We start from the raw sequence: 56,514 nt of genomic DNA, 5'->3' as shown, positions 1-56,514 counted from the left end.
TGTTCTGCAAGAGGTGACGGCCGACGCCGTGGCCGCGGATACCGTCGAGGGGAGGGCGGCGGCATGAGCGCGGCCACTCCCCGAATACGAGACGACGAGGCCCCCGGTAATCCGGGGGTTTGTTTTGGCCGCAGCGCCAACGGTTATCCCGTTGCGCTTGTCGGTGAAACGGCGTTCGCCATGGTTCCGGCCCGGAACGGGCGGTACTATTTTGTCACGGGGTGGCGTATCCGCCGGCCCATGGCCGAATGGACGCGCAGCGATTTCTACGGCCATGCCGGCGAGCTTGCCGACGAGGCGGCGTTTCGCGCGCATGTCGAAGAGAACGCTCTCCACCAGCAGCAGCGCGTCGCGCTCGGCCGTCGCGAAATCCATTCCCGCGCCCACACGCCATGGGGAACGTCGCAGGGAGCGACCGTCTATGCCGAGGGCGTCGTGGCTCACTCAACTGCAGGCCATGGCGGGTTCCATCTTTCGGCGGAACGAAATCGCAAAGTCCATGACATGCTCCGTGCCGATGGCGGCTGGTATGAAGAGGACTGCCATTGGGCGGCCGTCGCCCAAGCCTTTCCGCAGCTCTTCACGGACTTCGAGAAGGCGTGTGCGGAAAAGACGATCCGCGACTGGTATCCGGAGGCCTGGGAGGCGATCCACGGGAGGGTGCTCGAACCCGGCCAATCCGCGAAAAACGACGAGCGGGCATTTTTCGAGAAGCATACCGATGACTGGGTCGTGGTGTCGGCGATCCGTTGCGAGCACCAGGCCGGTTCCACCGAGGTTATCGCGACCCCCGGCGGCAAGCGTGGACCGGGCACGGAGGAACGTCGCTTTCTCGTTCCGACTGACCAATACCATGTCGGCCGCTTTGGATTCTTCATCGATGTTGCGCGCCATCGTGTCTGTGGCGGGCCATCGAGCTTCATGGATTGGCAGGGGAGGGACACATAATGTCTGTCCCCGATCGCCGCGCGCAGCTCTTTCGCATGGAGGAGGCACGGCGCCAGACACAGCGCCAGCTTGATATGATCGACCGGCAGATCATAAGGCGGATGACGGCGATTATTCCGCAGCTCAAGCCCCAGCGTACCGGCCACCGACGCCTAAAGCCTGCCGATGCCAGGACATTTCTGGAACGGTATCGATCGAACCTTGCCGCGATCACACAGGAAAGGCAGCACGAGATCGATGCGCTATCGCGCAAACTGGCAAGGCAGGACGCTGCAATCGAGGTGCTGCGTGCAAGACTGCCACCGGACCTGAGGCGCGCCTGATACTGCGGCCTGCTCAGCGCCTGCGTACGAATTCGGTTCGCAACACCAGCCCCTTGATCGCGTCATGCCGGCAGTCGATTTCGTCGGGATTGTCGGTGAGGCGGATCGACTTGATCACCGTGCCCTGCTTCAGGCTCTGCCCAGCGCCTTTGACCTTGAGGTCCTTGATGAGGGCGACGGAGGCGCCGTCGTCCAGCACCTTGCCGGCGCACTTCGATGCTTCCGGCAGAAGCTGCAATGGCAGCCATCTCCGACGCTGGTCGCCATTCCCCTGTCGCTCATCATAGACGTAGTCGTCGTTCTGATCTGTCATTGCCGCGGCATTAAATACAGTGCGTTGTCAGTTCGACGTGGGAGCAGGCCGAAGATCTGATCCGCAGCAGCGGACCGGCGCACTCCGATACCGGCAGGAGCCGAAGTTCAACGCCGTCCCTCGCGCAGCCTGGCGGGAGGCGGATCGTGTGGCGGCGGGAATCAAACAGTTGATTTCCTCCCGCATGCCAATGTCCGAATTCATCCCTGGCCGGTCTTTCCGGCGGGTTTGCCGCGGTCTGAACCGGCGGCTGGCCCCTTCAAGGCCGCTATCGCGCCGCGGAGCGGCCGGAACCCGCCGATCTCGGCAAGGCAGGCCCGCGGCCTGCGCAGGGACCAGTGAAGGACTGGCCCCCCGCTTTTCCGCAAGCCGACCTCGCTCGCCTGGCAGGTCCCGGACCCTGAAGCGTCCAGCTTCCGCCGGTTCCTTTCGACCGCACCCGCAGGGAAGACCGGCAAGGGCCGGATCACCTGAAGGGCATCGCTAGAAAGGAAAGCTCAATGTCCAGTTCGACCCGCTCCACCAGGACCAAGGCCCGCGTCGTCCAGCTCCGCAAGGGCACGACACTCGAAATGGTCCGGCTCTGCTGCCCGGACGGCCATCAGGCCACGCTCATCTCCGAAAGCTTCGGCCTCCCCGTCCTCGACAGCGACGGCATCCGCGAATTCCACGAGCGCAGCCTGATCGATGGCGCCGACACACTTTCCGAGGGACTTTCCGACAAGGCGATGCAGATCCACCTGCAGAGGATCGTCGGCTCCTACGTCGGCTCCGCCTATGGAGCAGGCCAGTTCTACTCGAAGGCCGTCACCGAGGCCAAGGACGCCACAGCCAGGCTTGCCAACGACACCCGCGACGAGGACCTCGACGGTCCTGTCGGTTTCGACAGCAAGGCACAGCGCAAACGCGAGTTCGCCGCCGACATGGGCCTTCAAGCCCACGCGTTGCGCATGGCGGCCGAGGGCGCCGTCGCCGCCTACGAGCACATCGTCGGCGAGAGCTGGAGGCCCTACGAGCGACAGGTCGAGAACCCCGGCCAGGGCGTCAGCCGGCAGGCGGCCGATCTGCAGATGGCGGCTCTGGGCTAACTGCCACCGGGCGGAGCTTCGGCTCCGCCCGGCCTTCTTCGTACGGCGGGTTTTGCGATAAACTCATAACGTAGCAAGTCCCAGGATTAGCGCGGCTCTTGAGCTTTGCTCCACAGGGACAAGCCGCCAACGCAGACCGCAATGGCGGAGCCGCACGCCATGTAGAGGGTTGCCTCGGAGGCTCCGGGCACCATTGTCGGCAGCAGATATATGGCAAGGCCAAACCCACTCGTAAGCAGGGTCGTGAAGGCTTGCGGCTTGCACGCGGCCGATCATCGTGGTGTCCACGACTGTCAGAAGATGGCCATTGGCTGCCGCTCGGGCCACGTTCCAGAGCATGCCGGCCACGCAATAAAGAACCACGGCGACTGCCGGACTTGTAGCCAGGGAGAACAGAATCAGGGAGGCGCCCGCCGCAATCAGGATTGTGGGCGTAAGGTTTCGGAGGCGTTCGGCAATTGATGGAATGCCGACAACCGCCAATGCGACCATCCCAGCGACAGCGGCTGTCATCTCGAGCAGTCCGAACAGTTCGCTGTCTCCGCTGAGTGATCGGGTCACAAAACCTGGAAGGAGCAGATTGGTGATCTGGATCACGGCAAAGGCCAGGCCGACAGTTACCGCCGCCGAGAGGCTGTATGGATTGTTGAGCAAATAGCTCAGGGCCTGCCTCGAAGCGGGAATGAGGCTGAGCCGCTGCGACGATTGAACATTGCCGGCATGCGACGTGATCATCTTCAGCATGGGAAGACAGGCCAGCGCCACCAGTGCGAACAACAGGGCAGACATGGGACTGCCGAGCCTGTCGATGGCAAGTCCGGCAGCACCTGTTCCGATCGCTATGCCAGCCTGGTTAAAGAGGGAGAGCCGAAGGGCGAATCCCATGCGCTGGGCTTCTGGGACAATCGCCTGCAAAATGCCACTCAGCGATCCCGCCAAAAGCGCGAACCCGAAGGCTCCCAATACGCCGGAAACGATGAGAAGCACTGGCGACAGAGATTCTGCGACAATTCCGGTGGCAGCGAGAAGGAACAGCCCCAAGGCCCTGATCATCTGCCCTGCCACCGTGACGGTCCGCCGATCGTGCCGATCGACCAGATGACCCGCGACCGGCGCAAGCAACAGACCCGCCACACTGGATGAAAGCAGCACCAGTCCCACCAGCCGAGAGCCGCCACCATGGAAAGCTATCCAGGCAGGCAGAACGATTCCGACACCCACGATAAAGAAAGAAGCGGACGAAAATGCAATGAATAGCGGTCGTTCAAAAGCTCTCACGCGGTATCCAGCCTGATCAACATTGCTGCGCCCGGCACCCGATTCGGTAGCAGGCCCCCTGGGCCTAAAAGCAATAAATGAGAAAAAGCAGGCAGACCACCTGATGCGGCCGTGCCAACCGCGGTCAGTCACGAATGTTGGTCCTGCTCCGGTCCTCGTTCCGCGAAACGGCTTCGCCGTCCTCCACTAACGTTGCGGCCCTCAAGCGACGTGTCCCTTCCTTCCGATTGCTCTTCTGCGGGTTCGCGGGCCTGCGGTCCTGCGCTGTCGGACCTCGTGACGGCCGCGATTGGCGCGGCCTCGAATGGAGGTCCGGAAAATGGACAGGAAGAGCAACAAATCCCGCGTCGATATCTACGCGAAGATCACCGACCGCATCGTCGCGGAGCTGGAAAAGGGCGTGCGTCCGTGGGTGAAGCCGTGGAGCGCGGCGAACACCACGGGGCGTATCACGCGCCCGCTGCGCCACAATGGACTGCCGTATCAGGGGATCAATACCCTGCTTCTCTGGTCGGAGGCGGTTTCGAGGGGTTTTGTTTCCCCGACCTGGATGACGTTCAAGCAGAGCGTCGAGCTGGGCGGTCATGTCCGCAAAGGCGAGACCGGATCGATGGTTGTCTATGCCAGCCGCATCGTGCGCACCGAAACCGATGCCTATGGCGAAGAGGTCGAGCGCGGGGTCCCGTTCCTCAAGGCCTATACGGTGTTTTGTGCCGACCAGATCGACGGCTTGCCCGCGCAGTACTACGGCAATCCCGCGCCGGTGTCCGATCCGGTGGAGCGGATCGAACATGCGGATGCCTTCTTCGCAAATACCGGGGCCGTCATCCGCCACGGTGGCGACAAGGCGTATTTCAATCCGGCTCTCGATATTGTGCAAATGCCGCCGTTCGAGAGTTTCCGCGACAGGCCCGGCTACTATGCGACCCTCGGACACGAAATGACCCATTGGGTCGGGTCGGAAAAGCGGCTTGATCGCAACCTCTCCCGTTACCACAAGGATCGCGAGTTCCGGGCCCACGAAGAGCTCGTGGCCGACCTCGGCGGCTGCTTTTTAGCAGCTGACCTCGGCATCGTGCCAGAGCTCGAGCCGCGGCCTGACCATGCCAGCTACCTGGCAAGCTGGCTCGAAATCCTCAGGAACGAGAAGCGATTCATCTTTGCCGCGGCGGCCCATGCCCAGCGTGCGGTCAACTATCTGCATGATCTCCAACCGAATGCGACACAGATCACGGAGGCTGCGTGATGTTCCATTCTCCAATCGTTGCCGGGGGTGGCGTGGAGCCATCCCCCATCCGCCTTCGTGTGCTCAGCCTCGGGGCAGGGGTCCAGTCCACCACGCTCGCGCTGATGGCCGCCCATGGGCATTTCGGCCCGTTGGATTGTGCGATCTTCGCCGATACCGGCTGGGAGCCTGCCGCAGTCTACGAGCATCTTCGCTGGCTGATGTCGCCGGACGTCCTGCCGTTCCCGGTGCATATCGTGTCGGCCCGCAATCTTCGGGAGAGCCTGATTGCTGCTGGCAACGGCAAGAGATGGGCGTCGATCCCGGCTTTCACCCGCACCGTCGACCGCCGCGGCAATGTCTCGATCGGCATGATACGGCGACAATGCACCACCACCAGCAAGATCGAACCGATCCGCCGCAAGGTGCGGGAACTGGCTGGTCTCACGCGCAAACGCTCCCCGACATATCCCGTCGTTCACCAGTGGCTGGGCATCTCGATGGACGAGGTGGTGCGCATGAAGCCGAGCCGGGCAGCGTGGCAACTCAACCGCTTTCCCCTCATCGAGAGCCGCATGACCCGAAAGGACTGTCTCGCTTGGCTGAAAAGCCATGGCTATCCGAAACCGCCGAAGAGCGCGTGCATCGGCTGCCCCTTCCACAGTGACGCCATGTGGCGATCCATGCGGAACAACGACCGGGCGGCATGGGACGATGCGGTGGAGGTGGATCGGGCGATCCGCACCGGCCTGCGTGGCATACGCGGCGAGGTCTTCCTGCATCGCTCCGGCGTTCCCCTCGATGAAGCCGATTTGTCTACAGCGGCCGACCACGGCCAGCTCGACCTCTGGCCGAATGAATGCGAGGGCATGTGCGGTCTGTAATGGTCCCGCCTGGCACGCGTCGGTGGCTTCAGCACACCGGCGCCCCGTAGCCGGCCGAAGCGGCCGCCGTGGCACCGGTCAGTTCCGGTAGTAGCCCGGCGGGCCGGGTCAGATCAGCCGGCCCGTGCCGACGTCCAGCCTAGATGGGTATTTCCATGACCGTGTAGCGGCCATCCATCTTGAAGGGGCGGACGCCGGACCCGGACTTTCGCCATTCGGCCGGTCGTCCTTTGACCGGATAGGAGGCGGCGGTGGCGTCCCTTTCCGGTTGGACGGTCTGTCGTTATGCGATCGCGCCTGACGGGGAGGGGTTTTTGATGGCGCCTCACCGTGGCTACGGTTGTGGTGATCATGCCGGGTTCGCCTGTCGTCTGGCCGCGGTTTCATGGAAGGGCGCACCACCTGCGTCCTCGATGTGGCTGGTCTGACCGAAGGCCGTCTTCGCTTCGCTACGCCTCGTTCTCAAACCCGCAACAGCCGGTCGCGACTTTCTTCCCCTGACGGCTACGCCGCCATTCCGCGCGGAACAAGAAAGCCTCGCCCTGGCTGCCCTCCACTGCGTTGCGTCCCCTGCGGGGTGCGGGCCGATCGCCTCCGGTCTGTCGACCGCCATCGAGGTCGCGATGGTCGCGGCCCGAGAAACTCACGGAGACGACATCATGGCTACCATCGGCACCTTCACTTCCTCGGGCAACGGTTTTGCGGGCACGATCAAGACGCTCAACCTCAACGTCAAGGCCAAGCTGGTTCGCATCGAGAGCCCCTCCGACAAGGGCCCGCACTTCCGCATCTTCTCGGGCAATGTCGAGCTGGGTGCGGCCTGGCAGAAGGTCTCCAGGGAAACCGAGCGCGACTACCTCTCGGTCAAGCTGGACGACCCGAGCTTCCCCGCTCCGATCTACGCCACCCTGATCGAGGTGGAGGGCGAGGAAGGCCTGCAGCTGATCTGGTCTCGCCCCAACCGGGACTGATCGCCTCGACGAGGGCTCCGCCGCAAGGCGGGGCCTTCGGCCTTTCCGAGCGGGCGCCGGCAGGCAGAAGGAGCAAGAAATCTCGCCGCCTGCATCCGAGATGACCATCTGGCCCCGACGGGAGGCCTCATGACCGGCGTGGTCCTGCTGCCACGCCTCGGCCGCCGGTTGGGCTGCTAGGCGTGGGGCTGTTGGCGGCGGCGCTCATTGCGCTGGCCTTCCTGCGCGACTTCTGGCCGCTCTTTGCGGCGCGCCTGGTTCTGGGCTGCGGTGCGGGTCTCATGTTCATCGTCGCCGAAACGGCGCTGAACACTGCCGCAGCGCCAGAGCGGCGCGGCCGGATCACGGGGGTCTACACCGCTGCCAGCGCCCTTGGTTTCGTGTTCGGTCCGGCTCTGATCGCGCTGATGCCCGACCGTCCCGCCGCGCTTCTCCTCGGCTGCGCCGCGATAGCGCTGATGGCGCTGATCCCTTTCGCCGCGGAGAAACGGCGGGTGAGCCGCGCGGTCGCGCCGGGATCGGCGCGCCACATCCTGCCCGCGATCGCAGCCTTTCCCTTGGCCTTCGGCTTTCTCTTCATCGCGTCGATGGTTGATGCTGTCGCCATCAGCCTCATGCCGGTCATCATGCTCGATCGCGGTTGACGTCTCGCAGGCGGCGCTGCTCGCCATCATGGGACGCTGATCGCTGATCGGGCAAGCCTGCGAAACGCGTTGCGGCCAGACAAGGGCGGCAGCGGGCCACCGCTTTTCATCACCCTCTGGACGAGGCGTCCACTCATCGGCCTTCATCAAATTTGCAACGATTGACTTCAATTCGACCGTTGAAGCGGCGGCCGGTCTGATCCCGTCGGAGGAACAAGGGCTGCGGCCCCCTCCCATGCCCGTGTGAAAATCGCTGCCTCCCCGCAATTATCGTCACTGCACAAATCGGCCTTGGACCAGATACCGATAACCAACTTCGCTCATCCAGCGCGCGCGGGCCAAATGGCTATCATAGATGCGTTTGGCGCGTTCCGGGTGGGCATCGACATCGAACCCAAAAATGATCTCGACAGCCTCCCGCCAGGCGGCCCCGTCCCGCGCTGCGTCGAAGAGGCGCAGATAAGTGATCCTGTGGCGCCAGTCGTAATCGGTTATCGCGTCGACATTCGGGGGGCTGTCTTCGTAAGGGGGTATCTCGGGCATGGTCTTATCGTGAAGCGGTGCATTGCCGGGTGAGCAAAGGTGCCACAGGGCTGAATGAGAATGAACCCCCTGTGCTCTTCCTTGTTCGCCGAGGCTCGCTCTGGGCTGGACCGATATCTGCGAGTTCATCGATGATTCATGGCGTTGGCATTGGCTTGTCGCAACGGTTCTACGAAAGCCTCGTTGCACCTATTCTCCAACAGCATTTTCCCAAACTGCCCCATGCGGCGGCCAGGATTGGCCTCGGGTCAGAAGTGCTTGGCTACCGCACTGATATGTCCGCAGACCACGACTACGGTCCATGCGTGCAGATCTTTCACCCGAAGCGGAATTTTCCGAGACAGCCCGGGAGATAATGCGGATCCTGGACCTCAGCTTGCCCGATAGATTCGACGGCTGGTCAGTTCGCTACCCCACCAATGTCCGTCCGTCCGCTGCAGATGCCCGAGAAGGTCTGCTGGGATCAGAACACGGCGTTGAACTATATACATTGTCGGCTTGGTGCGATCGCTTTCTCGGGAGGCAGTTTACAGCTGACATCACCACGCACGATTGGCTTTCCTATCCCGAGCAATTGTTTTTGACCGTGACGGCTGGTGCGGTGTTTCGAGACGAGATCGGCGAACTAAGTGCTCTTAGGGATCGCCTTTGCTACTTCCCACCTGTGTGGCTTTACAAGCTCGCGGCCCAGTGGGGACGCGTCGCCGAGGAACGCGCCTATATCGGTCGAACCGGGAATGCCGGTGACGAGATTGGCTCCCGCGTAATCGCCGCGCGCATGGTCGGAAATATCATGCGGCTCGCCATGCTGGTCGAGCGCCGCTATGCGCCCTATCCCAAATGGTTTGGCGCCGCCTTTGCCCGATTGCCCTGCGCACCCGAACTCAGGGAGACTCTCGAGCAAATCCTGTCAGCTCCGGACTGGCCGAAGCGTGAAGCCGGACTCTTCGACGCTTGCTGGTTCATCGCCGAGCTGCAAATGGCAAGAGGCGTGCCCTGCGCGATTGCTCCATCTGTCGGGTCGCTTCACAACCGACCGTTCCGGTTTGTCGATTCCCTGCAGATCGGCAATGCGCTTCGATCTGCCATAGCGGATGATGAATTGCGAGAACTGCCGGAATTTGGGGCGGCCGACCAGTTCATCAGCAGCAATTTCGTTCTCGCCGTCCCGAAATTCTCGAGAGCAGCGGTAACTGCCTTGCTGGATTTAAAGGCGGAACTCAAGTAACCAACGCAAGCATTGATCTAATCTTGCCCGAACGGCTTGGTCCGCTTCGGGCTCGATCGCGTGGTTCACGGCATGTGCTGCCAAATGGGCGCAAATAGTCCTCAGGCTTCCGGCGGCTGGGCATCGCGGTAGCCCCTTCGCCTCTTGCTCCGCTCGAGGCGGACCAGTGCGCTGTCCGCCTCTTCCGACTGATCGAATGTCTGCACCATCGACTGGCCGTTCGTTCCGATGCGGCCCCAGTTGCGGATGACCGAAGCGCCTCCGAACAGCGTTGGCTGGATCGCCAGCACATAGAAGCGCCGCATGTTTTGTGTCGGGTCGATGCGGCGCAGATGCACGGGTCCCGTTTCCTTGCTCGACATGGCGCGACTCTCGCTCCCTTCGGAAGCGCCGTCCAACGACTTTCCTGAATCGATCCCTGCCGACCGATTCACGCTGCTGATGCGTCAGTCGCACCAGTTCCGCCGGCCGCCGTCCCACCGGCGTGCAAGGCCCTCTGCGATCAATGTCTCGCCGATCGATCGCCCGTTCCTGGTCACGGTTCGCAGCTTTCGCCCATGTCGATCCTCGTCACGCCAGCCGGCCACCAATGAGAACTTTCCTGCATTCAGCAATTCCCGCAACCTGCGCTTGGCCGTCTCGCCCTGTACCCGCTCTGCCTCGCAACGGGGCGGGCTCAGCTCCGGCGTGTCGATATCGGCAATCCTGATCTTCACACCCTGATGCCAGAACGTGTCGCCATCCACCACGCAGGTCACGCGGGGACCATCGCCGCAAATCGGAAACGAAGCCGAAAGCAAGTCCTGTCGCGGCGCCGAGACTAGGGCCGCCACACCCTCGATCCCGCCCGCTTGGCTGAGCTGGTAAGCGCCAAATGCCGCCGCCGCGACGAGTGCGCCGACGACCAACTTCGCAATCGCCGATCCGATTTTCCGACGCGACGATTTCCTCCGATAGACGGACTGTTTCCCGCGCGGCGTCTTCGGCTGCCCGAATCGCAGTCTTTTCTTCTGCCGGAGTCTGACGACGGTTTTCAGAGGGCATGCCTCCCTGCTTGGCTTCCGAGGTTTTCGCAGGATACGGTTTCGATGGTCTTTACGGGCATCGTTCAACTTCCCCGCATCTCAGGGGCCAGAAATGGCCACCTGGGCTGAATCGGATTTGGGCGAGCCGCCTACGGCGGACGGCTCTACTCGCGCCGAAAAAAAGGCGGCGCTCACCGAACCCGCTAAAACGGTTTCGGCGCGTTCGCGTGACGATCCTCTCGCAGCAGGCGTGACGTTCGGGACGAGGGAAGCCTGATCGGCGTTGGGCAAATCAGCCACTGTCACCGCCTTCGCTCCGATGGAACCGGTTGGTTCCGACGCAGGCCTTCATGTCGTCGCGGCGAAACCAGATCGCGCGCCCGCAGCGCAGCGGCGGGTTGCCCGCGGTGAACACGATCTGCTCGTCGGCCCGCATGCGCATGACCTCATGCGGCAGGATCAGCGGCCGGCGGTTGAGTTGCTTGGATCGCGATCGCGACGATCCCTTCATTCCGGAGGAGCGGTTTGTCTGGTCGACCTCGACCGTCGTGTCGCCGCAACGCTTCGAAAGATACTCCGCCGTCTCCGGATCGTTGATCGCCGCGAACGAGATCCAGGATGCGGACTCGAACCATTTCGAGCTGGCGTCGCGGCCGCCATAGGCCTCTCGCATCTGGCCGATCGACTGAAAGATCAGCGTCAGGCTGATGCCGTATTTACGCCCCGCGTCGCGCGCGGTTTCGAGGATGCGCAGATAGCTAAGTCGCGCGACCTCGTCGAGCAGGAACAGGGTTTTGCCGGCGACCTCGCCATTGCGGTTATAGATCGCATTGAGGAACGAACCGATTACCACCCGCGCCAGCCCCGGATGGGCTTCCAGCACCTTCAGATCGAGCGCGATGAAGATATCCGTACGGCCGCCCGCGAGCTCGTCGGTTGAGAAGCCGTCGCCCGAGACGAGGGCGGCATAGTTCGGATAGGAGAGCCAGTGCGTCTCCTTCACCGCATTCGCATAGACGCCGCTGAAGGTCTCCGGCGTCATGTTGACGAAGACCGCGACGTTCTCGCGCACGAAGGCGGATTCCGATTGCTCGTAAATCCGCGTCAGCCGCTCGCGCAGCTTCGGCTCAGGCTCGGAGAGATTGGCGCGGACACGGCGCAGCGTCTGGTCCTTCTTTTCCGTATGCCCTGACAGGCAGACGTCGGCGATCAGAGCAGTCAGGAGCTGCATGGCCGAGGCGCGGAAAAAGTCGTCGCGCGCCGAGGCGGCGCGGGCATTGTCGGTCATGATCCATGTCGCGACCGCGACGATGTCTTCTTCCCGCGTTGCCCCGAATCGGCCGATCCAGTCGAGAGCGTTGAAGCCGGTCGCGGGGCTGGAAGGATCGAGCACGATCACCTTCCGACCGGCCCTGCGCCGGTGATCGACGACCATCGGCGCGACCTCGCTCGACGGATCGAGCACGATAAGACCGCCGCCCCATTTGAGCGCGGTCGGAATTGTCACCGACGTCGTCTTGAAACCGCCGGAGCCGGCGAAGACGATGCCATGCGATGAGCCGAACGACCCGTCGAAGCAAAGTAGCGGAGCTTTGCCGCCCACACCCCATGTCTCCCGTGCGTCGGCCCGGAACGACATGCCGGCCACGCTGTCGCGGTCGACACGATAGCGCTCGCCGATCACGATGCCGCCCGCATCCGCAAACATCCTGGCGGCCTCGGTCATGCCCATCCAGTTTGCCTCCCCATGGACCGCGCGCTTGCCATGGATGCGACGCGGAGCAGGCCTCGCGAAGGCGGCATTGCCCTTCACGGCAACGCGCAGCGCGAACACGCCGGCGACAAATGCGGCGAAGGCGCCGATCGTCGTCGCCGGGTCCGCATATGCGAAGACGGACCGGCCCGCTGGGACATTGCCGGCAATACCTGCAAGGCGGACCGCCTCACGCATCAATGCGATCAGGATCGTCGCCACGCTGCCCGCAACCACGCCCCATCCCGCCGCCTTGATGTTCGCCGCGCCGCTGGCCGCGAACAGGAAGATCACGCCGATCGCGGCCGCCGTCACATAGGGCAAAGTGAGACCGATGCGTCCGAGCATCAGCTTTGCCTGAGCGGTCTTGCCGAAGGCTGCGAGCCAGTGCTCGATGCCCGGCATGAGGATGGTCACCCCGACCATCATCATCGCCGGGATCAGGGCGAGGGCGATCCTATTCGCCGTCACGGCCGAAGGCCTCCGCGCCGATTGCGGTCAGGCGCGAGCGCTCCGCATCGTCGCCGTTGATGCGTGCCGCCGCGTCGATCAGCAGGCCGAGCAGCAGCGCCCGCTTCTCGTAACGGAGACCAGCTTTCGCAATCAGGCCGCCCAGCTCGATCTTCTCGCGCGTATCCTTTTTTCGTGCGTCGGCCGCTTGGCTCCGGCGCATTCGCTCAAGCCTCGCTAGCGCTGCCCGCAGCCGCGCCAGTTGCGACCGTCGCGGGCGGAGCGCCTGCACTCCTGCCCTCACCGGTGTTTCTCTTTCCGGTCGCAGCTCCCTTGCCTCCGCGAAAGCGCCCGGCGATTTCCTCGAACGCCGCCTGAAGCGTGGCCTCCTCGATCTCGATCTCGCCGAGTCCGGCTTTCAACGCGATCCGGCCGATGCGCTCGGCCTCGCGCGTCTCGGCCTGCTTGAGCTGGTCCTGCAGGCGGGCGATTTCTTCACGTATCTTTGATGACGGCTTCTTCATTCCGGTCGCGTCTCCCAAAAGTCTTGTGGCGTTTGTTTCGCCGCAAGACTTTCTCAAAAGCACGTCCGGAGGAACGTGCAGATTTGCACGTCGGCAAGGCCGACACTTTGGAGGATCATCCGGCCGTTCCGAAGGAGCGGCATCCAAGGGCGCAATTATACGTCGCTGGCGCGACGTGTTGCGTTGAGGCCTGACACGGCCCGCCGCTCCCGACGAACGAGGTTCGCATTCGGGAGTTTTCGTCGCCGTGGCCATCGCCCACTTCTCCGTCAGCATCGTCAGCCGCGGCGACGGCCGCAGCGCGGTGCTGTCAGCGGCCTACCGGCACTGCGCGAAGATGGACTACGAACGCGAGGCCCGGACGATCGACTATTCGCGCAAGCACGGCCTGGTGCATGAGGAGTTCTTGCTACCGGCCGATGCGCCGCAATGGGCGCGCAAGCTGATCGCGGACCGGTCCACCGCCGGAGCCGCGGAGGCCTTCTGGAACAAGGTCGAGGCCTTCGAGAAGCGTGTCGACGCGCAGCTTGCCAAGGACCTCACCATCGCCCTGCCGCTGGAGCTCTCAGTCGAACAGAATATCGCGCTCGTCCGAGACTTCGTGGAAAAGCACATCCTGTCGAAGGGTATGGTTGCCGACTGGGTCTACCACGACAATCCGGGCAATCCGCACATCCATCTGATGACGACGCTGCGGCCGCTCACCGAGGACGGTTTTGGCGCCAAGAAGGTCGCGGTCACCGGCGACGATGGGCAGCCGCTGCGAATCAACAGTGGCAAGATCGTTTACGAGCTATGGGCCGGCGGCACGCAAGAGTTTAACGCCTTTCGCGATGGCTGGTTCGAACGGCAGAACCATCATCTCGCGCTCAACGGGGTCGCGCTACAGGTTGATGGCCGCGCCTACGAAAAGCAGGGCATCGAGCTCGTGCCGACGATCCATGTCGGCGTTGGCGCCAAGGCGATCCAGCGCAAGGCAACAGCGGAAGGATGGAAGCCGTCGCTGGAGAGGCTTGACCTGCAGGAGGCGCGGAAGGCTGAGAACCTGCGCCGCATTCAGGCCCGTCCGGAGATCGTGCTCGATCTCGTTACCCGCGAGAAGAGCGTCTTCGATGAACGCGATATCGCGAAGGTGCTGCATCGCTATGTCGACGATCCGGCAGTGTTTCAGCAGCTCCTTGCGCGCATCATCCAGCGCCCGGAGGTGTTGCGCCTGCAGCGCGACACGGTGGCCTTTGCAACCGGAGAAAGGATGCCCGCACGCTACACTTTGCGGGATCTGATCCGGCTCGAAGCCGGGATGGCGCGGCGGGCGATCTGGCTTTCCGGTCATGAGACCCACGGCGTTCCGCAGAGGCTACTGGAAGCGACCTTTGCCCGGCATGCCCGCCTGTCGGACGAGCAGCGAACCGCCATCGACCATGTCGCCGGTTCCGCCCGCATCGCGGCTGTCGTCGGCCGCGCCGGCGCCGGCAAGACCACCATGATGAAGGCCGCCCGCGAGGCATGGGAAATTGCCGGGTACCGGGTGGTGGGTGCTGCGCTTGCCGGCAAGGCGGCAGAGGGTCTGGAGAAGGAAGCAGGGATCGCCAGCCGCACTCTGGCGTCGTGGGAGCTACGCTGGGAAAAGGGCCGGGACACGCTCGATGCCAAGACGGTGTTCGTCATGGACGAGGCCGGCATGGTCGCCTCGAAGCAGATGGCCGGCTTCGTCGAGGCCGTCGTCAGGGCAGGCGCCAAGCTCGTTCTGGTCGGCGATCCGGAGCAACTGCAGCCGATCGAGGCGGGCGCGGCTTTCCGCGCCATCGTCGACCGCATCGGCTATGCTGAGCTCGAAACGATCTATCGCCAGCGCGAGGACTGGATGCGTAAGGCCTCCCTCGATCTGGCGCGCGGCCGTGTCGACCAGGCGCTTGCCGCTTATCGCTCGCAGGGCAGGGTGCTCGGTTCGGAGCTGAAGGCTGAGGCTGTCGAGAACCTGGTCGCCGATTGGAACCGCGACTACGATCCGGCGAAGTCCACGCTGATTCTCGCGCATCTGCGCCGCGACGTGCGCATGCTCAACGAGCTCGCGCGCAAGAAGCTGGTTGAGCGCAGCATCCTCAGTGCGGGCCACGGTTTCAGGACCGCCGACGGCATCCGCCATTTCGGAGCCGGCGACCAGATCGTCTTCCTGAAAAACGAGGGCTCGCTCGGCGTGAAGAACGGCATGATCGGCCGCGTCGTCGAAGCCGCGCCGAACCGTATCGTGGTCATGGTCGGGGAGGGCGATCAGCGCCGCCAGGTGACGGTCGAGCAGCGTTTCTACAACAACCTTGACCATGGCTATGCCACCACCATTCACAAGTCCCAGGGTGCCACCGTCGATCGGGTGAAGGTGCTCGCCTCCCTGTCGCTCGATCGCCATTTGACCTATGTCGCGATGTCCCGTCACCGCGAGGATCTGCACCTCTATTATGGCCGCCGCTCCTTCGCCTTCAATGGCGGTCTGTCGAAAATCCTGTCGCGTCGGAACGCTAAGGAAACCACTCTCGATTACGATCGCGGCACGCTCTACCGCCAGGCGCTTCGCTTCGCCGAGAACCGCGGCCTCCACATTGTCCAGGTCGCCCGAACGATGCTGCGTGACCGGCTTGACTGGACGCTGCGCCAGGGATCGAGGCTCGCCGATCTGGCGATCCGCCTTCGTGCGGCCGGCGAGCGCCTCGGCCTGCTGCAAACTCCGACAATGCGAACGAAAAAGGAGTCCCGCCCGATGGTTGCCGGCGTGAAGCTGTTCCCGATACCCTTAAGCGACGCCGTCGAGCAGAAGCTCGCGGACGATCCCGCCCTCAAGAAACAGTGGGAGGAGGTCTCGACGCGATTCCGTTACGTCTTCGCCGATCCCGAGACCGCCTTCCGGACGATGAACTTCGACGCGGTCCTTGCCGACAGACAAGCGGCATCGCAGACGCTTCAGAAACTCACTATAAATCCGGTATCGATCGGCTCGCTCAACGGCAAGACCGGTCTTCTCGCCAGCAAAGCCGACCGCGAAGCCCGCCGCGTCGCCGACGTCAACGTGCCGGCGCTGAAGCACGACATCGAGCGCTATCTTCAGATGCGTGAGAGCGCCCTGCAGCGGATCGAGGGCGAGGAGAAGACGCTGCGGCAGCGTGTGTCGATCGACATTCCGGCGCTGTCGCCTGCCGCGCGGAGCGTGCTGGAACGGGTGCGCGACGCGATCGACCGCAACGATCTTCCCGCAGCCCTGGGATACGTGCTCAGCAATCGCGAGGCCAAACTCGAGGTGGACGGATTCAACAAGGCGGTGGCGGAACGGTTCGGCGAACGCACGCTGCTGACCAACGCCGCGCGCAATCCGGCAGGTCAGCTCTTCGACAAGCTCGCCGAAGGGCTCCAGCCCCAGGAAAAGGAACGGCTGAAGGAGGCATGGCCGGTGATGCGAACCGCGCAGCAGCTCGCGGCACGCGAGCGCACTGCCGCAACGCTGAAGCAGGCCGACGACTTGGCGCTCTCGCAGCGCCAGACCCCGGTGATGAAGCAATGACGGGGCGCGGTGTCACGGTGTTCCTTGCCGCGACCGGCAGCGTCGTCGGTGCTCTTGCAGTGATCGGTTTTATCGGCGGCTTTCGACTGAATCTCACGCCGAGCGAGCCGCTCGGTATCTGGCGCATCGAGACGCTTCATCGACCCGCCATTGTCGGGGATCTCGTGTTCATCTGCCCTCCGGCCGAGGCGCAGTTCGAGAAAGCACGGCAGCGCGGTTATCTCCGGCGCGGCGTCTGCGCCGGCGGCTTTGCCCCGCTCATCAAGAGTGTCGCAGCACTCCCCGGCCAGCGCGTCGACATCGACAAGGATGTCGAGATCGACGGCGAGGTGCTTGGCTCGTCCCGGGTCCGCAAGACGGACGGGGAGGGCCGGGCGGTCGATCCCTATCCCGGAGGCACCGTGCCGCCGGGCCATCTCTATCTCCACTCATCCTTTGCGAGCTCCTATGACTCCCGATATTTTGGACCGGTACCGGATAGCGGCCTTCTCGGCCTCGCCCGGCCGGTCGTCTCCTTCGATCCGTAACCGCTGGCGTGGGCCGGTCCTGATCGTCTTGTCGATTGTGGTGGGCAAAGTCGGCTGGAGCGGAACTGTGCTGACCCTCCCGGTCGCGATGATCTTCCCGCTGCTCTGGGCGAAGTCGCCGTCGCGCGTGGTCGCGGCTGCCGTTTCGGGAGGCTATTTCCTCGCCGCCTCACGCGGCCTGCCGCAGGGTGTCGCGACCTTCTATGCCGCCGATCTCTGGCCTGGCCTCCTGCTGTGGGTGATGGCTTCGGCCTGCTTCGTCACCGTGCATGCGGCGCTCTGGACAAAGCATCCGGGGAAGGGAAGGGCGGTGCGGTATCTGGCGGCGGCGGTGCTGATGGGGCTGCCGCCCTTCGGCATCACCGGCTGGGCGCACCCTATGACGGCGGCGGGCGTGCTCTTTTCGGGATGGGGATGGTGGGGCCTTGCCGCAACTGCGGCCAGTATCGCTATGATGACATCGCGATACTGGCCGGCAGCTGTCATTGCCGTGGGAGGTTTTTGGCTCTGGTCCGCCGCAACGTGGACAGAACCTTCCCTACCGGACGGATGGAAGGGCGTCGATCTCAAACTGGGCCAGAGCCTCGGGCGTGACGGTTCGCTCGAGCATCACCGTGGCCTGATCGCAACGGTGCGCGCACGGCCAGCCGAGGGAAGCCGCGTCATCGTCCTTCCCGAGAGCGCGCTGGGCTTCTGGACGCCAACCGTCGCGCGTCTCTGGCAGGATGGACTGCGCGGATCGGACATCACCGTGATCGCCGGCGCGGCCGCGATCGACGCGGCCGGCTACGACAACGTCATGGTGGCGATCTCCGCCGACGTGGCGGGCATCCTCTATCGCGAACGCATGCCGGTCCCGGTCTCCATGTGGCAACCATGGCGGGCCTGGACGGGACAGGGCGAAGGCGCGCGAGCCCACTTGCTTGCCAATCCGGTCGTCGAACTCGCGGGCAGGAGGATCGCGCCGCTGATCTGCTACGAGCAGCTCATTCTCTGGCCGGCGCTCCAGTCGATGCTGCACGCCCCGGACATCATCGTGGCGACCGGCAACGGCTGGTGGACCGCCGGCACCTCGATCGTCGCCATCCAGCGGGGCAGTGCGGTCGCCTGGGCGAAGCTCTTCAACCGTCCATTGGTGCAGGCCTTCAACACATGAGCACAGGAGAAACCGGGATGGTCGACGCCGCCTTCATTCAGCAATGCGCCGATCGGGCTCTGAAGCCAGCGATCGTCGAGACGTTCATCGAGCGGGCAGGGTCGCAGGACCCGCTGGCCGTCACGGTCCGCTCAGGCAACCGTGTCGTGCTGGTTCCGAAGCCAGCCACGCCGGACGAGGCCTTGGCTTTGATCCGACAGCATGTCGGCCGCAACGTCGTGCGGGTCGGGATCACGCAATATCCGGCCGGCCTCGGCGTCGTGGACGCAGGGGAGCTCAAGCCCGACCTCGTCGATGCCTGCGCTAACATCCGAATGGGCACGGCGCTGTTCGCCAAGGTCTATCGGATCGTCACCAAATGGTACGGCAACCCCACCGACAAAGAGGTTCTCCCACAGGTTTTCGACGACGCCGTCATTGCCTGGCAGACGGGCTACTTCGAGGGCACGGCGGTGTTTCGGGCGCCGGACCCCGCAGAGGTGACGCTGGCCCAGCCGACGCCGCCGAGTGAAGGTGAATCCGCCGAGCAGCGTGGCGACAAAACGGCGGCTGGCGGAACCGATCCTGCGCGTGAAGCCGCGACCACCGACCCGAATAAAGCAGGCATTCGGATTGACCTGTCGGGTATCGGCGCTCGTGAAAAATAGGAGCCATCGCAAATAAACGATCAATAGATTGTCCTTGCTCAGTTGGCTGTCAGCTTTGTGACGGCCTCCGGCGTGTTGGCAATCTGCCCGAGAAACGCGCCTCCACCCAGCCCGCGTTCAGCTCCCGGAAATTGTGTCTTTGGGGCCATCCAGTCCGATATAGTAGGTAGTTGTCATCATTTCCCTCCTGTTGTCGTGGCAGTGAATATCGTACCTGCCGTCGCATTCTGGCGGCCGCAGGTGACGCGCACCTGGGCGGAAGGAGCACGGGGTCAAAAGGTCTCAGGGCCGAGTCATCTCGGATCCGAACCCCGGCTAGGGTTCAAAGGGTTCGTCGTCAGCGGGGGCGTACCGCAGCCAAACCTAAGGGGACTGGAATGGAATCGGACGACGCGACGTTGAAGGAAAAATTCGAGCTTCGGCCGATAGTGGGGCTCACGAGCGGACTTCCCCCGACCGACCTGGAGACCCTCACGATCGACGCCATCCGAACCCACCGGCGTCTGGTGGACAAGGCCGATCAACTTTTCCAGGCATTACCTGAGGAGTATAAGTCACGAAATGTGATCGGCGGCGCTCGGCATCTCTGTTACATCGAGGCCAGTATGGAGATGCACGCGCAGATGAGCGTTGTGAACACGCTGATCAGCATTCTCGGCTATATCCCGAAGGCATCGGTGAACTGAGCTTCAGATCAACTTTCTGCGGATGGCGAGGGCAGTCAGGTGCGTCGTTGTATGGACGTCGAAGCGCTTCTTGGTCTCGGCAAGTTTGACGCGTACGCTGTTGTACTTTACTCCCTCCAGTTCCGCCACTTCCTCCATCGTTTTGCCGACGGCGATCCAGCGAAGATAGGTGGCCTCCTTGGGGTCAAGATAGGCAGCCCTTTCGACGCTGGGCGTTGCCTGCAGGAAGGTGATGCGGGCATGGAGCTGGGCGACCGCCGTTGCCGCGGCAACGGCGTCGATCTCCCGGTCGAGTTCGATTGTCAGCTTCTCCGAGGCCAGGGTGAACATCGACATCGAACCGTTCGCCGTTCTGACGGGGATGGTTATGCCGGAGCGGATGCCGAAATCAGCCGCGTGCGCGTAAAACGCGCGTTGGGCTTTTGAAAGCCGCGGCCTCTCCTGATCGCCGCTCCACGTGAAGGTCCGCTTCATGGTTTTCGCGCGTCCTACGACCGGATCGAGCGCAGAATAATTTCGTCCGAAGTACACTGACTGCCACTCTGGATGATAGTTCGAAATCGCGAGCGTATGGCCGGGCTGGATGTTGAGATAGGCATACCCGCCAAATCCGATCTGTTCAGCCAGGCCAGCCAGAGCATCCTTAAGGTTGCGTTGATCGCCTTCGACAGCGGTAAGGTCAGTCAGCTTATCCAGCCAGTGCTGCATTCGTTTTCCTCCCTGAACGCATCGGCGATTTCGTGTGATCCCCCGATGGCCAGTCAAGGCGGCGAGAACGGGCCTTCAACTCCTCATGAGGTGCGCCCGCTACGATCGGTTCGGCAAAGCGGACCAGCCTTCACACCGGATCACTTCGTTCCGACGTAGGGTCGTTCCGGCGTAGGGGACATTTGCCATGCTCAGTTCGCATGACCGACGCAACAACCGTGTTCAGCCTCTCCAGCGGGTCGCCGGTATTCGATCCTCTCCCGTGCCGGCCAAAATCGAGTTGATAAAAACGTTGATCAAGGACGAGAGCACGATAGGATACGAAGGCTAGCGAAACGAAACGAAAGCAGCGCCTGTAAGCCATTGATTAAGAATGGAAAAATATTTCTCCCTCCGCCGGGAGACGAAAGTGATTTCAAAGAAATATTCAAGCGGTTGGCCGCGGCGGGTGCTGGTAGGCCATTGGGCAAGGACGGGTTTCCTGCAGGCCCATGGACGCCCGAGCTTCTCGCAGAGGCGATTTCACAGATCGATTCCAACCGGACTGGGGTCGATCTGCGAACGGTGCAGCTTTGGTTTCAAGAGAACGAGAAGGGAATTAGCACTGCCAATATTCGTTGGCTGGCGAGGGTTTTTGGGTGCGATGATCCGGTGGCAACAAGCGAATGGCAGATGGAGCTTAGTGGGGCGCAATCGCGGTTATCGGCCAAGAGACGAGAAGGGAAGAGAGCCGGAAGCAGCGTTGCACAGGAGATTCCAGATACAGCACTGGCTGCGACCTTCGATGACGACTCAGCGTCTCCGGCAGAGCTAAAACGGGATACTGACGCCAAGGGGCCGAGGCGGCGTTTTAGTTTGGCGAGGAAATCGGAGGCGTTTTTTAGTCACGGATCTCCCCTGAATTTACCGGCGTCGGTGTTTGCGGGTGTCACCGCTCTTGGGTTTTTGTCGTATATTACGGGGATTCACAGCGTGACATATGGCCGGGCGGATGGCGTCGTCAAGCAGGTTGGGTTTCTTTGGACAGCGAATTGGACATTCGTCTTCATGGTATTTTTGCCACTGTTTTTTGCCTTCGTGACCGAGCTAGTGACCTTTTGGAAAGATGAAGGCCGCCCAAAGCTTGTAGCGCAGGGCGACAAGATGAAAAGCGACGATGCCTGGGCGCGCAGCGTAGAAGCTTCTTCGTATTCATATTGGGCGGTTTTTTTGATTTGTGTGCTGTTCGCCGGTCTTTTTCAGTGGATCGGCGTGTGTTTGATCCCGTTGATGCAAGGCGCTGGCAACTATGCGACGGATTGGGGCTCGTTAGCGATTGTGCGCCCTGAGGTCATATCGGTGCCGGAAGCGGTCGTATTCACGGGGCTCGCTTACCTATACATGTGCCTGTGCTTTTATCTGTTCTTCGTAGGGCTCATTTTGCTCTATACGGTGATCCATGATCTTTGGAGAATTGGAGAAGAAGCGAGTAATCGGCCGGAGGTGGATTATCAACACGAGCTCAATGAACCCAGCCTCAGGGTTATGCGTGGGATTTTTCGGTGTACTGTTTTGGGGGTTCTGATTGCCATAGTCATGAAGGTCCAGAGTGCTTACCTGACATCGGGTGGAGAGAATATTGTGGCTTGGTTGGTCGGCGATATGTCTTCCGCCTTCTATGGGCGCAATGATGTGAGCGCCGGGATCAGCTATCGTAGGCCGACCCATTACAGCAGCCTTCTTATCGCTATTTCGACCTGTGTTGTATTTCTGTACGGCTCCATCCGTTTAGGGGTCGAACGTCGGTTTTGCATGCCTTTGTGGAGGATGTCAGCGATCGTAGCGTTACTCGTGGCTGGCTACTTGCTGATCGATGCATTTGCTGGCTTTTCGATCCTTCTAGGCATTGGAGTGCTGCTCGCGATATACAGCCTGGTTGATCCAGGGTTTGGTCGATGGCGAGCAAGTGAGTTAGGAAACAATCAGAGTGTATCATAGCTGGCTTGATCGTTGGGATGAGCGGCGGGCGCGACGCGGTGAGGAAGGGAAAAAAACAACGGATTTCGTCCTTGACGCGGAACGCGCCTTTCCAGGTGCGAAGAAGATAACAAGTATCGAGGGGTTCTGTGCCCTTGCGGACCAAGCCGTGGCTGATCCAGCCTTTTTCGATGAGCCGAGTGTGAGTGATCAGGGTTTTGAAAGACTAGATGGGTGGCTCAAATTTCCATCGGACATTTTTACTGATATCGAACAGAACAATGTCGTCCCGGCGAAAATCACAGAAAGCGGGTCGTTCAATCAGGCGATGGTGATTTTTCACCATTGGAATGCAAGCGCCCGGAATCGTCAGATTGCCAACTTTTTCTCGCAGAGTGGCATCACGGTTGTCGAGATTGCTATGCCTTATCACTTCGAACGCAGCCGTCCCGGCTCCGTGCACGCCGACTATATGCTTAGCCCTAATCTCGGTCGAACGATCCAATCTGTTAGGCAGGCAGTGTTGGATGGGCGAAAACTCATACGTTGGCTGAAAAGCGAAGGCTATCGTGAGATTTCGGTTCTCGGAATGAGCTTAGGTTCCTGGGTTGCGGCCGTAGTCGCGGCACACGACTTGTCTGTGTCAAAAGCCTCGTTGTTTCTGACGGCGGGGAGTCTAGCGGATATGGTTTGGACGGGTCGCGCGACACGATCGATACGCGATAGCCTTGAGCCTGAGATTGAGCTGACCGATCTCAGAAGGGCCTGGGGTCCACTTGACTTGGAGAATTACGCGCATAGTTTGGCACGGCCTGGTCTCGATCTTCAGGTTGTGTTGGCCAAGAGAGACAAAGTGGTGTTGCCAGAGCTATCGGAGAGGTTCATGCAGATGCTGAAGGACGCCGGGGCTAGGCCAAATATTTTGGAATTAAACTGTGGTCACTATTCGCTCGCCATGCCGCCTTACATTTTGTTGGCCGGTTTGAGCTTGAAGCGGTTACTAACGCGCGGCCGTTGAGCGGTTTCTGTCGTCTGCTGACAAGTCGGCCCGGCGAGCATGAGTTTGGCGTTGGCCGGTCAGTTCACCAGCAAATTCTCTGGTAGGCGTCACGACACGATCAGGCCGCCCTGGACTACATGACCAGGCTCGAACAGGACATGTTCGAAGTGTCGAGCGCCACTGTCAATCATAGCGCCACCCTGGGCTCAGATCGATATCGCGGCATCCCGCACTAGTTCATCTTCGCGATCGCTCTAGGACTGCTCGCGACCTTCTATCTCGTGATCCATCAGCGATACGCCTTCGTGAGCCGTCGCGATCAGCGTATGCCTTCGTTCGCATCGCTGTTCGCCCACACACATGACGCGATCGCGGGTCACGGCACTCAGGCTCATTCTCGACAATGCAGGGCTTACGAAGCCCCCTAGTGCAGGCCTGGCCCTGCCCTGCCAGTCCGGCGAGGACCGGGAGAGCGGGGGACAAGCAGAAAAGCGGAAGGGGGATCACCAACCCGAAGGGCCGGTGCTGCAGGCCGAAGGCCGAAGCACCGAATCGCCATTCCACGCGTACCATGGGTGCGGTGCACGACTCGCGTATGACAGAGACAGTCCGAAAGCATCGCCGATAAAGGGGGTGGGTCGGTTCGACGACCTCGACCCCCGCCGGTAAGGGGATAGTGTCCTGAAGGTTCTGCAAAAAGCTCTGGAGAGAGAACAGCCCTTACTCTGAGGCGAGGGGCGGCCATGGCACGCTGGTGACGTTACGACCACCGATTCCCGTGGAAGGGGAGTGCCATGACCAATCGAGACGTTAGACTGAGCAGAGGCGAGTTGAAAGCGTTGCTGTTGTCGGATGAGGACGGCTTCCGCAGAGTTTTCTCGAAGTCAATCTCGGCGGAACCGCGATCGGGACGGGAGTAACCGCGACGCCCTTCTACAGGGCGCGGGCGCTCGAGTACCTGTCCCACAGCACCGGGCTCCAGCTGGTCGGGTCCAAGGATTTGTTTGAGGCAAGCTGGGACATGGGGGCCTTCATGCTTCACATGGGCCTCCTGAAGAGGATAGCAGCAAAGCTGTCGAAAATCGCCAATGACTTTCGGCTACTATCGAGCGGCCCGCGCGGGGGTATCGGCGAAATTCTGCTTCCGGCCCTTCAGCCCGGCTCTTCTCTGATGCCTGGGAAAGTGAATCCGGTTGCGGCCGAAGCGTTGAACCAGGTCTGCTTTTACGTATACGGCATGGACACGACGGTTGGCATGGCTGCGGAAGCGGGACAGCTTCAGCTTAATGCCATGGAGCCGATCATCCTCTTTAGCATCCACAACGCCATGGATCTTATGCGCAAAGCGGTTCTGACATTTACGAAGACCTGCGTCGAGGGCGTGCAGGCTAACGCGGCTAGATGCGAAGCCAACCTGACCGGCAGTACCGCGTTCGCAACGGAACTTGTGACGACCATGGGCTATGAGGCGGCCGCTAAAGTCGTAAAAGAAAGGCTAGCGAGTTGACAGTCTCGCGCCTTGGCGTGATGGAGCGCAGCAATGCCAAGCAAAGTCGTTTCCGGCGGATTGCTCGGCCATCAATTTCACGTTCCCAAAAGAGAGGATGGCGAAACAGAAAAGCTCACTGATAAATTCTGCCCTCAGCTTACGGCCGAGTTTTGGAAGGCAGAGGCAAGAGGAAGACAACCATCATATCGACGTAGTCAGGGCGATGGCTAGATTGCCTTCGCGCGGGTGAAGACTGCTCGCCTTGCCAAGATAAGGAATAGGCGCGTGGCTACAGGTACGGTGAAGTGGTTTAATGCGACAAAAGGCTTGGGTTCATCCAACCCGACTCCGGCGGTGCGGACGTCTTCGTTCATATATCTGCCGTTGAATGATCCGGGTTGAGGGCCCTCGCCGATGGCCAAAAGGTCAGCTATGAGGTCGAGCAGGACCGGCGCACTGGAAAAATCCTCTGCTGGCAATCTCAAGGCGATCTAGCAGGCTGTTGAAAAAGGGCTCGCGGCGATGCTGTGAGCGTGATTCAGTTTCTCCGGAGAGATTCGGAGAACAAGGCATGCGCGGGGGGACGGACGGTCTGGCGAGTTGTTCAGTTATGTTGATCTCGAGGCGCGGGTGCGGCGCGATCATCCGTTGCGCCGCATTCGGGGGATTGTGAACGAGGCGCTGGCGACGTTGGAGCAAGACTTGGCGGCGCTGTATTCGCCGATGGGGCGGCCTTCGATCCCGCCGGAAAAGTTGCTGCGAGCGATGCTGCTGCAGGCGTTCTACTCGATCCGATCGGAGCGGCTTTTGATGGAGCGGCTGGAATACGACCTTCTGTTCCGCTGGTTCGTCGGTATCGGCGTCGACGACGCGGCCTGGGACCATTCGGTGTTCTCCAAGAACCGCGACCGGCTGCTGGAGGGCGACATCGCCGCAAAGTTCCTGAGCGCGGTGCTGGCGCAGCCCAAGGTCAAGAGGCTCCTGTCGATGGATCACTTCTCGGTCGACGGGACGCTGATTGAGGCCTGGGCGTCGATGAAGAGCGTCAAGCCGAAGGACGGCTCGGGCGAGCCGCCGGCTGAAGGCGGCGGGCGAAACGCGAAAGCGAACTTCCATGGCCACAAGCGCTCGAACGACACACATGCCTCGACCACCGATCCGGATGCCCGGCTCTATCGCAAGGGCAAAGGCAAGGAGGCCAAGTTGTGCTTTATGGGACATGGCTTGATGGAGAACCGCCACGGCCTGCTGGTCGACGCCTGCCTGACACTGGCCGACGGACATGCTGAGCGGGTGGCCGCACTGCACATGATCGAACCTCGAGCGGAGCGGCCACAGGCGATCACGCTCGGCGCCGACAAGGCCTACGACGCGGAAGACGTCGTCAATGAGCTGCGCTCGATGAGGGTGACGCCGCATGTAGCGCAGAACACGAGCGGCCGCAGTTCGGCGATCGACGGGCGCACGACGCGGCTGGCGGCTATGCCGTCAGCCAGCGCATCCAGGAAACGCATCGAAGAGGCATTCGGTTGGATCAAGGTCGTGGCCGGCCAGCACAAGACCAGGTTCCGCGGCCGCGACCGTGTCGGATGGGCCTTCACCTTCGCAGCCGCCGCCTACAATCTGGTGCGACTGCCCAAGCTCATGGCGGAGACCGGCTGATGGCTAAGGTTCCCGGCTTCGCCAAGGCCTTTGCCGGCCGCTGGCGCATCGTCGAGATGGATGTTTGGGATAATGACTTCCTCGATCTCGTCGAGGAAGCGCATCTGACATTCAAAGGCTCGGCGGATGGCGAGATCGCCTTCGGCGCACTCAACGGCTTCCTCGATGTCCGATATGGCACCCGCGATGGCTCAGCCTGCGCGGAGTTCTCATGGGAGGGGCATGATGAGAATGACCCAGCCTGTGGCCGCGGCTGGGTTGTCTTTGGCACTGCAGGCCGCCTCGTCGGCCACTTCTACATCCACAACGCCGACGATTCAGGCTTCGTTTGCGAAAGAGCCTGATTCTTCAACAGCCTGCTAGGTTGCTCAAAAGGCCGGACACATATTGTAAACGGCGCAGACGGGGTGGTGAGCGGCCATTTGCCCTTGGCGATCTTCATTCAGCGAGGGGCAGAAACTTCACCATCCGACGTCGTTCTGCAGTCTCCGTTTCGACCACGAACCCCTCTCGTTCATAGAACTTTGAGGCGGGGTTCGTTGTCAAGACGCTGAGCCTGGTGGGATGGCCACGCTGAGCCCCTCTTCTCCCTTGCTGCTGTAATACCTGCGCGCCCATGCCGCGATTTCTGGAACGCTGTTTTTCGAGGAAGAGGTGGTCAGGCTGCCATGTGACGGCAATACATCCCACCCCCTTGCCATCCAGTTCGATGATGTCGTGCCCATCAAGAACAAGGGATTCGATCGTGTCGGACGGACGCCAATGGCCCAGCAAATCTCTTCGAGCCTGCATCGTTGCGGAAACGGCCCGAAGCCGATATTTCATGCTATATTCCTGACAAGAATGTAAACGTCTTGTGCCCGAATATTTCGGGCAGTGACAATTCCGCATTGTAAATCGGCGTGGCGCTTCGGCGCTGATCGGCGCTATTAGGCATTGAATTGGTGAGGGGCGGGTCACGTAGGGACGCCGATTCACGCCACTTCGGACTTTGACATCTCACGCAGCTCGGCGTTCCGGGATGAGGGGCGCGGCCAACTCGTGTATGCGAGCATTTGGACAAACCCGCCTGGCGATATCGCATAGATGCTGGTGATGTGTCAGATAGATTACCTGACCCACTTTCGCCATTGTGAACCGGCGCCACAGCGTGACCCCACCCGCCACTGAGATTTCAATGCCTTATCGTGCCGATCGGCGCGGAAACCCCACGCCGATTGACACCGGCGCCACCGCAAACAGCGTCTTCATCGGCACGGCGGTCGGCTTTATCGCCCCCCATCTTTGCCATCGCCACCCATGCAAAGGCGGCCGGCTTCAACGTCGCAACGCTTGGCCAAGCGCTGGTCGATCCGGCCGATATGCTTCGGCTTGGTGGTTGCGGGGGCTCATGACTGGCCATCGTTATGGAAAGGTGGACTTCGCTGCTCGAAGTCTCCAGCCTCTCCAAACCCTATGGCACTCAGGTCGGGTCAGGGGTCGAATTGGCAGGCAAGTCTCGACCGAGGCCGCTCCGCCATCACATCCCGTCGTCAACCTTTGTAGATGCCCGGGAAAACAATGTCCTGGTCGACGAGCACATTGAACTTGTACCCAGGGCGGATCTCGAGCGTCGGCTGCACGTCCATGTTCCTCTGGATGGTTCGATCGGCGACACGCCCGAATGTCTCGGCGAAGTTTCGTCTTGCGGCATCCGAGGCCGTGTCTTGCGTCGCGAGTGTGGAGCTGTGCGGGATTGCCATATCCATGCCGGTGCCGATCACCGCAACGAGGATGGCCGAACCGAAGGTCTGAAGCCACTTGCGGTCGATCTTGTCGCGGTAGCCGCTATAACCTTGAGCATCAGAGCCCGCCATGCCGCCGATCTGGAGCGTGGAGCCGTTCGGGAAGATGATGTCCGTCCAGACGACGAGCACGCGGCTCTGGCCGAACGACACCTTGCTGTCGTAGCGTCCGAACAACTTCGTTCCCTGTGGGATCAAAAGGCGATGTCCAGTTGCTGAATCATAGACGTTCTGGCTCACCTGGGCGGTGATGCGACCGGGAAGGTCGGAATTGATGCCGGTGATCAATGTCGCGGGAATAACCGAGCCACGCTTGAGCTCATATGGTGACTGCTGCGGCACAACACGGTTCGGCAGGTAGCCAAGCTCCTTGAGGTCCGCGTTGAAGAAATCCTCCTTGGCCTTCTGGGCATTTGGATCGACATTCTGCCCGCCGAGACCAGCGCGCAGAGCTGCCGCATATAGGTCGGACGCAGCACTAGTCGTCGTCGCGGTGGAGATTCCGTTCGTTGTCGTGGCGGCCGCAGCGGTCGTATCCCCTCCCCGACTGTCGAACTTGCCGCGGTCGACCGTGATCGGCGAGTCATAGGCCGCGTCATTAGCCTGAAGCCGGGCCATCCTCTGGCGATGGCGCTCCCGGAGATACTGTTCTTCCTGCTCTCGTTGCAGCCGGGCTCGCCAGACCTGTTCGGGCTCCAACTCCTGTGCCGGCCGTGCATCTTGCTGTGGCGTGAACGGGTTGACGGCGGGCTCTTTCTCAACTTGCGTCTCCACAGGTGTCGGCTGCAGCGTCGTTGATTGCTGTGGTTCTCCGATGATGGCGTCGCCTACACCTCGCTTAAGCTGGTCGGCGAAGGTCGAGGCCGGATTGCCGGAGCCATCGCCCGGGCCGGTGTTCTGGCGGACAAGCAGGCCGCGCGATGTGAGACCGTAGAAGATCACGCCGAGGAAGGCGATGACGAGCACGATCACGATGATGATCGGCAGTCGATTGATGCGCCGGATGCCGGCCTCGGAGTCCTTGTTGGGCGCACCGCCGAGCTTAAGAGATTGCACCATGGCTCCCCCTACCCGCGACGCATCGCGGAGAGCGGGCTCGCCGGCGATGCGCCCGTGGTAGTTACCTCATAGGCACGGCCGAGCTCGACACTGCTCGTCGACAGCCGCGCGAGGACCTGGCCCTCGAACAGCTCGACAACATAGGCAAGCGGGACGATCGTCGTGCCGCTGTCGGTTGTCTGGTCGGTGACGACCGCGTATCCCCACCCCTTGAGGGCCGCCTCCAGAGCTCGCCCGAAGGGCGAACCATCCTGCTTCAACGCGATGGTCCCAGTGCCTGGCCCGACGTGCTCGGCAAGGCGGCTCACCATATCGCCGGCGATCGAAGTTGCGGCCGGGCCGGAGATGTCGGCTGGCGCCTTGCTGGCGACGAGGTCGCCCGAGCCAAGGCTCTGGCAACCGGAAAGGAAAACCGCGAGTGTGACCGCGGCGGCGAGCGAGCGAAACGAGCGGAAGACAGACATCACCGCCTTCCCCGCCGGATCGTGACCTTCTCCTGTTTCCAGCCGACGCCGGAGACGAGTACAGCCTTATCGACATGATAGTCGACGATCATCATATCGTTCTTCATGCGATAGTTGACGATACGGTTCTGGCCGCCGGAGATGACGAAGAGGACCGGCGCGTCCTGGCCGGAGATCGAGCGTGGAAATTGGATGTAAGTCTTGATGCCATCGCTATAGACGCGGCTGGGCCGCCATCCGGCGCGACCCGAAATCGAATAGCCGAACTGCAACTGCTCGGCCGGAACCCCGGCGCCCGGAATCGTGCTCGCTTCCATGCGGGCGTTTATGTCGGCGAGCTTCGCGGACACGTCCTCGGGATATTCGAAGCCGACACGGGCCATGTACTGCGCCTGATGCGACTTGAGCTGGATGTGATAGGTGCGTCGAGAGGTCGTCACCACCATCGAGGTGACGATGCCAGGCTCGGAGGGCTTGACGATCAGGTGGACGGCCTGGCCGCCGTCGGCCCCGGAGGTCGCGGGTTCGATCTTCCAGCGGACCGTGTCGCCGACGAGAACATCGCGCACAGCCTCACCGGCCTCAAGCTCGATATCGCACACCTGCAGCGGCGAGCACACGACCGAGGGCTGGATCTCGCCGTAGAGAAAGACGACCTTTCCGTCCGCGCCTTTCGTGACAAGGCCGCGCGATCCACGCCACTGGCCGGAAATCCCGATGCCCTTCGCCTCATTGGCAGTCACCCCATCTGCGAGGGCTTCCGAAGAGAGGAGGAAGGGCGACCCCATCGCGATGGATACGATCACGATGGCGTTCAGCGTGGCCCGGGCTATTTTGGTTCTGAAGTTCATATGCGGGCCATGCCTTTCAAAGCTGCGCAGTCCAGTCGAAGTCGCGGAGATAGAGACCGATCGGGTTGAAGCGGATGATGGCCTCGTCCTGTGGAGGCGTAAGCGTGACGGTGGCGACGCCGCGGAACCGCCGAACGGCGGTCTCCTTGCCCTTGCGGTCGCGTTCGAACTCGGTCCAGTCAATCTGGTAGCTCTGGTTGGACAGCGCGACGATGTTGTTCACCTCTATGGCGACCGTCGCGGTCTTCGCCTTCTCGAACGGCGAGGAGGAGCGGAACCAGGCGTTGACCTTCTCGGTGGCCGGATCGGAGGTTCTCAGATGCGAATAGGTGCGATCGATATACTGCTTCTGCACGACCGCATCCGGCGTCACGCTCCGGAAGTTCGAGACGAAGCTGCCGAGCGTGGCCCTGACGACGCGGGAATCGGCATACTCGATCTGTTCCGGGAAGCCGGCGCTCGAGGCCGTCCCGAGCTTGTCGACCTCGACGATGTACGGCACCAGCTTGACCTGCGTGCTCTGGAAGAGCGCATAGGAAAAGCCGATCACCGCCATGGTCATGCCGGCGATCCCGACCAGGCGCCAGGCGGCTGCGGCCTTGACGTAGGAGCCATAGCGTTCGTTCCACTCCTGTCGGGCGGCAAGATAAGGGTTTTCGGGCGGATTGCCTGCGGCCATGCCGAACGGTCTCCTTACTTACTGTCATCGATCGGGGGCGGCACAGGCCGAGAGGGTGTCCGCTCGCCCGATTGCCGGCTCTGGTCGAGCTTGGCGTTGGCAAGCCCCAGGAGAGAGCCCGCATAGGCGCCGGGCGAGGCGATCGCCTTTTCCTTGGCCGCCGAGCCGGCTGCCCATCCGGCGTTGCCAATGCCAGAGGCCATGCCACGCAGTGCAGCACCCGCCATCGACGACCCGCCAGCTCGTGCGTCGCTCGCCGTCTGCGCGCCCCGTGACGCGGCGCTCGCGCCGAGGAAGGCACCGCCGGCGGCGAAGGTCGCGGCCTGCGCGCCGTGCCGGATCGCTTCCATGCCGCCGGCGATCGACGCGCCCTGGACCACCCCCTGCACGATCGGGGGAACGTACATGGCGATGACGAACACGACGACCGAAATGCCTGCGATGGCGAGCGTCGTGATGAACTGGTCGGAGGTCGCCGTCGGCGCTTCGGCCAGGCCGAGCAGGATGTCTGAGCCGATCTTGGCGATCATCACCAGCGCCATCAACTTCATGCCGACGGAAAAGGCATAGACCAGATAACGGACGGCGAAGTCCTTGGTGTAGGAGGAGCCTCCCAGTCCAAGCATGATCATCCCGGCCAGAAGCCCGACATACATCTCCACCATGACGGCCACGAAGATCGCAGCCACCAGAGAGAAGGAGACGACGACAACGACCATTGCGAAGACCGCGGCGATGGCGAGCGCGTTGTCCTCGAACAGGCCGAACTGCGCCTGCTCGGACATCTTGGATGCAACGCGAATGCCGGCATCAAAAATGTTCGCCGGCGAAGCCGAGCCGCCGCCGGCGCCGATCTGGAACAGGCTGTCGACCACGGCCTTGGCGAAGGCCGGTCCCTGATCGAGGATGAAGGCGAAGAGGCCGATGAACATGACCCGGCGCACCAGCTCGGCGAACCAAGCGTCGAGGCTGGCCGCGTTAATCGCCAGCCAGACCGCGGCGATCCCAACTTCGATGCTGGCGAGAATCCAGAACAGCGAGCGTGCCGCGTCCATGACCGTCGTCTCCCAGCCCTTTGCGGCGGTGACGACCTGGTTCTCCAGTGTTGTTAGGACCGAACCTTGCTGTGCAAGCGCCGGCGCGCTCGCGAGCAGCACGATGGCGATGACGATGAACAGCGCCTCAAACGCGCGGGAGGGGCGGACAATCACCATCGCGGCTTCATTTCCTGCCCGCTGCGCACATCGCGATCCGGATCGCCGCCGAAAAAGCGCTCCCGGTGCTCTTGACGCGCAGCACCAGAGCTCGACGCCGCCGCCGGCGTTTCAGTCGTGGCGTTCGGTTGCACGACTACCCACAACATCATGCCGGCGCCGAAGGCGACGAACACCGCGAGGGCGATGAGAAGGCGCGGGCTCACCAGCGGGGCTCCATCGTCTGACCGCTGCGGATATCGCGGTTGGGCGCGTTGAAGAACTGCTCGCGGCGGGCCTCGGCGAGGTCCTGTCTCGCCTGTTCGGACTGGAACCACGTGCCCATCATGGTCATCTGCTGCGAGACGAGCCCGCGCAGCTTCTGCATCTGCGCGACCTGCTGGGTGGCGATCTGATGGCCGACCTGCAGCGCCTTCATCTGGCCGTCGGCCGATTCCGACATTGAGCGCAGCGAGGACATGGTGGATTCCTCGCTCGAGAACTGCTCCGCGGTGAGGTTCGCTGCCTTCAGCGTTCCGGCGATCGTGTCGCGGTTGGTGTCTGACCAGCTCTGGTAGGTCGACGAAAAACTTGTGCCATCCGGCAGGTTGCTCTTCATGTCGGCGAAGCTCTGGAAGCGCTGTTTCAAAACGTCATCGATATTGCCCATCGAAAAGGCGACGCCCTGCCCTTGCGCTACGACGTTCTGCAGGCTCTTCAGGTCGTTCTCGGCCTGGCCCCAGATATGGTTGGGCAGCTGCGCGGTGTTCTGCAGCAGGTTGTTGTAGATATTGAGCTGGTTCTGGATTTGCTCGGCGAGCTGGGTGATCTGCTTGATCTGGTTGTTGACCTGCTCGGCCGACTTGCCGACGAGGCTGACAAGCTCGGCATTGTTTGCAAGCTGGGTCCATTCAGTTGCTTGCCCCGTCATGCCGCCGGCATGCGCGACCGGCGGCGCTACGGCAGTGCCCAGTATCAGCGCCGCGGCAACTGCGGCACGGGTGCTACGCTTTGGGAAAGAATGATGCGACATCGGCAATCCCCCTCTGTTGGAGCCATTCGAGGGGCCACGCGGCCCCATGCTTGGAATGAAGGGCACGGATCTGCTTGAGGTCCTCCTTGCCGGACGCTCCGACAAAGGAGAGGGCGACAGGACCGAGCGCCATGTCGAACAGCCTGCGGCCTTCCGGCGAGGCGACGTAGTATTCGCGTTTCGGCAGAGCCGTCGCGACGATCTCGATCTGCCGTTCGTTGAAGCCGATCCGCTCGTAGAACTCGCGCGTTCCCGTCTCGCGCGCAGCGCCGTTGGGAAGGCAGATCTTCGTCGGGCAGCTTTCCTTCAAGACGTCGATGATGCCGGAGCGTTCGGCGTCGGAGATGGACTGCGTTGCGAGGACGACGGCGCAGTTCGCCTTGCGCAGCACCTTCAGCCATTCCCTGATCTTGTCGCGGAAGGTCGGATGCCCGAGCATCAGCCAGGCCTCGTCGAGCACGATGAGGCTGGGCGCTCCTGTCAGGCGGTTCTCGATGCGACGAAAGAGATAGGTCAGGACGGGTACGAGGTTGCGTTCGCCCATGTTCATGAGCTCTTCCACCTCAAAGCACTGGAACGCCCTGAGTGACAGACCGTCCTCCTCGGCGTCGAGAAGCTGCCCCATGGGGCCGTCGACCGTGTAGTGGTGCAAGGCATCCTTGATCTCGCGCATCTGCACGCCGGAGACGAAGTCCGAGAGCGAGCGACCGCGCGACTGCGCCATCAAACCGATCTGCCGGGAGATGGCGTTGCGATAGTCCGGCGTGACGCTGACGCCCTGCAGCGCGACAAGCGTTTCGATCCACTCGGCCGCCCACGCGCGGTCGCCGTCGCTGGAGAGCTCTGCGAGCGGGCAGAAGGCGAGCGCCGGCGAAGCCCCCTCCCCTCCCCCGGTAGCATCCCCGCCGATCTCGTAGTGATCGCCGCCGAGTCCGAGCGTCAGCGGCAGCATGGAGCGACCCTTGTCGAAGGCGAAGACCTGGGCGCCGGCATAGCGCCGGAACTGTGCGGCGATCAGCGCCAGCAGCGTCGACTTGCCCGACCCCGTCGGTCCGAACACCAGCGTGTGGCCGACGTCGTCCACATGCAGGTTCAGGCGGAACGGTGTGCTCCCGCTCGCGACCTGCACGAGCGGTGGCGAGCCGGGCGGATAGAAAGGGCAAGGCGCCACCGGGCTGCCCGACCAGACCGAGTTCAACGGGATGAGGTCGGCAAGATTGCACGTGTTGATCAACGGCTCCCGGATATTGGCGTAGGAGACGCCGGGCAGGCTTCCAAGGAAGGCGTCGGTCGCATTCAGCGTTTCAATGCGCGCCCCAAACCCCTCGGCCTGGATGAGACGGCGGATCGCCTCGCACTTTTCCTGAAGCCGAGCCTGCGCTTCATCGAACAGGACGATCACCGGCGTGTAGTAGCCGTAGGCGACGAGCTGGGAGGAGGCCTCGGCGATGGCGTCCTCCGTCTCGGCCACCATCATCATGGCGTCCTGGTCGACCGAGCGGCTCTGGGTCTGAAAGAGCTGGTCGAAGAACGGCCGCACCTTCTGCTGCCATTTCTTGCGGGTCCGCTCCAGCTTCTGCCGTGCCTCCTGCTCGTCAAGAAAGACGAAGCGCGATGACCAGCGATAGGTCAGCGGCATCAGATCGAGCGCGTTGAGGATGCCCGGCCAGCTCTCCGCCGGCAGGCCGTCGATTGCGACAACCCCGAGGAAGCGGTTCTCCACAAGCGGGGTCAGGCCGTGCTGCAGCTCGGCCGTGACCAGCCAGTCGAGATACATCGGGATGTCCGGCAGACGAAGAGGATGGTTTTCGCCTGTGATGCAGAAGCGGACGAACTGGAGCAGCTCGTCATAGCGGGCGACCCGAAATCCGCCTCTCTCGTCCGCCTCGCGCGTCGCCATCCGCTGAATGGAGACGACATTGCCGAGATATTGCTCGATCTCGCGGATCGAGGCGCGGAACGTGTCGAGCGTTGTCACCGCATAGGATGCCGATCGGCTTGCCGGATCGGAATAGACATAGCGTGCGAGGCCAGATCGCCGCGGCTCCGGCGGCCGCCACGTCAGGATGAGCGCATGCCGGCTCTCGAAGTGTCCGCTTTCTCGCTGGAAGTGGAGCCGTCTCTCGAAGTCGATGGCCCGCGTGACTGGGTCGGGGAAATGGCACTCAGCTTCGTCGGGGTAATCGGAAGTCGGCACCCGCACGGCTTCGACCTGGATCATCCACCCCGATCCAAGGCGCGCGAGAATGGTGTTGATCTGCCGCGAGACCTCGTTGCGCTCGGCGTCCGTCGAACTCTCACTGTCGGGGCCGGCAAAATACCAGCCGGCCATCAGCGAACCGTCCTTCAGCAGGATCACGCCGTTGTCGACGAGACCTGCGTAGGGAACGAGATCGGCGAAGGATGGTCCAGATTGGCGGAAAGTCTTGAGTGCGACCATGAGCGCCTCAAAACCTGCGCCATGGCGTCGATGTGGCCCGATAGTACGGCTTGTACGAGATGTGACGGATGTAAACCCGCCGCATCATGGGATCGGACTTCGCCATCATGCGAAGGGCCGCGACGGCGAGCAGCCAGATCGCGACGCCGAAGAGCGCGGCATACCAGGTCAGCACGACGAAGATCAGGATCACCGAAGCGAGGCCGGTAAGCAGAACCAGTTCCCGGTCTGCTCCCATGAGGAGGTTGGGGCGCGAAAGCGCTCTGTGCACGCGCGAGCGCGCGAGATTGGCGCCTGACTCAGCCATCGGCCCCCTCCCCTGCCGCTGCAATCGAGGCCTGTGACGGCGCCTCTCCGATCGAGGCGCCCGTAGCGCCGAACAGGGCGACGATCTGAGTGGCGCCGAGCAGGATGCCAGCGACGAGCACGACATAGACGAGCCGCCGCGCGAAGTCGTTGAGCTCGCCGCCGAAGATCAGCATGCCACCGGCGATCGCGACGGCGGCGAGCGCAATGAAGCCAGCCACCGGACCGGTGATGGACTGCTGGATCTGCTGCAGGGGAGATTCCCAGGGCAGGCCGCCGCCCGAAGAGGCAAGGGCCGGATCGGCCAGGCTGACGCAAGAAAGGGCGGCCAGCGCCGCAAAGGCCCAAGTGATTTGTGTCTTACGCGACATGGCTGTCCTCATCGATCTGGGCGTAGTGTTCGGTCCGGTATCGGGAGTTGCTGAAGCCCTCGACGTGGATAACCTCGCGGACCCGCCTCCCCCTCCCCGTCCGTTCGATGGAAACGACAAGATCGACGGCCTCTCCGATCACCTCCTGCATGGGTTGCTGGCTCGCTTCCGCGGTCAGCTGCTCGAGCCGGCGCAGGGCCGACATTGCCGTGTTCGAGTGAATGGTGGTGACGCCGCCCGGGTGCCCGGTGTTCCACGCCTTGAGCAGCGTGAGCGCCGCGCCGTCGCGGACCTCGCCGACAATGATTCGGTCAGGCCGCAATCGCATGGTGCTCTTGAGAAGCCGCGCCATGTCGACGGTGTCGCTTGTGTGAAGCGATACCGCGTTTTCGGCGGCGCATTGGATCTCGGCGGTGTCTTCCAGGATGACGATCCGATCGTCCGGCGCATTGGCGACGATTTCGGCGATAACCGCATTGGCAAGGGTCGTCTTGCCCGAGCCCGTGCCGCCGGAGATCACGATGTTCATGCGAGAGGCGATCGCGCTGCGCAGGACAGAGGCCTGCGCCTCGGTCATAACCTTCGACTTTACGTAGTCGCAAAGCGGGATCAGCCGCGACGCGCGCCGCCGGATCGTGAAGGCCGGTCCGGAAACGACGGGCGGCAGCAAGCCCTCGAAACGGTGCCCGCCGATCGGCAGTTCGCCGGAGATGATCGGCTGCTCGTCGTCGGCCTCGGATTGTAGCGCATGGGCGACGCTGCCGATGATCACCTCCGCCGCGGCAGGGCTCAGTGCGCCGGCCGGGGTGACGCCATGACCCAGGCGTTCGATGAAGAGCTTGCCATCGGGGTTGAGCATGATCTCGACAACCGTCGCGTCATCGAGCGCGACGCAGAGATGGTCGCCGAGAGCTTCCTGAAGTTTGCGGACGAGACGCGAATGCGAGCGGAGTTGGGTCACGCGGCGCTCCTGATCGGTGCGCCGTCGGAGATTATCGAACGGTAGCCGGGAGGACAGACCTGCTCAAAGCGCTCGCGATCGGCTGGAAGGCTTCCGGCAACCGCCATCGTGTCGCCGATTGCTGCAGGTTCGCCGAGCCGTCGCATCGGCCAGCCGGCACGTTTGAGGATCCGCTCGAAGCGGAGATCGGTCGCGGTGACGATCTCGCTGTAACCATTCGCCATCGACCATTCGATGATGCCGGCGAACAAGGTGCGTGTCACAAGATGTAATTGGCCCCCTTCCCTGCCCGCGGTCTGGGACGTGTCGACACAGAAGCGCGAACTTTCGACCATTTCTGGATGTGGGTTCAGAGAACCCTTTTCGAGCAGTTCGGGAAATATGTACTTGAGCATCGTCGGCCCGGAAGCCGGAAGAAGACGGGCGCAACCGGCGACCATCCCAGGCTCATTAACTGCCAGAACGTAGGTCGGCTTAAAATCATCGTAGCGATCGCGCTCTTCCCCCGCGGTCACAGAGACGTCCCATTCGAGACGGCCGCCGAACACCGCTGCGCGAAGACGGTACATCTGCTTCAGAAAATTTTGATGGCGGCCGTAAAGGTCGGGCGAGACGGTCAGTATCCGCATTATGATCTCCGCATGAACACGTCATGCGGAGACAAAACACCTCGTTGGGCGTGTGCCTACGTGCAGATTTGCAGCCGGTGATTCTGCCGAATCGACGGTCTAGCTACGGAAATTCGAGAGCAGGCAGGGGCTAAAGTGTTGATGAAGAGGTGCAAATCTGCATTTCATGCCCACGGTCGCGAACAGCGGGAATCGACCTAACTTACGGATAACCATTGGAGAATCCGGTCTGGGCGTGAATGGTCCCGCAACATGTTAACTTCTCATTAACCAAAAACGCCTTGCGGCTACCGTCGAATCGCACATAGTAATCACGCTTTCCTGCCATATGGACCCGGAAAAGCGTTATTCCCAAGTGGGGGCGGTGAAATTGAACGTGGCGCAGACTTTCGACCTCGACATAGACTTTGACGAGGAGATTCTCCAGCAGGGTGAACTCATCTCGGACAAGCTCAACATGCTGCGCCTGGAGCAGTATCCGCCGGATGCTGAGAAAGGCCTTCGGCTGTTTTCCTCGGCCGAGGTTGCCGATTTTCTTGGCGTGACGCAAAACCATATCAAGAAACTACATCTTGAGGGAAAGGGGCCGGAGCCGCTCGTATCACAGTCCGGCCGCCGCTCGTACACGGCGGCGCAGATGATGGAGTTGCGCGCCTTCCTCGACAAACACGGCAGAACTGATTTCAAGCGCTATGTGCCTCACCGGCGCGGCGGCGAAGGCCTTCAAGTTATCTCCGTTGTGAATTTCAAAGGTGGGAGTGGAAAGACAACCACCACGGCCCATCTTGCCCAGTACCTCGCTCTCACTGGCCATCGTGTCCTTGCGATCGACCTCGACCCACAGGCTTCACTCACTGCTCTTCATGGGATGCAGCCCGAACTTGACAAGAATCCGTCGCTTTTCGAGGCGCTTCGCTACGATGATCAACGCAGCTCGATCAAGGACGTGATTCAACCGACGAATTTTCCGGGGCTCGACATCGTCCCGGCGAACCTCGAACTCCAGGAATACGAGTACGAGACACCACTAGCGGCTTCGAACAAAAATTCCCCTGAAGGGCGTATGTTCTTCACCCGCATTACGCAGGCCCTTAAAGAGGTCGACGATCAATATGACGTGGTTGTGATCGATTGCCCTCCTCAGCTCGGCTATCTCACGCTCACCGCGCTGACAGCCTCCACATCTGTTCTTATCACGGTCCATCCGCAGATGCTCGACATCATGTCGATGAGCCAGTTCCTGCTCATGCTTGGCGGGATCTTGCAGTCGATAAAGGGGGTCGGGGCGAAAGTCCGGCTGAAGTGGTTCCGCTATCTGGTGACGAGATACGAGCCGATGGACGGGCCGCAGGCACAGATGGTTGGTTTCATGCAGGCGATGTTCAACAAGCGGATGCTCACCAATCAGATGGTTAAGTCCACCGCCATATCTGATGCCGGTATTACCAAGCAGACCCTTTATGAGGTTGAGCGCAGCCAGTTCACGCGTTCAACGTATGACCGTGCGATGGAGTCCCTCAACGCAGTCAATAGCGAGATTGTCTCGCTGATACACAAAGCATGGGGGCGGAAGTGATCGCTTTCTTGACAGCCGTGCAGAACCGCAAAAAACCTCGCAAAATCAGCGCAGTAAATACGAGAATGGAGGGTGCAAATGGCTAGAAAGCACCTCTTGGCCAACATCGGGGCGACCGTGGGCGATCGGAAGCCGCAAAGCAATTCATCGGAGAGCAGGGCCGAATATGCCCGTCGTGGCGCAACGCGCTCGATGATGCAGTCTCTCGATGAGATGGCGGAAAACTCTATGCGCGTCCTAGAGGGCGAAACGATCGTATCCCTTGATCCGGACCTCCTTGAGGCCTCCCCTTTCGCTGATCGGATTGCCAGCAACGACGAGGATTTTTCCGCGTTGGTCTCGGCTATTGAGCAGGCTGGTCAGTCCTCGCCTATCCTCGTTCGGCCTCACCCAGATGTTTCTGGCCGCTTTGTCATTGTTTACGGCCATCGCCGTGCTCGCGCTGCCCGTCATCTCGGCATCGCTGTGAAGGCCGTCGTCAAGCCGATCGAGGACATCGCACATGTGATCGCACAGGGGCAGGAAAACACCGCCCGCTCCGACCTCACTTTCATCGAGAAGGCCCTCTTTGCACGTAAACTGACCAGCTCCGGAATTGACAAGGAGACGGTCAAAAGCGCGCTTACAATCGACGATACGCTCCTGTCCCGAATGCTGGCAGTTGCGGAGCACGTTCCCGAACATGTTCTGGATGCATTGGGCGCCGCGAGAGGCGTTGGGAGGGATCGCTGGGAGGAGCTCAAGAAACTTCTCCAATTGCCTGGCAAATCGGCCCAGGCGTCAAATCTAATTCGAAGCGACGAGTTTGCGAGTGTCGATACCGACCAGCGCTTCGCAGTTTTGCTCGACGACCTGAAGAAGAAGGCGAAGAGCAAAAAAACCGCGGTAGCCAAGCCTGCGGAAAGGTCTTGGTCACTTGCGGGTAATGCCGTGAAAGTCGCAACAAAGGATACCGGGAAGGGCTTTACTTTGGCACTCAAGGCCCAGGACGCGTCTCGGTTTGGGGCGTATCTCTCGGAACACCTAGAACGCTTTTATCAAGAGTTCCAGAAGACGGAGCATATGTAAGAAAAGTACGAAACCGCAAAAGAAAAAGGCCACCGAAACGAATTCCGGAAGCCCTTCTCTGTAGTGTGGCAACTGAGAGAATCGCATTTCCGGGAATCACCGTCAAGGGCTGATCGAGCCCCGCGCCGTTTTGGCGAGCGGATTTCTTTTGCCTGAACACAGGTAAAGACAATGGAAACGCATTTTTCAACGACGCCCTTCGGGCGGCGGCCGATGACGCTTGGCATGATCTCAAGCCAAGTCACCGCAAGGGCGGTGTCGAAGGACGCGACCGTCCACAAGTGGCACGTCTTCCAAGATATCAAGGATGCCAGGATCGCTCTGGGCGCCTCTGATCGCGCTTTGGCCATTCTCGACGCGCTGTTGTCGTTCCATCCGGACACGGCGCTTTATGGCGACAGCGAGCTGATCGTCTGGCCATCAAACGAGCAGCTTATCCGCCGCGCCAACGGAATGCCGCCAACGACCTTGCGGCGGCACCTGGCCGTCCTGGTGGAGTGCGGATTGATCATCCGTCGGGACAGCCCAAACGGCAAGCGCTTCGCCCGGAAAGGGCAGGGGGGCGAGATCGAGCAAGCCTATGGCTTCGACATTTCGCCGATCGTCGCGCGCGCAGAGGAGTTCAAGGAGCTGGCGGAAGCGGTCAGATCTGAGAAGAAGGCCTTTCGGCTCGTTAAGGAGCGGCTAACCATATGCCGGCGTGACATCGTCAAGATGATCGACGCTGGAATTGAGGAAGGCGTGCCGGCGAACTGGGGCAGGGTCCAGCAGGCCTACCAGGCGATTGTCGGCCAGATACCACGCACCGCCCCCCGACAGACCTTGGAGGCGATTGCCGAGGATCTGGAGGGCCTTTGGGCTGAAGTGCGTGAAGCATTGGAATCATTTGTAAAAAGACAGAAAGTGGACGCCAATGAGTCCCAAAACGGACGCCACATACAGAATTCAAAACCAGACTCTAAATCTGAATCTGAAAATGGCTTAGGAAATAAAGATGAAGCGGGCGGCAACGTTGCGGACACCGACAACATACGGAGCCTGCCGAAGCGCGAGCTGCCGTTAGGAATTGTGCTGGATGCCTGCCCGAACATGCTTTGGCTGGTGAAGGGCGGCGGCGGAATCCGCAACTGGCGTGAATTTCTGGCCGCGGCCGAGGTTGCCCGGCCGGCCATGGGCATCAGCCCCAGCGCCTGGGAGGAAGCGCGGACGGCCATGGGTGAACAGCAGGCGGCGATTACCATTGCCGCGATCTACCAGCGGCAGGACCAGATCAACAGCGCCGGCGGCTATTTGCGCAGCCTGACGGACCGAGCAAAGGCCGGAAAGTTCTCGGTCTGGCCGATGGTGATGGCCTTGCTGCGGGCAAAGCTTGACGCGTCGAAGACGACCGGAACCGGAGCTGAAGCCGCGGCCGTCGACTTGGAGACGGCAGGCAAGATTGTGCGCACCGAATCCCGGCTGGAAATCAGCGATGCGTTGCGCCGCAGTCTCGACAAGCCGGGGCGCGGGTCATGATCAGCCGGGCCGGTTTCGATCCGCACTATGGGAGACGCCCGCTTCAGCAGTGTGGCATCAGCCAGGTGCTCGGTGACGAGCCACCTCACTGCCCGCCGCAGTCGTTCAGGCGTCCAGTCGAGGTCGCGCTGCTTCAGGACCCGAGCGATATCGTCCCAGTTGTGGTCTGATCGCATCCGGCGGACCGTCGGAAGCCACTGGTTCATCGTTGATTGTAGCCGTCGGCCATAATAGGGGCCGCCCCTGTGCATTATTGGGACACAGATTCACGGTAAGTTGTGTGCGTCAAGTTCTTCACGGTAGGCATTTCGCCGCTGCCTGATCGGCAAGGTTCGCCCTCTCCGTCGTCCACCGACGAGGCGATGAACGGCTTCATTGAGCCCTTTGCGGGCGTTGGCTTTAGTCGTGTGCCATCCAGACCGTTCGTCCCTTCGCAGCGTCCTTAATGCTGAGTTCCGCAAAACCAATTTTCCGCCAGAAGCCGATCGCTCCCTTGTTCGCGCGATTGGCGCCGACATGGATACCTTTGATACCATGTTCGACCGCGAAGCTTCGCCATTTATCGAACAGCTTTGAGCCAAGCCCGCTCCCTTGGACGCGGGGCAAAAGATTCATGTGAAGATGAGCCGGATACTTGCTAACCACGGCTGCCGGCGTTCGCGCCGGGTGGTGGATCATGGATGCCCGCCGCTCGTCCGGCGTCCATAAATCCCGTAACGCTTCAGGTGGATCGGCATAGCGCAGGCGAAGTTGCGGCCACCACTCCCTTTCGAGTCGATCCTCCCATTCCAGTGTATCTATTGTTCCGACGGCAAAGCCCGCAACACCCCGGGAGTCTTCGACAACTACGGCAAGCTGCGGCTCAAGCACCGCATACGGCGCGGCGTAGATATGCCCCATCAGCTTTGGATCCTCGTAGAGGTGTGACGCATCGCCCCCCTCAAAGCCAGTCGCAAGGGAAATAGCATACAGTGCGTCAACGTCTTCCCATCTAACCGGGCGAATGCTCACCATTGTGTCCTCAGGTTTTTCTCGGCTTCTGCATAGCGCCCTTCTATATCGCCGGAAAAGCCTCCGAAGGTCCCGCATTGTGCTCTTCCTGCTCGGTCGAGTAGGGCGAGACGGACGGCAAAGCTCCACCCCGTGCGGTCATTCAAGCCAAGTCATTCCAGTGCTTGATGTGCCTCCTGCTGGCGAAATTTGGCAACGATTCTTGAGACGGTTGGCTCGCTCACGTCATATAGCCTTGCCATTTCGGCGCCAGACTCGCGGCCCGAAATGACGGACTCGGCGATCTCACGCCGCTTTTTGTCATCGAGCTTGCGCCGTCGCCCACCAACGCGACCTTCCAGCCGGGCCTCAGCCAGCCCTGCGCTCGTCCGCTCGCGGATCATGGCGCGCTCGAATTCGGCGAATCTGCCGACCATCTGCATCATCATGCGGCCAGCCGGCGTGGTGGTCTCGATCGCCTCGGTGAGCGAGCGGAACCCAGCGCCCGCGGCTCGATCTTCTCCATGAGGTGCAGGAGATCTTTCAGGCTGCGCGACAGGCGGTACAGCATTGAAGTGGACGCTAATGGCCTCATGCCGCTCCAACTGACCGCTCGCCCGTGATCGTTACGCCGCTACCGTGAATCCGTGTCCGAATAGCCTGTTGCACGGCCGTCATCTTCGCCAGGGCTTCGAGCTTGCGCTCGCGGCTACCAGGATTGCCTGCCAGCCGCCCCTTCGATCGTGCGGCGATGATGCCGGCCTTGGTCCGCTCCGAAATCAACGCACGCTCGAGCTGGGCAACGGCGCAGTAGCCGATTTGCCAGGCCTGTGGTCGACCGGAGCGTCGATTTTGCGCTTCACGAGCCATTTGCGGCGTTTCTCAGGATCGGGAAAGGAGTGTTGTACAAACACCGAAGACATCAGCAAACGATCGTTTGTAAACGTCTCTAGTTGCCCTTTATATCGCTCGTACCGCTTCGATGAGCCGGTAAATCAACGTTTTTCGGCCTCCTGAGCGTCCCAAGGCCTCGTGCTGTACAGTCCCGATATGAGGTCATTATCGATAGTTAGCTTGTTCCCAGGGATCATCGCCTGTGACGGAAGTAACCGGTGCTATAGCTTCCGTTGCGTGAATCAGCTACAAACAAATCAATGGCTTACCAACTCGTCGATTTGCCCCTGAACAGCCTGCTGGGGCCGCTCGCCCGCGCCGCTGTCGGTTTTACTTCCCGACTTCAATTGAAGCGCTAAGCTGAAATTTCGAACCGCGGTTTCTAAGTTACGGTTTCGATTGATTGAGGGGAAGGGGCCTTTCGGAGCCCTGACGCGATGCCGCCGAAGCGGATTCAGCGCAGTCCGAATTCATGATGGCTGGTGGATCTGGGAGCCCGCGTACCGGCCGCCGTTTCCATTGGCGCAGCCAGTCGTGCGGGCCAAGCGGTGGCTCATTCGTCGCCTGCGAGACCGTCGAAGGCCTCGATCAGCGCATCGACGATCGCCTGGCCGAGCGCCTGTGCTGTCTCACCGATTTGGGCTTCGTTTCCATTGCGGGCCGCGGTGGCGAGTTCCGAACCCTGATCCATCAGGATCGCATTGGACCTATCGATCGCCCATTGCGCGAAATCGTTGCGGCTGTCGATGATCCTGGTTTCCATGGCTGCGCGCTCCCGCGTTTACGATTTGTTGGCCAATTCGGGCTAGGGTCAGGGCGCGCGATGGGTATTGCGTTCGCGCCACAACACTCCTCGATTCTTGCAGCATCAGGCCTCGCCGGCAAGCCGCTCCGCCTCGCGTAGGTAGGGAGCCTGAGGCCGTGCCCTGTCGTCCTAGGACGAGCCTCCGACAAGCAGACTCCCGCTGCTAGGCACTGAGTAGCGGCAGGGCAGGGGACTTATGGTTCCTACAGCCCGCTCGCCTTGGTGAGATTGGTCCGGAACCGATCGCGCTGGCGCTGATATTTGCGGGTCATCTCGGCCGAGGCGTGGCCGAGCTGCTTCTGTACGTAACGTTCCTCGATGTCCGCGGAGGAGGCAAGGCCGGCGCGCAGCGAATGCCCTGAGAACAGCAGCGCACGCTCCGCTTCCGGAAGATCGGAGCGGACGCCGGCGGCGAGCGCCGTCTGCTTGACCAGGCGGGCGACATGCTTGTCGGAAAGTCGTTCGACGTCGACGGTCTTGTTGTCTTTGAAGATGCGCCGGAACAGCGGACCGCGCGCGATCCTTCCGAGCCTGATCCAGGTTTCCAGCGCGACAACCGGGCAAGAAAAATCGCTGGAGCCGCGGCCGACCTCGACCTCACGCCAACCGGTCTTGCCGCGCAGCGTCACCAGCACGCCCTTGTCGGCAAAAATCTCGATCCAGCCGGCGCCGTCGCTCTTGTCGTCGCGCACGACGTCGAGGCCGACGATTTCCGAGCGCCGCAACCCGCCGGCAAAGCCTAGGAGCAAAATAGCGCGGTCGCGCAGCCCGCGCAGATCGTGCCCGAGCGTCGCGATCATTGCCTTGATGTCATCGCCGAGGACGGCCTCCTTCTGCCGCGGCGGCTTTGCGTGTTTTCTGCGGATACCGGCGAGCACGGTGGCAATATGGCGATCGGCACGGTCGAGAGAAAATCCGCGCTGGGAAAAATTCCAGGCCAGGCCGGAGAGGCGCCGCTCGATCGTTGCGACCGAAAGGGCGGGAATGCCGCGTTTCGGCTCGCCGGCGGCGGTGCCTGAGGCACAGGCGCTGATATAGAGGCCGATTGTTTGTACCTCTGGGGGCAAGGGCTCAAAACCGTTGCGGCGACACCAGGACGAATAATGCGAAAAGTCCTTGGTGTAGGCGTCTCGCGTGTTTTCGGAGCTGGCGGCCTTGGCGTAGTCTTTTGCCGTCTCGACGAGCGCTTCGAGATGCGCCGGCGACCGCGATGGGCGTCCCATCTCCATGACCAGATCGACGATGTCGGGCAGACCTGCGAATTCGCCGGGCGGGCCGTTGTCGCGACGCCGGTCGGCTTGCGGGTCTTGATGGGAGTCCGCGCCATCTGGTTTCAGTAGCTTGTCCATGGCTCAATTGTGCGATTGAATCAGAAGAGTCGAGTCGGCGCCAGCTTGCAGCCAAACAGCGAGGCTGTCCATTGCATCGGCATCTCACGCACCCGCAGGCTTAGGCCCATATCCGTACACGCCAGCGCGACAGCGACCTGCCCGAAGGGAACCTCGGTGATCAAGAAAGCGATCAAGAAATCAACGCAAATCGCCGCTGATCCCTATCGCAAGGCCAGGTTTCGTGAGATGGCCCGCGACATCGTGGCCAAGGACCGCCATGACCGGAAATACGGCATGGCCGTCGACACGGCGGGCGCCATCGCCCGGGCGCTGGAAAAGGCCTATCGCCAAGGCTTTGAGGACAACCGGGTGGGCCGGCCGTCGCAAAGCCAAGAGCCGGCGGCGCAGGACGGTCCGCTCGATTGGGCGCTCATCCCGCCGCGTCCGCGAAACGCCTTCTGGAGCATCTGCCTGTTCACCTTGGGGCGTGGCGAGTCGCCATCGGAAATGGGCTATCTCGCGGCGGCCACGACCGAGCGCGGAACGCCGGGATGGCGCCTTGTCGTGCCCGGGCTTTCGTACCATGACAAGTCGATCGGCGAAAAGACCATCATTCCGCTCGTCCGTCTGGGCTTGATCGAGCCGGCGCTGGATGAGCCCCACTGTCTGGTCGTTTCAACGCGCGGCGCGCAAACGTGGTGGCTGTTCCACGCGCGCGGTGGCCGATATCCCGAGGATCTGACTGACGTGTAGACCCACTAGCGGTACGGAACCGGCTGTCGGCCAACCGGTGTTCGGCGGCGGCACCGCAGCGTTTGCAATCCATAGCACCTGGTGCTATATAAAACCATGACGCAGCGGACGTTCAAGACGGCCTGGTTCGCCAAGGCGGCGCGCAAGGCGCGAATCAGGGACGTGGCACTGTGCAAGGCGATTGCGCAGGTGGCGTTGGGACAAGCCGAAGATCTTGGCGGTGGCGTGTTCAAGAAGCGTCTGAACGACAACCGGCACCGATCGATCATCCTGGCCAAATCCGGTCGGTTCTGGGTCTACGAGTATCTGTTCGCCAAGCAGGACAGGGCCAACATTGATGACGACGAACTCGCCCAGTTCCGCAGCCTGGCCAAGGCTTATGCTGGGCTGACCGATCGGCAGCTCGGCGAATTGCTGGCAGACGGAGATTTTTTGGAGATATGCACATGAGCAGGGCTAGAAAATACAAGTCCGACGCCTTCGAGGCGATCCACAGCTCGGCGAGCGCGCTCTACAAGGTCGGGGCGATCGACAAGGCGACGATGCGCAGCTTCGACGAGAGCTGCCTGACGGTGCCGCCGGCGATCGAGCCCGACGCGATCAAGGCGCTGCGGGAGAAGAACCATGTCAGCCAGCCGGTGTTTGCGCGCTATCTGAACACATCCGAATCGACGGTGCAGAAATGGGAGACCGGAGCCAAGCGGCCGAGTGGCATGGCGCTGAAGCTGCTGTTTGTGGTCGACAAGCACGGGCTGCAGGTGCTGCGCTAGCGGCGCTTCGGTTACGTCCGATAAGGCAAGCTTACCGGACACGAACGTCGTTCGACATCCCCGGCGCTTTATGGCCGAGATGATTGCAAAAAGCGCCGCGATGACTCATGCTGCCGGCGATGATTCGCCACGCCAAACCGCCTTCCCGCCACGCCGTCCAGCCGCTCGGCGCCGCGCCGATCGCGCCCATGGCGACTGTGCCATCCTGGCTGCGCCGGGCCGTCGAGACGGCGCAAACCGTCGAAGATGCTGCGCTTGCGTCCGGCGCGGCGCTGACCGCGCTCGATGCTGTCGTGCGCCGGGACGAAAAATGGGCGGGCGCCTGGCGGCAGCGCCTCGCGCTCGCGGCGGCCGCGACGACGGCACGGCAGGCGGGGCGCACCGAGGACGAGGCCGCGCTGCGCGATTCTTTTCTCCTGACCCGTCCCGGTGACGACGTTGGGCCGGGCGGTGTTTTGCTGCTCGCCTGGCGCCGGCTGGCAGCCCGGCCCGCGGAGGATCTCCTGACGGCAAAAAACCTCACCGCGGTCTTGGAAGAATTCGGTTTTTTCGCCCGCGACGGCGCGGCGGTCGGCGATCTCCTCGAGGATCTCCGCCAGCTGTCTACGGCAGCCGGCGTTGTCGAGATGCTGACCGGTGCCTTCGCGAGCGCGGAACGCGATGGCTTCGGACGCAATTTGGGTGCTTGGCTCGCCGACGCCCTGCTCGCGCAAAGATTGGGTTGGCCGCATGCGGTGCCGCTTCTGGGAGCGCAGCCTGCATCGGGCGGAAGCACGCGTGGCGTGCGAGTGAGAACAACCAGTCTGACGGAAAGCGACCAGGCGCCAGGCGGGGAGAGGGTGCAGGGCCTGCTCGTGGCTCAGGCGCGCGCCGCGCTGCGCGCCATCGATCTTTCCGCCGAGCTCGGGCGCCGTGCGGATCGGCTGTTCGGTGTCGCTCCGAAACTGCGGGCAAAGGGGGCGGACCATGTCGTCGATCATTTGCTGAACGACGATGCGCTCGTTGCCTCGCGCGGGGACAAAAGGACCGGGATGAGCGACCGCGGCCTGCGGCGGCTGTTCGACCGATTGGTCGATCTCGGCGCCGTGCGCGAGCTGTCCGGCCGCACCACGTTCCGCATCTACGGGCTTTAGCAAATGGCTGAAGCGGACCGCAAGAGGCGAGGGCGGGGCCGGTCGGATGACCATCGATCAGGCGACCGTCGTTCAAATGACCATTTGTTCGATCGCGATCTCGACCACCTGCCGGCGGAGGTTCGCTGGCGGGAGTGGATGAACCGCGTCGAGGCGACGGTCTTCGCCGCCAGCGAGCCGGTCACACGTAGTGTGCTCGCGCAAGTGATTGGCGCCAGTTGCAACCTCGACCTCCTCATTGATGACATCCGCGAGGAACTGCGCGGCCGTCCTTACGACCTGGTCGCGGTCGCCGGCGGTTTTCGGCACCTGACGCGGCCGGCCTACGGTGATGCCATTCGCGCAGCGTTAGGCACGGACGAGCAAGAGCAAAAAAACCTTTCGCAGCCGGAGGTGCTCGTGCTGTTGACGATCGCCTACTTCCAGCCGATCACCCGTGCCGAACTGTCCTCCTTGTTCGGCAAGGAAATCAGCCGCGACCTGATCGGCAATTTGCGCGGCTTCGGCCTGATCGCCTCCGGCCCACGCAGCCCGACCCCAGGCGCGCCCTACACCTATGTCACGACCAAGGCGTTCCTGCTGCAGTTCGGGTTCGACACCCTGCGCGATCTCCCCGACATCGATGCGCTTGAGGATGCAGGCCTGCTGTCGAAGGAGAAGCTGCTGGCGGGCGACATCACGCCGGGGTTTTCCAGTGACTGGGATGAAGATGCGGGCGTTGCCGGTGATGAATAGCATGCTGCTCACCAGGGATGGGTGGTTCGCGGGCAGCAGTCCTATCCGCGTGGGACCGCAAGAACACGGTGACGCTTCGTTTGGATCGCATCGTCAGTGGCGCGCGAATAGGCCGCGAGCAGAGCAGCAAGGTCGGCGCCGGTCGGGGGTGACCGCACAGACCTCGGCGATCCTTGATGCGTGTCCATGAAATCCGAGAAGTGCGCAATCAACCGGTCATGGCCGCCTGCAGCCAGGACGAGCCGACGCCGCCGGGCAACAGCATCGTCCTCATCTGCCGTCAACCAGCCGACAGGCTTGTCCGCGAGCCATTCGAAGCAGCGGATGCGCGAGGACGTGGACAGGTTCGTGAGCGTCTTGCCCAATGAGACGCCTGCAATGACAGGCGCGCCCAGCAGCCGCGAAGTCAGGTCGCCGATCGTCATCGATCCCTTGGCCATCCCCACCTTGCAGATATCGTCGATCGACCGTTCCAGCCGTCGTGCCGACGTTTTGACGAAGACCTTCGATGCCGTGCGCAGAGCGAAGGCGCATCGGGCGCAAAAGTGCTGCGGCATCAGGTCGGTCTGGTCGAAGGATGCAATCCCGCTGCGACAGGCGGGACATCGATCCCGAAGACCGCGACCATGCACGAAGCACGAGATGCGCGTCGCCAGCCGCCAGTGCCGGCGAAAATACGGCGCCTGGTCGCCGGCAAGGCACTGGGGACAATACTGCGTCCAGGTCGAACGGTTCGGGCGGACGTTCTCGCGCAACGGCAGCAGGAGCGGCGTCAACGCTGGACCGGTCATCGTCATCGCCGACAACGCTTCCGTTGCAATATCCGCCTGTTGTTGGAGCAGGGTCGCGACACCGTGCGTTAGGCTATGGTCGAGGCGGGACGACCCCATTCCGTCACCAAGCCCCAAGACGCCGGCGAATGGCCGCGGCGCGATACCGTTGGCGATGGCAAGGCGGTGGAGCCAGCTCGACAATAGCTCATCCGGCTGCGGGTCAATGGAAACGGACCACCGATCCCGAACGACGTCCCCGTATCGCTCACGGATCTCGATGGCGAAGCGTGCTCCGCTCACAGCAGGCGGTCACGCACCGGCGCCCGGCGGCGCTTCGAGACGGGGATGTAGCGCAGCGCCTCGATGCCCGTTTTCGTTATCCGCTCCGCGCCAGACCTTGCCGCCGCCACGGCCGCCGCAGAGACGATCGCCACGATCTCGCCGATCAGGCCCTCGGAGAGCTGAAAGATCATCCGCGCCATCGGTTCATCCGAGAGATCGGAAGCGCGGGCGAGCGGCAAGGCGGCTTCGAGGCTGTTGAGCAGCGCGAAAAACTCCTCGCCATATTGCCATCGCGGCACTGCATGCAGGTCGAACCGGGTCGCCATTTCGGCGGTCTGGTTGATGAAGTCGTACACCGCGACCTCACCGATCAGAATCGGTGAAATGTCGAACTGGCGGCCGATCCTTCTGAGGAAGGCAAGAACCGCCTCGACGTCCCGCGATCGGCCCCGCAGCGCATTGTGGAATTCGTCGAAGATCAGCATCCTGGGCTTCAGGCTGTCGAACAGGCGATCGATTTGCTCGGCTTTGCGGCCGACACCACGACCCATGCCGGTTGGCGCTCGCAATGCCTCGAGGATGCTTCATAGAAATGGGCGAGGCCCGCACCCTCACGCGTCTGGACCACCCACACCCGCTGCTGCTCGGCGGTTCTCAGATGTTCGACAGCAAACCGTTCGGCGATCATCTCTTGCCGTTGGCATAGGGTCCGACGAGCATCAGGCCTCGGGTCCGCAACGCCGGCGGCCGGGACAGCAACTCGGCAAGGCGTTCATGCGCTTGGACTGTCACCTGATGTCCGATCCATCGCGGCGCCTGGATATAGGCGATCCGCTCTTCCATCCTGCGGTCAAGAACCGGGCGAACGTGATCGAGCAGATGGCCCACCACGTCACCAGTCCTCGACTGGCAGACGGCGTTTGTGGCGTACGGGATGCTCGGCAGGCGCCGGTTTTGCGGGGCGCAGCGCATCATAGGGTTTGGCGGCCTCTACCGCATGTGCTCGACGCACGGCATTGCGCAGCTCGATTTTTGATGGCTTTTGCCCGCTGGCGATTTCCGTTATCTGACGGCGGAGCGTCACTTTTTCGACATCCGTTCGCGCATTCGCGCTGCGTTGGTGCGAGCGGTCAGCTTCGTGCTCCCACAACGTCATGGGAGCAAGCATTCCGTCACGCCGCTCCACGGGCCGGAACTCCCTCGTCTCCGGGTCCCGGATGTAGACGTGGCTGATATCGCGAGGATCGTATCGCAGCTCGAGCCGTCCCAGACGGTCTCGTTGCGGGACGAGGCTGCCCAGCCACGGTGAAAAATAGTCCAACGCGAACATGCTGACACCCTGCGGTGAGATGCGCCTCTCTGCTACGGGGAGAAAGGCAAGCAGCACTTGCATCGCATCATCATCGAAGTGCTGGAGATCGCGCGCCTGTCGCTCCCATTCTGTCGCCGGCACCTTCAACGTCCTCGCATTTTCCTGAAGGTTATGGTCGATCACGGCGAGCGCGATGCATCGCTCGAGATCGGCGAAGCTGAGGCGAGCTCGCCGCTGCGCGGGGTATTCGTCGCGATCCGCCACGGATCGGCCCGTCGAGCCCGGCTGCGTTGCCAGAACAGAGTTGAGCTTCCCAAGTAGCCTCTCGACCACCCCGCCTTGGTGGACGCGACCGCGATCCCGGTAGCGGATGCGAATGCCGTAGTCCTCGCACCCGCGCTGGAAGGCATGCCCTTTGAACTCCTTGGCGGAGTCGGTGACAAGCGACCTCGGTCGACCGAACATCGGCCAGCCGTGGTTGATGTCATGTGCGCTGAGCCAGGCCTCCTTTGGACACACAGCCTGCGCTAGGCAGAGCGCGACCGACAGCGCAGACGGCTTCTCGAGGGTGAGACAGAAGCCAAAGATGCAGCGTGTCGCCACGTCGGTGACGATCGTCAAGTATGCCCGGCCGATGAACGTCCCGCCGCCGTCGACGACCTCGACGAAGTTGATGTCCGTGGGCGTGTGATCTATCTGGCAGACATCCAGTGGGCGCGCCGCATGGATGTATCCTGGCCGCGGTTTGAGACGCTGGAGATGCTTCGGATTGGCGGACCGTTTCCTCGCGATCTCCTCGGGGCTGAACAGCCCGGGTATCCGGCGGGCGACCGTGAGATAGGACGGAGCGGCCAAGCCGGCCTCTTCGCAGCGAGCGCGGATCTCGGCCACGACGGGAGCGAGCGGCGGAGCCTCCAGCACCAGCCACTGCTCTCGCAACGTCGTCGCAATGATCGCCTCGATGCCTTGATCAAGGCGCTTCTTGCGGCTGCCATCCAACTGGGGCAGCAGCGACGTCACGGTCCGATCGTTGCGGTAGCGCGCCAGCAGATTGTAGACTTGGCGGGTCGAGAGGCGCAGCTCGGCCGCGGCCCGGTTGATTGCCGCGCGTCTTGGCCCCGAACCGTCGAGAATCCTGTCGAGCTCGCGAGCGAGACGACGTGCCGCCGACCATGCTTCGTCGGAATGCGACGTGCCGGGTGCGGCTTTGCGGTTGTGCAATCGGTGCGGCAAATCGCAGTCAGTGAAATCGTTAGCGAAAAATCGGGGCTGTCGTAGCGCCAAAACCTAAACAACACCTGACTTTTCCCTGTTTGAAATCGGGAGGTAAAAACGACACCGAGGCTTTGGCGCGGCTCGACGAGCGTCTGGCGCGCTCGCCGGTGCGCGACGGCTGGATCGAGCGCCAACACTTTGCCGACGCGGCGGCGGCGCTGTGGATCGAAGGCGAACTGGTCCACCTTGAGGACCTCGTCCTGCACGACGCCCACATGGATATCCGCACTCCGACACATGATCTCACCCGGGCGCATGCCGTGCTGCGCGCCCGCCGCCACATTTTTGGCAATAAACCCGACTGGGCGCTCGGCCGCGACGGGTTATTGGCGCTGACTGGTCGCGGCGGTGCGGCGGCGGAGCCGGCACAAAATGGCCGGGACGGCGAGGGGGCCTCATCTTCTGAGGAGGGTGTCGATGATGGCGGGTCGTCGGCCGAGCAGGACGCGATGGCGCACGAGTTCGCCGAAATCGACGCCTTGCTCGCCCGATCGACAAACGTGCTCGCCGGCATCCAGACCGGTCCAAAAAGGCCGATCGCGAACGACCGGCCGGCCCTGGTCTACGACCTCGACTGGGATGAGGATGCACGGCTGGCTGAATGGCAGGCTGTGCTGCGGGCAACAATCGACCTGCCTGCCGTGCTGCGCGTCGCGTTGCTTATCGACGCCTGGACCGAGATCGAGGTCTTACAGCACGCGCCATGGCTCGGGCCGCTTTTGGCCGCGGCGCTGCTGCGTCAGACCGGCACGACTGCCAACCATCTCGCCAGTCTTTCTGTCGGCTTGCGCGCGATCCAAAGGGACCGGCGGCGCGCCCGTGACAAAAGTGTGCGGCTGCTCGCTGTCCTCGAGACCATCCACGCGGCGGCATCGGCCGGGCTGAAAGAACATGACCGGCTGGTGCTGGCGCGGGGCCAACTGGAGCGGCGCTTGCGGTCGCGGCGGACGAACTCGAAACTGCCGCGGCTGATAGACTTGGTGCTGGCGCGGCCGCTGGTATCGACGGCCATGGTCCAGAAGGAACTGGAGGTCAGCCGGCAGGGTGCGCTGGATCTTGTCGGTGCGCTCAATCTGCGCGAAATCACCGGCCGGAAGCGGTTCCAGGCCTGGGCCGTTGTCTGATGATCGGGAATGCAGCTTTGAGGCCTAATCGGCCCGAAGCTGATGAGGTGGAACGGCCCTTCTCAAACGGCATCAAGTGCCTAACGTGGTCGTGTTGAAACGCCACAAAGAAGAAGGACCGCTCCATGAAGAAGATTACCACAGTCGGGCTCGATCTGGCCAAATCCGTTTTTCAGGTTCATGGCATAGCCGAAGAAGGAGACGTGATCGTACGTCGCGCACTGCGTCGATCGCAGGTGCTGGACTTCTTTCGCACATTGCAGCCTTGTCTCGTAGGGATGGAGGCCTGTGGCAGCGCGCATTATTGGGCTCGGGAAATTCAGGCCCTGGGTCATACGGTTCGGATGATGCCACCCGCATACGTGAAGGCCTATGTCAAGGCGATCTCGTCGGGCACGGTGAAGACGACATGAAAATATTGCGTGTCGAGAAGCTCCGCCCGCCGCGCTTCGATCCAATCCGCACGCGCCAGGGACTGGCATTTGGGGCAGTTGCGCGAACGGCAGCTGTTGTAGGCGATCCGCCGCTCACCGCATCGGTCGCATTGTTCGACATGGCTGCACGCCGTTCGGTCGACAGCGACGCGCCGTGCTGCTCACGCCAAGCAGCACCATAGCGGCGGAATACATCCGCCACCTCCGGACCAGATCGCCCCATGGGGCGACCGTCAGAAATGTTCAGGTGGTAGCGGTGGCGCCGCCTTCGGGACTGGCCGTGGCAACAACTCCAGCGGACTCGTCGCCGCGCAGACCTTGCTGGTTGCGATCCGCAGATATTGCGAGGTGGTCGACAGGCTGCGATGGCCGAGCAAAAGCTGGATGGTACGGATATCGGTGCCGGCCTCAAGTAGGTGGCAGGCAAAGGCGTGCCGCAACGAATGCGGCGTCACGGGCTTGCCCAGGCCCGACAGCCGGTGCGCCTTGCCGCAGGCGTTCTGCACCGCGTTGGTCGATATCGGTTCGTTGGGGATGGCGCCGGGAAACATCCACGTCTTCGGCCGGACGGCACGCCAATAGTCGGTCAGCGTCTCCAGCAAGCGCGCCGAGAGCATGACGTAACGGTCCTTCTGCCCCTTGCCTTGATCGACGCGCAGTACCATTCGTTGTCGGTCGATGGCCTCCGGTCTCAGGTGCACCGCTTCGGAAATCCGCAGACCGGCGGCGTAGCATGTCGTCAGGATCGTCTGATGCTTCAGGCTCTCCACGCAGCCGAGAAAGTGTAATACCTCTTCGGGGCTGAGGATGACGGCGAGTGTCTTGGGCACCCTGGGGCACGGAATGATGCGGTCGAAATCCCATTCGAAGCCGAGCGTGACGCGGTACAAAAAACGGAGCGCCGAAACGGCCACGTGTATGGACTTCGGCGCCAGCTTCTTCTCATTCGTCAGATAGACTTGGTAGGTGCGGACATCTTCCTGACAGAGCAAGTCGGGCGACTTCGCAAAATGGCGAGCAAACTGCGAAACTTGCAGCAGATACGAGTCCTGCGTATGCGGCGACAGATTGCGGACCTGCATGTCGTTTATCATGCGTAACCGAAGCGGGGTCATTAAAGGGCTCCTTGGCATTGAGGTGACGCTGCGCGTGGGCAGCAGCGTCACCTTGCCTGAAGCAAGCCCCTATGAACCCGGCCGATTACGTCCGGCCAATCATGCCAGGATGCCTCGCCTGCACCGGATCAATGACCTCCGAGCAAGACTTTCCCGCGAAGCGGGTTCGTCCAAGTCAAGATATGGTCAGGTGAACATATCTTGACATAGGCCTTCACGTATGCGGGTGGCATCATCCGAACCGTATGACCCAGGGCCTGAATTTCCCGAGCCCAATAATG

Annotated in this window: 54 protein-coding genes and 9 pseudogenes (1 of these 63 only partly in view); 30 read left to right on the top strand and 33 right to left on the bottom strand. The window is 62.1% G+C overall.

All coding sequences use genetic code 11. The features are described from left to right. The 3 genes in view from CIT25_RS00325 to CIT25_RS00315 are tightly spaced (each overlapping or abutting the next) and all read left to right on the top strand, a layout consistent with a single transcriptional unit that may run on beyond the window. Positions 1–67, top strand: partial view of a hypothetical protein gene (locus CIT25_RS00325; protein WP_095482595.1) — the 3' end only. It extends 410 nt beyond the left edge of the window; only the last 67 of its 477 coding nucleotides appear in the window; its start codon lies off the left edge, out of view; the stop codon is at positions 65–67. Further along, entirely contained in the window at positions 64–948 is an 885-nt protein-coding gene (locus tag CIT25_RS00320) for a DUF7007 domain-containing protein (RefSeq protein ID WP_095482594.1), read from the top strand. The genes CIT25_RS00325 and CIT25_RS00320 overlap by 4 nt, the downstream gene beginning before the upstream one ends. After that, positions 948–1,271, top strand: coding sequence for a hypothetical protein (locus CIT25_RS00315; protein ID WP_095482593.1), 324 nt, complete (start codon positions 948–950; stop codon positions 1,269–1,271). Before CIT25_RS00320 ends, CIT25_RS00315 begins: the two co-directional genes overlap by 1 nt. Before the next feature lie 13 nt (positions 1,272–1,284). Here CIT25_RS00315 and CIT25_RS00310 read toward each other — a convergent pair. Beyond that, positions 1,285–1,584: pseudogene (locus CIT25_RS00310) on the bottom strand (PhnA domain-containing protein). 500 nt (positions 1,585–2,084) lie between these two features. Between CIT25_RS00310 and CIT25_RS00300 the strand changes: the two are divergent. Then, complete coding sequence (locus tag CIT25_RS00300; protein WP_095482591.1) at positions 2,085–2,672, top strand: hypothetical protein; 588 nt, start codon at positions 2,085–2,087, stop codon at positions 2,670–2,672. A gap of 63 nt (positions 2,673–2,735) precedes the next feature. Here CIT25_RS00300 and CIT25_RS00295 read toward each other — a convergent pair whose 3' ends face one another. Further along, positions 2,736–3,950, bottom strand: a complete 1,215-nt coding sequence (locus CIT25_RS00295) for an MFS transporter (RefSeq protein WP_245329709.1) — start codon at positions 3,948–3,950, stop codon at positions 2,736–2,738. A 319-nt stretch (positions 3,951–4,269) separates the two neighbouring features. Between CIT25_RS00295 and CIT25_RS00290 the strand changes: the two genes are divergently transcribed. The 4 genes and pseudogenes from CIT25_RS00290 to CIT25_RS00275 form a co-directional block, all read left to right on the top strand. Beyond that, positions 4,270–5,196 carry an ArdC family protein gene (locus CIT25_RS00290; RefSeq protein WP_095482613.1) on the top strand — a complete coding sequence of 309 codons (927 nt, stop codon included), beginning with the start codon at positions 4,270–4,272 and terminating at the stop codon, positions 5,194–5,196. Beyond that, positions 5,196–6,059, top strand: coding sequence for an adenine nucleotide alpha hydrolase family protein (locus CIT25_RS00285; RefSeq protein ID WP_095482590.1), 864 nt, complete (start codon positions 5,196–5,198; stop codon positions 6,057–6,059). The genes CIT25_RS00290 and CIT25_RS00285 overlap by 1 nt, the downstream gene beginning before the upstream one ends. Before the next feature lie 659 nt (positions 6,060–6,718). Further along, positions 6,719–7,030, top strand: a complete 312-nt coding sequence (locus CIT25_RS00280) for a DUF736 domain-containing protein (RefSeq protein ID WP_095482589.1) — start codon at positions 6,719–6,721, stop codon at positions 7,028–7,030. 167 nt (positions 7,031–7,197) lie between these two features. Then, a pseudogene (locus tag CIT25_RS00275) lies at positions 7,198–7,674 on the top strand (MFS transporter); the annotation flags it as partial. A 273-nt stretch (positions 7,675–7,947) separates the two neighbouring features. On the opposite strand, the gene CIT25_RS00270 reads toward CIT25_RS00275, so the two are convergent. Beyond that, on the bottom strand, positions 7,948–8,217 hold the full coding sequence (locus CIT25_RS00270; RefSeq protein ID WP_095482587.1) for a DNA -binding domain-containing protein: 270 nt from the start codon (positions 8,215–8,217) through the stop codon (positions 7,948–7,950). 301 nt (positions 8,218–8,518) lie between these two features. Here CIT25_RS00270 and CIT25_RS00265 point away from each other — a divergent pair, with 301 nt between their 5' ends. After that, a complete protein-coding gene (locus CIT25_RS00265; RefSeq protein WP_095482586.1) occupies positions 8,519–9,445 on the top strand; it encodes a DUF4037 domain-containing protein in 927 nt (308 codons plus the stop codon). A 101-nt stretch (positions 9,446–9,546) separates the two neighbouring features. Here the strand turns inward: CIT25_RS00265 and CIT25_RS00260 are convergent, their stop codons facing one another. The 5 genes from CIT25_RS00260 to traC all read right to left on the bottom strand — a co-directional run bounded on the left by CIT25_RS00260 (position 9,547) and on the right by traC (position 13,197). Continuing rightward, positions 9,547–9,807 (bottom strand): WGR domain-containing protein, encoded by a 261-nt coding sequence (locus CIT25_RS00260; RefSeq protein WP_095482585.1) that lies wholly within the window; start codon positions 9,805–9,807, stop codon positions 9,547–9,549. A gap of 84 nt (positions 9,808–9,891) precedes the next feature. After that, on the bottom strand, positions 9,892–10,287 hold the full coding sequence (locus CIT25_RS00255) for a thermonuclease family protein (protein ID WP_245329715.1): 396 nt from the start codon (positions 10,285–10,287) through the stop codon (positions 9,892–9,894). 475 nt (positions 10,288–10,762) lie between these two features. Further along, positions 10,763–12,694, bottom strand: a complete 1,932-nt coding sequence (traG, locus tag CIT25_RS00250; RefSeq protein ID WP_095482584.1) for a Ti-type conjugative transfer system protein TraG — start codon at positions 12,692–12,694, stop codon at positions 10,763–10,765. Next, a complete protein-coding gene (traD, locus tag CIT25_RS00245) occupies positions 12,681–12,896 on the bottom strand; it encodes a type IV conjugative transfer system coupling protein TraD (protein WP_164895829.1) in 216 nt (71 codons plus the stop codon). Before traD ends, traG begins: the two co-directional genes overlap by 14 nt. A gap of 4 nt (positions 12,897–12,900) precedes the next feature. After that, the gene (traC, locus tag CIT25_RS00240; protein WP_095482583.1) at positions 12,901–13,197 is read right to left on the bottom strand and encodes a conjugal transfer protein TraC; all 297 of its coding nucleotides are present in this window, start codon (positions 13,195–13,197) and stop codon (positions 12,901–12,903) included. A gap of 247 nt (positions 13,198–13,444) precedes the next feature. Between traC and traA the strand changes: the two genes are divergently transcribed. From traA to CIT25_RS00215, 5 genes are all read left to right on the top strand, one after another. After that, a complete protein-coding gene (gene traA, locus CIT25_RS00235; RefSeq protein WP_095482582.1) occupies positions 13,445–16,747 on the top strand; it encodes a Ti-type conjugative transfer relaxase TraA in 3,303 nt (1,100 codons plus the stop codon). Further along, positions 16,744–17,274 carry a conjugative transfer signal peptidase TraF gene (gene traF / locus CIT25_RS00230; protein ID WP_095482581.1) on the top strand — a complete coding sequence of 177 codons (531 nt, stop codon included), beginning with the start codon at positions 16,744–16,746 and terminating at the stop codon, positions 17,272–17,274. Before traA ends, traF begins: the two co-directional genes overlap by 4 nt. Next, on the top strand, positions 17,195–18,430 hold the full coding sequence (locus tag CIT25_RS00225) for a conjugal transfer protein TraB (RefSeq protein WP_095482580.1): 1,236 nt from the start codon (positions 17,195–17,197) through the stop codon (positions 18,428–18,430). The genes traF and CIT25_RS00225 overlap by 80 nt, the downstream gene beginning before the upstream one ends. Before the next feature lie 17 nt (positions 18,431–18,447). Then, the gene (locus CIT25_RS00220; RefSeq protein WP_095482579.1) at positions 18,448–19,077 is read left to right on the top strand and encodes a TraH family protein; all 630 of its coding nucleotides are present in this window, start codon (positions 18,448–18,450) and stop codon (positions 19,075–19,077) included. Positions 19,078–19,454: 377 nt separating this feature from the next. Further along, positions 19,455–19,763: a transcriptional repressor TraM gene (locus tag CIT25_RS00215; RefSeq protein ID WP_095482578.1), complete on the top strand. Its 309-nt coding sequence runs from the start codon at positions 19,455–19,457 to the stop codon at positions 19,761–19,763. A gap of 3 nt (positions 19,764–19,766) precedes the next feature. Here CIT25_RS00215 and traR read toward each other — a convergent pair whose 3' ends face one another. After that, positions 19,767–20,471, bottom strand: coding sequence for an autoinducer-binding transcriptional regulator TraR (gene traR, locus CIT25_RS00210; protein WP_095482577.1), 705 nt, complete (start codon positions 20,469–20,471; stop codon positions 19,767–19,769). A 363-nt stretch (positions 20,472–20,834) separates the two neighbouring features. Between traR and CIT25_RS00205 the strand changes: the two genes are divergently transcribed. From CIT25_RS00205 to CIT25_RS00175, 6 genes and pseudogenes are all read left to right on the top strand, one after another. Further along, on the top strand, positions 20,835–22,448 hold the full coding sequence (locus tag CIT25_RS00205; RefSeq protein ID WP_095482576.1) for an RcgA family putative transporter: 1,614 nt from the start codon (positions 20,835–20,837) through the stop codon (positions 22,446–22,448). Then, positions 22,438–23,445 (top strand): alpha/beta fold hydrolase, encoded by a 1,008-nt coding sequence (locus tag CIT25_RS00200; RefSeq protein WP_095482575.1) that lies wholly within the window; start codon positions 22,438–22,440, stop codon positions 23,443–23,445. Before CIT25_RS00205 ends, CIT25_RS00200 begins: the two co-directional genes overlap by 11 nt. Positions 23,446–24,316: 871 nt before the next feature. Then, positions 24,317–24,934, top strand: a pseudogene (locus tag CIT25_RS00190) (lyase family protein); the annotation flags it as partial. A gap of 267 nt (positions 24,935–25,201) precedes the next feature. After that, positions 25,202–25,411 (top strand): annotated as a pseudogene (locus CIT25_RS00185) (cold-shock protein). Positions 25,412–25,471: 60 nt separating this feature from the next. Continuing rightward, positions 25,472–26,578, top strand: coding sequence for an IS5 family transposase (locus CIT25_RS00180; RefSeq protein WP_095482572.1), 1,107 nt, complete (start codon positions 25,472–25,474; stop codon positions 26,576–26,578). Further along, positions 26,578–26,922, top strand: a complete 345-nt coding sequence (locus CIT25_RS00175; protein ID WP_095482571.1) for a hypothetical protein — start codon at positions 26,578–26,580, stop codon at positions 26,920–26,922. The genes CIT25_RS00180 and CIT25_RS00175 overlap by 1 nt, the downstream gene beginning before the upstream one ends. A 94-nt stretch (positions 26,923–27,016) precedes the next feature. On the opposite strand, the gene CIT25_RS00170 is transcribed toward CIT25_RS00175, so the two are convergent. From CIT25_RS00170 to traI, 13 genes are all read right to left on the bottom strand, one after another. Beyond that, positions 27,017–27,403: a GNAT family N-acetyltransferase gene (locus CIT25_RS00170; protein ID WP_158302485.1), complete on the bottom strand. Its 387-nt coding sequence runs from the start codon at positions 27,401–27,403 to the stop codon at positions 27,017–27,019. 707 nt (positions 27,404–28,110) lie between these two features. Further along, positions 28,111–29,421 (bottom strand): IncP-type conjugal transfer protein TrbI, encoded by a 1,311-nt coding sequence (gene trbI / locus CIT25_RS00165; protein WP_095482569.1) that lies wholly within the window; start codon positions 29,419–29,421, stop codon positions 28,111–28,113. Positions 29,422–29,429: 8 nt separating this feature from the next. Beyond that, positions 29,430–29,885 (bottom strand): conjugal transfer protein TrbH, encoded by a 456-nt coding sequence (gene trbH / locus CIT25_RS00160; protein ID WP_095482568.1) that lies wholly within the window; start codon positions 29,883–29,885, stop codon positions 29,430–29,432. Then, on the bottom strand, positions 29,885–30,736 hold the full coding sequence (trbG, locus tag CIT25_RS00155) for a P-type conjugative transfer protein TrbG (protein WP_095482567.1): 852 nt from the start codon (positions 30,734–30,736) through the stop codon (positions 29,885–29,887). Before trbG ends, trbH begins: the two co-directional genes overlap by 1 nt. A 16-nt stretch (positions 30,737–30,752) precedes the next feature. Then, positions 30,753–31,415 (bottom strand): conjugal transfer protein TrbF, encoded by a 663-nt coding sequence (locus tag CIT25_RS00150; RefSeq protein WP_095482566.1) that lies wholly within the window; start codon positions 31,413–31,415, stop codon positions 30,753–30,755. 14 nt (positions 31,416–31,429) lie between these two features. Continuing rightward, entirely contained in the window at positions 31,430–32,629 is a 1,200-nt protein-coding gene (trbL, locus tag CIT25_RS00145) for a P-type conjugative transfer protein TrbL (protein ID WP_095482565.1), read from the bottom strand. Continuing rightward, complete coding sequence (gene trbK / locus CIT25_RS00140) at positions 32,623–32,835, bottom strand: entry exclusion protein TrbK (protein WP_095482564.1); 213 nt, start codon at positions 32,833–32,835, stop codon at positions 32,623–32,625. The genes trbL and trbK overlap by 7 nt, the downstream gene beginning before the upstream one ends. Next, positions 32,832–33,641, bottom strand: a complete 810-nt coding sequence (gene trbJ, locus CIT25_RS00135; protein ID WP_095482563.1) for a P-type conjugative transfer protein TrbJ — start codon at positions 33,639–33,641, stop codon at positions 32,832–32,834. Before trbJ ends, trbK begins: the two co-directional genes overlap by 4 nt. Then, positions 33,613–36,081 carry a conjugal transfer protein TrbE gene (locus CIT25_RS00130; protein WP_095482562.1) on the bottom strand — a complete coding sequence of 823 codons (2,469 nt, stop codon included), beginning with the start codon at positions 36,079–36,081 and terminating at the stop codon, positions 33,613–33,615. The genes trbJ and CIT25_RS00130 overlap by 29 nt, the downstream gene beginning before the upstream one ends. Before the next feature lie 7 nt (positions 36,082–36,088). Continuing rightward, positions 36,089–36,388, bottom strand: coding sequence for a conjugal transfer protein TrbD (locus tag CIT25_RS00125; protein WP_095482561.1), 300 nt, complete (start codon positions 36,386–36,388; stop codon positions 36,089–36,091). Next, on the bottom strand, positions 36,381–36,758 hold the full coding sequence (locus CIT25_RS00120; protein ID WP_095482560.1) for a TrbC/VirB2 family protein: 378 nt from the start codon (positions 36,756–36,758) through the stop codon (positions 36,381–36,383). Before CIT25_RS00120 ends, CIT25_RS00125 begins: the two co-directional genes overlap by 8 nt. Then, the gene (trbB, locus tag CIT25_RS00115; protein WP_095482559.1) at positions 36,748–37,719 is read right to left on the bottom strand and encodes a P-type conjugative transfer ATPase TrbB; all 972 of its coding nucleotides are present in this window, start codon (positions 37,717–37,719) and stop codon (positions 36,748–36,750) included. The genes CIT25_RS00120 and trbB overlap by 11 nt, the downstream gene beginning before the upstream one ends. Further along, entirely contained in the window at positions 37,716–38,348 is a 633-nt protein-coding gene (traI, locus tag CIT25_RS00110; protein ID WP_095482558.1) for an acyl-homoserine-lactone synthase, read from the bottom strand. The genes trbB and traI overlap by 4 nt, the downstream gene beginning before the upstream one ends. Before the next feature lie 328 nt (positions 38,349–38,676). Between traI and repA the strand changes: the two genes are divergently transcribed. The 3 genes from repA to repC all read left to right on the top strand — a co-directional run bounded on the left by repA (position 38,677) and on the right by repC (position 42,507). Beyond that, entirely contained in the window at positions 38,677–39,924 is a 1,248-nt protein-coding gene (gene repA, locus CIT25_RS00105) for a plasmid partitioning protein RepA (protein WP_425351718.1), read from the top strand. 78 nt (positions 39,925–40,002) lie between these two features. Continuing rightward, a complete protein-coding gene (gene repB / locus CIT25_RS00100; protein WP_095482557.1) occupies positions 40,003–40,992 on the top strand; it encodes a plasmid partitioning protein RepB in 990 nt (329 codons plus the stop codon). 171 nt (positions 40,993–41,163) lie between these two features. Next, positions 41,164–42,507 (top strand): plasmid replication protein RepC, encoded by a 1,344-nt coding sequence (gene repC / locus CIT25_RS00095; RefSeq protein ID WP_095482556.1) that lies wholly within the window; start codon positions 41,164–41,166, stop codon positions 42,505–42,507. A 29-nt stretch (positions 42,508–42,536) separates the two neighbouring features. Here repC and CIT25_RS37305 read toward each other — a convergent pair. The 6 genes and pseudogenes from CIT25_RS37305 to CIT25_RS00065 form a co-directional block, all read right to left on the bottom strand. After that, a pseudogene (locus CIT25_RS37305) lies at positions 42,537–42,737 on the bottom strand (recombinase family protein); the annotation flags it as partial. 169 nt (positions 42,738–42,906) lie between these two features. Further along, complete coding sequence (locus tag CIT25_RS00085; protein ID WP_095482555.1) at positions 42,907–43,521, bottom strand: GNAT family N-acetyltransferase; 615 nt, start codon at positions 43,519–43,521, stop codon at positions 42,907–42,909. A 149-nt stretch (positions 43,522–43,670) separates the two neighbouring features. Then, positions 43,671–44,102 carry a recombinase family protein gene (locus CIT25_RS00080; protein ID WP_342587057.1) on the bottom strand — a complete coding sequence of 144 codons (432 nt, stop codon included), beginning with the start codon at positions 44,100–44,102 and terminating at the stop codon, positions 43,671–43,673. 52 nt (positions 44,103–44,154) lie between these two features. Beyond that, positions 44,155–44,304, bottom strand: a pseudogene (locus CIT25_RS00075) (recombinase family protein); the annotation flags it as partial. Positions 44,305–44,944: 640 nt separating this feature from the next. Further along, positions 44,945–45,154: a hypothetical protein gene (locus CIT25_RS00070; RefSeq protein ID WP_065010175.1), complete on the bottom strand. Its 210-nt coding sequence runs from the start codon at positions 45,152–45,154 to the stop codon at positions 44,945–44,947. 245 nt (positions 45,155–45,399) lie between these two features. After that, a complete protein-coding gene (locus CIT25_RS00065) occupies positions 45,400–46,545 on the bottom strand; it encodes a tyrosine-type recombinase/integrase (RefSeq protein ID WP_095482554.1) in 1,146 nt (381 codons plus the stop codon). 228 nt (positions 46,546–46,773) lie between these two features. On the opposite strand from CIT25_RS00065, the gene CIT25_RS00060 reads away from it, so the two are divergent. The 5 genes from CIT25_RS00060 to scpB all read left to right on the top strand — a co-directional run bounded on the left by CIT25_RS00060 (position 46,774) and on the right by scpB (position 49,918). Further along, a complete protein-coding gene (locus tag CIT25_RS00060) occupies positions 46,774–47,280 on the top strand; it encodes a hypothetical protein (protein WP_095482609.1) in 507 nt (168 codons plus the stop codon). Between the two features lie 96 nt (positions 47,281–47,376). Beyond that, positions 47,377–47,730: a type II toxin-antitoxin system RelE/ParE family toxin gene (locus CIT25_RS00055; RefSeq protein WP_095482553.1), complete on the top strand. Its 354-nt coding sequence runs from the start codon at positions 47,377–47,379 to the stop codon at positions 47,728–47,730. Further along, positions 47,727–48,050 (top strand): helix-turn-helix domain-containing protein, encoded by a 324-nt coding sequence (locus tag CIT25_RS00050; RefSeq protein ID WP_095482552.1) that lies wholly within the window; start codon positions 47,727–47,729, stop codon positions 48,048–48,050. The genes CIT25_RS00055 and CIT25_RS00050 overlap by 4 nt, the downstream gene beginning before the upstream one ends. A 107-nt stretch (positions 48,051–48,157) precedes the next feature. Further along, positions 48,158–49,183 carry a DUF1403 family protein gene (locus tag CIT25_RS00045; protein WP_425351717.1) on the top strand — a complete coding sequence of 342 codons (1,026 nt, stop codon included), beginning with the start codon at positions 48,158–48,160 and terminating at the stop codon, positions 49,181–49,183. 3 nt (positions 49,184–49,186) lie between these two features. Then, positions 49,187–49,918, top strand: a complete 732-nt coding sequence (gene scpB / locus CIT25_RS00040) for an SMC-Scp complex subunit ScpB (RefSeq protein ID WP_095482551.1) — start codon at positions 49,187–49,189, stop codon at positions 49,916–49,918. Positions 49,919–49,959: 41 nt separating this feature from the next. Here scpB and CIT25_RS00035 read toward each other — a convergent pair whose 3' ends face one another. From CIT25_RS00035 to CIT25_RS00025, 3 genes and pseudogenes are all read right to left on the bottom strand, one after another. After that, positions 49,960–50,991 (bottom strand): TniQ family protein, encoded by a 1,032-nt coding sequence (locus CIT25_RS00035; RefSeq protein WP_095482550.1) that lies wholly within the window; start codon positions 50,989–50,991, stop codon positions 49,960–49,962. Next, positions 50,988–51,864: pseudogene (locus tag CIT25_RS00030) on the bottom strand (TniB family NTP-binding protein). The gene CIT25_RS00035 and the pseudogene CIT25_RS00030 overlap by 4 nt, the downstream one beginning before the upstream one ends. A 1-nt stretch (position 51,865) precedes the next feature. Beyond that, the gene (locus CIT25_RS00025) at positions 51,866–53,518 is read right to left on the bottom strand and encodes a Mu transposase C-terminal domain-containing protein (protein ID WP_095482549.1); all 1,653 of its coding nucleotides are present in this window, start codon (positions 53,516–53,518) and stop codon (positions 51,866–51,868) included. Between the two features lie 113 nt (positions 53,519–53,631). Between CIT25_RS00025 and CIT25_RS00020 the strand changes: the two genes are divergently transcribed. After that, positions 53,632–54,684, top strand: coding sequence for an RHE_PE00001 family protein (locus CIT25_RS00020; protein WP_095482548.1), 1,053 nt, complete (start codon positions 53,632–53,634; stop codon positions 54,682–54,684). Between the two features lie 125 nt (positions 54,685–54,809). Further along, positions 54,810–55,064: pseudogene (locus CIT25_RS00015) on the top strand (IS110 family transposase); the annotation flags it as partial. On the opposite strand, the pseudogene CIT25_RS00010 reads toward CIT25_RS00015, so the two are convergent. Together CIT25_RS00010 and CIT25_RS00005 are read right to left on the bottom strand one after the other, a co-directional pair. Then, positions 55,064–55,341: pseudogene (locus CIT25_RS00010) on the bottom strand (transposase zinc-binding domain-containing protein); the annotation flags it as partial. The pseudogenes CIT25_RS00015 and CIT25_RS00010 overlap by 1 nt on opposite strands. Before the next feature lie 10 nt (positions 55,342–55,351). Then, a complete protein-coding gene (locus CIT25_RS00005) occupies positions 55,352–56,233 on the bottom strand; it encodes a site-specific integrase (RefSeq protein ID WP_164895844.1) in 882 nt (293 codons plus the stop codon). Between the last annotated feature and the right edge of the window lie 281 nt (positions 56,234–56,514).

Source organism: Mesorhizobium mediterraneum (genome assembly GCF_002284565.1).
Taxonomy (GTDB): domain Bacteria; phylum Pseudomonadota; class Alphaproteobacteria; order Rhizobiales; family Rhizobiaceae; genus Mesorhizobium; species Mesorhizobium mediterraneum.
Note: the sequence above shows the minus strand (reverse complement) of the source record. Positions and strands in the feature narration are given on the sequence as shown.

Coding starts and splice junctions, on each gene's coding strand:
- CIT25_RS00320 (WP_095482594.1), top strand. CDS start 64: ATGAGCGCGGCCACTCCCCGAATACGAGACGACGAGGCCCCCGGTAAT.
- CIT25_RS00315 (WP_095482593.1), top strand. CDS start 948: ATGTCTGTCCCCGATCGCCGCGCGCAGCTCTTTCGCATGGAGGAGGCA.
- CIT25_RS00300 (WP_095482591.1), top strand. CDS start 2,085: ATGTCCAGTTCGACCCGCTCCACCAGGACCAAGGCCCGCGTCGTCCAG.
- CIT25_RS00290 (WP_095482613.1), top strand. CDS start 4,270: ATGGACAGGAAGAGCAACAAATCCCGCGTCGATATCTACGCGAAGATC.
- CIT25_RS00285 (WP_095482590.1), top strand. CDS start 5,196: ATGTTCCATTCTCCAATCGTTGCCGGGGGTGGCGTGGAGCCATCCCCC.
- CIT25_RS00280 (WP_095482589.1), top strand. CDS start 6,719: ATGGCTACCATCGGCACCTTCACTTCCTCGGGCAACGGTTTTGCGGGC.
- CIT25_RS00270 (WP_095482587.1), bottom strand. CDS start 8,217: ATGCCCGAGATACCCCCTTACGAAGACAGCCCCCCGAATGTCGACGCG.
- CIT25_RS00265 (WP_095482586.1), top strand. CDS start 8,519: ATGCGTGCAGATCTTTCACCCGAAGCGGAATTTTCCGAGACAGCCCGG.
- CIT25_RS00260 (WP_095482585.1), bottom strand. CDS start 9,807: ATGTCGAGCAAGGAAACGGGACCCGTGCATCTGCGCCGCATCGACCCG.
- traD (WP_164895829.1), bottom strand. CDS start 12,896: ATGCGCCGGAGCCAAGCGGCCGACGCACGAAAAAAGGATACGCGCGAG.
- traC (WP_095482583.1), bottom strand. CDS start 13,197: ATGAAGAAGCCGTCATCAAAGATACGTGAAGAAATCGCCCGCCTGCAG.
- traF (WP_095482581.1), top strand. CDS start 16,744: ATGACGGGGCGCGGTGTCACGGTGTTCCTTGCCGCGACCGGCAGCGTC.
- CIT25_RS00225 (WP_095482580.1), top strand. CDS start 17,195: ATGACTCCCGATATTTTGGACCGGTACCGGATAGCGGCCTTCTCGGCC.
- CIT25_RS00220 (WP_095482579.1), top strand. CDS start 18,448: ATGGTCGACGCCGCCTTCATTCAGCAATGCGCCGATCGGGCTCTGAAG.
- CIT25_RS00215 (WP_095482578.1), top strand. CDS start 19,455: ATGGAATCGGACGACGCGACGTTGAAGGAAAAATTCGAGCTTCGGCCG.
- traR (WP_095482577.1), bottom strand. CDS start 20,471: ATGCAGCACTGGCTGGATAAGCTGACTGACCTTACCGCTGTCGAAGGC.
- CIT25_RS00175 (WP_095482571.1), top strand. CDS start 26,578: ATGGCTAAGGTTCCCGGCTTCGCCAAGGCCTTTGCCGGCCGCTGGCGC.
- CIT25_RS00170 (WP_158302485.1), bottom strand. CDS start 27,403: ATGAAATATCGGCTTCGGGCCGTTTCCGCAACGATGCAGGCTCGAAGA.
- trbI (WP_095482569.1), bottom strand. CDS start 29,421: ATGGTGCAATCTCTTAAGCTCGGCGGTGCGCCCAACAAGGACTCCGAG.
- trbH (WP_095482568.1), bottom strand. CDS start 29,885: ATGTCTGTCTTCCGCTCGTTTCGCTCGCTCGCCGCCGCGGTCACACTC.
- trbG (WP_095482567.1), bottom strand. CDS start 30,736: ATGAACTTCAGAACCAAAATAGCCCGGGCCACGCTGAACGCCATCGTG.
- CIT25_RS00150 (WP_095482566.1), bottom strand. CDS start 31,415: ATGGCCGCAGGCAATCCGCCCGAAAACCCTTATCTTGCCGCCCGACAG.
- trbL (WP_095482565.1), bottom strand. CDS start 32,629: ATGGTGATTGTCCGCCCCTCCCGCGCGTTTGAGGCGCTGTTCATCGTC.
- trbJ (WP_095482563.1), bottom strand. CDS start 33,641: ATGTCGCATCATTCTTTCCCAAAGCGTAGCACCCGTGCCGCAGTTGCC.
- CIT25_RS00130 (WP_095482562.1), bottom strand. CDS start 36,081: ATGGTCGCACTCAAGACTTTCCGCCAATCTGGACCATCCTTCGCCGAT.
- CIT25_RS00125 (WP_095482561.1), bottom strand. CDS start 36,388: ATGGCTGAGTCAGGCGCCAATCTCGCGCGCTCGCGCGTGCACAGAGCG.
- CIT25_RS00120 (WP_095482560.1), bottom strand. CDS start 36,758: ATGTCGCGTAAGACACAAATCACTTGGGCCTTTGCGGCGCTGGCCGCC.
- traI (WP_095482558.1), bottom strand. CDS start 38,348: ATGCGGATACTGACCGTCTCGCCCGACCTTTACGGCCGCCATCAAAAT.
- repA (WP_425351718.1), top strand. CDS start 38,677: ATGGACCCGGAAAAGCGTTATTCCCAAGTGGGGGCGGTGAAATTGAAC.
- repB (WP_095482557.1), top strand. CDS start 40,003: ATGGCTAGAAAGCACCTCTTGGCCAACATCGGGGCGACCGTGGGCGAT.
- repC (WP_095482556.1), top strand. CDS start 41,164: ATGGAAACGCATTTTTCAACGACGCCCTTCGGGCGGCGGCCGATGACG.
- CIT25_RS00085 (WP_095482555.1), bottom strand. CDS start 43,521: ATGGTGAGCATTCGCCCGGTTAGATGGGAAGACGTTGACGCACTGTAT.
- CIT25_RS00070 (WP_065010175.1), bottom strand. CDS start 45,154: ATGGAAACCAGGATCATCGACAGCCGCAACGATTTCGCGCAATGGGCG.
- CIT25_RS00065 (WP_095482554.1), bottom strand. CDS start 46,545: ATGGACAAGCTACTGAAACCAGATGGCGCGGACTCCCATCAAGACCCG.
- CIT25_RS00060 (WP_095482609.1), top strand. CDS start 46,774: ATGGCCCGCGACATCGTGGCCAAGGACCGCCATGACCGGAAATACGGC.
- CIT25_RS00055 (WP_095482553.1), top strand. CDS start 47,377: ATGACGCAGCGGACGTTCAAGACGGCCTGGTTCGCCAAGGCGGCGCGC.
- CIT25_RS00050 (WP_095482552.1), top strand. CDS start 47,727: ATGAGCAGGGCTAGAAAATACAAGTCCGACGCCTTCGAGGCGATCCAC.
- CIT25_RS00045 (WP_425351717.1), top strand. CDS start 48,158: ATGCTGCCGGCGATGATTCGCCACGCCAAACCGCCTTCCCGCCACGCC.
- scpB (WP_095482551.1), top strand. CDS start 49,187: ATGGCTGAAGCGGACCGCAAGAGGCGAGGGCGGGGCCGGTCGGATGAC.
- CIT25_RS00005 (WP_164895844.1), bottom strand. CDS start 56,233: ATGACCCCGCTTCGGTTACGCATGATAAACGACATGCAGGTCCGCAAT.